Raw genomic sequence first — 57001 nt, 5'->3', positions numbered from 1 at the left:
GGCATCGCCCTGGCCGTCACCGGGATCCTCGGTCTGCTCGGCGAATCCACCTCTGCCCGGGCCGCGATCATCGACGTGCCATTCCTCAGTCACATGGAGCACGCGGTGCGGATGATCGACACAATGCCCTACGGAGAGATCACCCGCTACCTCCGCACCCACCGCGGCTCCGAGGCCTGGGTCTTCGATACGCTGTCCTACTTCGACGGCACCTCGTTCGCGCCGCACGCCTCGGTCCCAGCGATGTTCTCGGTGGCCCTCCTGGACGAAATTTGCCCGCCCTCGACGGTGTACGCCTCCTACAACCGCTACGCGGGGCCACGCGAGATCCGCGTGTATCCCTTCAACGGACACGAGGGCGGCGAGGCATTTCAGCTCGCCGAGCACGTCCGCTTCCTCGCCCGCGAGCTCGGGTAGGGCGTGGGCTACGTCACAGTAGCGCCCGATCCCCGCCGCCTTAGCGCCACTCTCTTCCTCATGCCTCACGACATCCGGCTTCGGAATCGAATGCCCTCGAACAGCGGAAAGACCCTGCACGGATTCTCGTCATCATTACCGTCAGCAGTTCGGCGACGCGCAGCCTCGCTCGGCGCCTACGGCAAGAAGTCACTCCGAAGGTTCCGCTGGAGGTTCCTGAGTAGGAGTCGGCCGAGGGTCAGCTTGCTCACGCACACCCTCATCACCAGGAAGAACGACACCCGCTTCGCGTTGCGCGTTGTCCTCCCGGAGCAGACCCGCCGCGTACCCGGGAGCACACCGCGCGACGGCGCCAACGCGATAAGTCCCGGCAGCCGCTCCCGTATCAAAACTGGCGCGCAACACCGGACCCCCCTCCCCGAAGACAGCCGGTCGCCGAGTCGAATCCGCCACCCGGACCGACATCCCCAACGACTCCCAATAGGCCGCAACCCTACGAGCGTCCCCCAAGAAATCCGTCCCCTCCGGCGCCTCCTGTGAATAGCGGTAACTCGCACCCTGTGCCCCACCAGCGAGAGAACAAACATCCGGCGCTGACTCGCCGTCCCGCGCCCACCACCCTTCGACATCGAGCTGCTTCGTCGTATCCACAACCAATTCGACTACCTTGTCGCGCCCCTCGCGAGGACTCATCGTATTCACCGGCCTAGCTCCCTTCTCCGCGCACGCGAACATCAGTCCTGTCATCATCACCATCACCAGTGCGCCGACGCGCAGGCTCGCGCGGCGCCTACGACAACGGCCGAAAACGGAGATCGATTCCAACGGCACCCACGAACACGCCTCACGGAAGGCACCGAATACCGCCAGCACCGCATCCAACTCCATTCGCAACGCCTCGTCCGCCTGACGCGCATCCGACAGGAAAACATCAAGACGATCCGGATCAGCAGACGCAGGACGCACCGGAGCTAGCCCCGACCAGCGCTTCGACGACTAGCGACAGCTAACGAGCGGTCTGAGAATACGGTCATCGAGAGTGGTGCTCACTCGGGCGTTGCCTGAGGCGTTGGCATGATCTTTCTCCGCGCGCTTGGCTTCTCCACGACCCCCTCATCGCCCGGAAGGAGTACCCCTGCCTCTCGCTGCGTATTGTCCTCGTCAAGAAGCCGTGCCGCATCCCCGGGAGCGCAGCGAGCAACAGCTCCAATACGGTAAGAGTTGTCCGTCGTACTGGTCATGAAGCTAGCCCGCAGTACCGAACCGCCCTCCGCGTAGACTGTCGGACGCGACGTCGAATCAGTCACCCGGACACTCATTCCCAGCGACTGCCAATACGCGGCGACTTTGCGCGCATCCTCGTCAAATTCCGTCCCTTGTGGCGCCCAGTGCTCATAGGAATAGCTCGCACCCTGCCCCCTACCATCAAGAGAACACACATCTGGCGCTGCGACCCCATTTCGTGGCCACCATCCTTCGATATTGAGCCGCCTTGATGTCTCCACCACCAACTCAACCACCTGGTCGCGTCCCTCCCGCGGGCTCATTGTATTCACTGGCTTTACTCCTTCGCCCGCACACGCGGACATCGTGGTTATTATCACGGAGACCGAGACGGCGACCGGCAAAACAGGCCGGCGACTACGGCAAGAAGCTTTCCACACCATCGCTGACCTCCTTCAAGAACTTCTCAAGCTCAGTCCGGTCGAGAGGCTTGTTCGCTGTGAGTAGATCCGTCCTACCAGAAAGAGCGGCCGCCGTGTTCGCCAGCGCTTCCGTGTTGATGTCGAAGTAGCCCGCGGAGTCACCGTCATCACTCCTCAACGCATCATGGTTCGTGACGACCCGCCCTGCGTCCCCGCCGGTCTCCACACCAAACGCCTGCGCACCAAACTCGGGATTGACAGGATTCACATGATGATCCCGGCTGTAGTGACGTCCCATCCACGCCGCCTATCACCGCTCTCCTCCTCGAACCACAGCTTGTTGCGCGCCTGCCCCGCATACATCCCCTCCACATGGAGATCACTCACGGAATCGACGCTATCCGGCAAGCCCGCCGACCCGAGAGAAACAAACGTCCCAAACTCGACATCAGACCGGGAAGCAGCAACGGCAACGACCGTCGTCCCGTAGGAATGCGCGACGACATCCGGCTTCGGTATCGAATCCCCCCGGACAGCAGAAAGCCCGTGCACAGACGAGGCGAGAGCCGCGCCACCCGCGACAGCATCATCAATGTCCATCACCGAAAAATTAGCAGTCTCGGTCACGTTCGGAGGCGTCTGGTAGCCAATCCACGCCACCACCGCATTCCCGGTCGGCAACATCGACTGCACATTCTGCGACGCCTTCACCCACGACGTCATCGTGGTCGTGGTCTGGCCCATCCCCGGCACCGCATAGGTCACATTCGTCGCAGTATCAAGATCACCAATCGACACCGCCGCCAACGGCGGGTGATCATCCGTGAGAGAGATCAAGAAGCGGCCATCAAGACCAGGGCGGACTTTCAGCGAATCCGCGATATCCTCCAGCGCCCTGAGGTCCTCCTGCATACTCCCGAGCTTCGCGTAGTCGCCGTCAGTCGGCTCCTGCGCAAGCTCATCCTTCAGCGCCTTAATCCGCACCCTCAACACACTCTCGTTCGCCTGCGCCCGCGCCCCATACGGCACCCCCTCGAGATTCCCGATCACCTCGGGCAGCCCACCGATCAACGCCTCCTGCCGCGCAGAAAACCGGGCCCCATCCTCAGCCGGCCCGAGCCGCGTCCACCACGCGTTCACATCGGTCGCCGGAATCCGTTTCAGCTGCGCGCCCAATTCCGGCCGCGTCTTGAACAGCACCGCAATCTCGTCCGCAGGCACCGACGACAGCAGATCCAGCACACTCTGGTCAGTCCTCGTCTGCCCGCCAGTAGCCACCATCTCCAAAGTCGGACTCGACAACAGACCCCCGCCCGCCGCAGCGAAAGCGAGAGAAACCTGCTCGATCCAGTTCGAGTGCAACTGGCTGATCCCCAGGAGCTGCTGAAAACCACCGAAGACGGAGATCGATTCCAACGGCACCCACGAACACGCCTCACGGAAGGCGCCGAATACCGCCAGCACCGCATCCAACTCCATTCGCAACGCCTCGTCCGCCTGACGCGCATCCGACAGGAAAACATTAAGACGATCCGGATCAGCAGACGTCCGGCCCTGCGGTACCCCCGCGCCCGCCGACGTGCGCTGCGGCTCCTGCGGCGAGTACGAGGCCACAATCGTCGGCGGAAGAATCCGGTCCTCGGACGGAGGCCGATCGAAGATCTCTAGAAAATCGGAAGCGGCACCGCCCGTCGGGTCCAGACGCCGCCGCTCCTCCCGCTCCGCCTGACGCGCCTCCCAGGCTTCTACCTCGGCCAACCGCTCGCGCTCCTGACGCGCCTTCAGAATCGCGGTGAGCACCACCTCCGATAGCTCGAAGAGCGCCGCGTCCAAGCGCGACCGGTTGGACGCCTGCGTGAGATGCGCGAACCAGAACACCTGCGCAAAAGGCCCCTCGAAATCCTGCATCGCCTGCTCAGCAGCAGCGCCGCGCACCAACGCCTGCGAATGCAACACATCCGCCACCGCAACCAGCTTCCGCGCGAACTGCGCAGCCACCTCGTCATCGAACCGGATCGTCCCCATGACCACCTCCCCTGAGCTTCGCTCCAGGACACTAGTCAGACCCCAGCGGACAGAAGCTGCGCTGGCGCGAGATCGCACATCGGGCCCGGCCGCCTCAGTTCGCCGAGGTCAAGGGTCCGGAGTCGTGCCGACCATCGCGGACCCGATGCGGTCTTCGAGGTCGGCGAGGAGACCACAATCGAGCTGCTGCGTCGAGCGCCGGGCGCGACGCGGGAAACGCCTCCCACGACGTTCCGGCGAGAAGAGGCGGCAGCGAAACGACGACCTCGCTCACGGTCCGGTCGGCTCGGGAGCCCGCGCGCGCGGTCTGCCGCCAGGGCCGAGTCTCGTGCCCGTGCTTCGCCCACTCAGGTATGCGGCGTCCCTCCTCCAGCGCGAAGTGACGATCAGCACAGTTCGGGTTATCCCGCTAACCCGAACTGTGTCACGCTCCATTTCGGGTTGTCGTGCGACCGCTCTGTGACGCCGTATGTCACTCCCCGGGCCAGATTGCGAGCGCACTCGGCACTATCAGGGGATGACCCGGCAGATCCGTTTCAACGCCTTCGATATGAACTGCGTCGCCCACCAGTCCTCAGGCATGTGGCGCCACCCCCAGGACCAGTCCTGGCGGTACAAAGACCTCTCTTATTGGACGGACCTCGCGAAGCTGCTCGAGCGCGGCACTTTCGACGGCATTTTCATCGCCGACGTGCTGGGCACCTATGACGTTTACGGTGGCTCCAACGAGGCCGCGATCCGCCACGGCGCGCAGGTCCCCGTCAATGACCCGATCCTCCTCGTCTCGGCGATGGCCGCCGCAACCGAGCACCTCGGCTTTGGTATCACCGCAGGGACGGCATATGAGCATCCGTATCCCTTCGCCCGCCGAATGTCGACGCTGGACCACCTCACGAGAGGCCGCGTCGGCTGGAACGTCGTCACCGGTTACCTCCCGAGCGCCGCCCGCAACATGGGCCACGAGGACCAGCTCGAGCACGACGACCGTTACGACGTTGCCGATGAATACCTCGAAGTGCTCTACAAGCTGTGGGAAGGCTCGTGGGAGGACGACGCGGTGATCCGCGACCGCGACTCGGGTATCTTCACCGACCCGGCGAAGGTGCACGAGATCGGGCACCGCGGGAAAAACTTCACCGTGCCCGGCATCCACCTCTCGGAGCCGTCGGTGCAGCGCACGCCGGTGATCTACCAGGCGGGCGCCTCACCGCGCGGCATCCGCTTCGCAGCGGGCAACGCGGAGGCGATCTTCGTCGCGTCCACGACGAAGACGGGCCTCGCGGCCACCGTCTCGCGCATCCGCGACGCCCTGGAGGAGGCGGGCCGAGACCGCTACTCCGCAAAGATCTACACGCTGCTCACGATCATCACGGCCGAGACCAGCGAAGCGGCGCAGGCGAAGCACCGCGACTACCTCTCTTACGCGAGCGAGGAGGGAGCGCTGGTGTTCATGTCGGGCTGGATGGGCATCGACCTCTCGCAGTACGACCTCGACGAGCCGATCGGCAACGTGAAGAGCAACGCGATCCAGTCGACGGTCGCCAACTTCCAGGAGGCGAACGCGGACGGGTCGGAGTGGAAGGTGCGCGACATCGCCCGGCTGGGAGCGATCGGCGGGCTGGGTCCGTTCGTCGTCGGCTCGCCGGCGGAGGTGGCGGACCATTTGCAGGAGTGGGTGGAGGAGACGGACGTGGACGGGTTCAACCTCGCCTACGCGATCACGCCGGGCACGTTCGAGGATGTGGTGGAGTTCATCGTGCCGGAGCTGCGGCGCCGCGGGGCGTATCCCGAGGAGTACGTCGAGGGAAGCCTGCGGAACAAGCTGCACGGACGTGGCGACCGGCTGCCGGAGGAACACCTCGGCGCGAGCTTCCGCTACCGGGCCACCGTCGAGGCCTGACTCCGGGGTCTTCCGGTTCCATACTCAGGATGAATGGTCGGCGTGCACCGTGATCCGCGAACCGGGGACGTCCGTCGGGCGATCCATCCTGGATATGGAACAGCATGGAGCGTGACCGGCGACGGACCGGCTGGCGGCTCGGACTGGCCGTCGGCTCCGGCCTGAACGCAAAAGCACCCCGCCGCGAACTGCGACGGGGTGCTCGATGGGGCTCAGCTCTCGAAGGTGGCGTCGAGCGTGATGTCGACTCCGGTGAGCGCCTTGCTCACGGGGCACGTGGCCTTGGCCTCCTCGGCGGCCTTGAGGAAGGCGGCCTCGTCGATGCCGGTGACCTCGCCGCTGACGACCAGCTTGATGCCGGTGAGCTTGAAGCCGCCGTTGGAGTCCGGGCCGAGCGAGACTTCCGCGCGGACGTCGAGGGCCTCGACGGTGCCGCCGGCCTGGCCGAGGACGGCCGAGAACTGCATCGCGTAGCAGGCGGAGTGCGCGGCGCCGAGGAGCTCTTCGGGGCTCGTCGATCCGTTCGCGTCGTCAGCGGCCCGCTTGGGGAAGGAGACGTCGTAGGTGCCGAGCTTCGAACTCGAGAGTTCGACCTGGCCCTCGCCGGTCTCGAGGGAGCCGTTCCAGGCAGTGCGGGCGGTACGAGTGGGCATAAGTCCTCCTTGGCGAGCGGGGAAAAGCAGTAGAACGATCGTTCTCCCCTGATGCTCCGAGCCTAGGGGGAACGCGCGTTCTCCTGCAACCACCCCAGCCGTCGCCTCCAGCCACGTTCAGCCGCTCCAGGCGCGTCGCGAGATGCCCCTTTGGTACGTTTCCGTCGGCGTGTCGCGAACCCAAGAGGGATCTCGCGGCCTCTGTCCATGGTGGGGGACGTGGCGTCACGTTTTGCCGCTGTCCGGGAACTGCTCCGTCGTCTGGGTGCCACCATCGGCTCGCGCGAGGGGCTTCGCTCGCGACATGCCGAGGAACGGACGAGATCGGCTGCCGGGGCAGGGGATCTCGTCCGTCCGGAGGCATCTCGCGACATTTCGCGAGATGTGGGGGCGGGGGTTAGGCGAGGGCGGCGCGGAGGGCGGCGGCGGCCTTGCCGACGTCGGGGGCGCTGTAGATGGCGCTGCCGGCGACGGCGACCTGGGCGCCGGAGCGCTGGACGGCTTCGATGGTGGCGGTGCTGACGCCTCCGGCGACCGAGAAAGGGACACCCGAGGAGATGCCATCGTCGAGCAGGGAATCGAGTGTGTAGCCGTCCTCGGCCTGCTCGTCGAGGCCGGCGTGCATCTCGACGAACTCGGCGCCGAGGGCGACGACCTGCTTCGCGCGCTCGGCCTTGTCGGGAACTCCGATGAGGTCGACGACGACACCCTTACCGTGCTTCTTGGCAGCGGCGACGGCGCCCGTGATCGTGCTGTCGCCGGCGACGCCGAGGACAGTGACCAGATCCGCTCCGGCCGAGAAGGCCATATCGGCCTCGAGTTCGCCGGCGTCCATCGTCTTGAGGTCGGCGAAGACGGTCTTGTCGGGGTGCGCCTGCTTGATCGCGGTGATGGCCGAGACTCCGGCGCTCTTGATGAGCGGAGTCCCCAACTCGAGGATGTCGACGTGCGGGGCCGCAGCTGCGGCGAGTTCGAGGGCGGCCTCGGTGCTGAGGGTGTCCATGGCGAACTGGAGCTTCATGGGTGCTTCTTTCTGATCGGTGGGTGGGAGCGCGGGGTGCGGTCCCGGAAGGTTTCGGATGTCACTCGAGGTTCGCGTGCCGGGGCCAGAGGTCGTCGGCGTCGAGCCCGCTCCGCTTCCACAGGGCGTGGAAGAGTGCATCCCCAGTGACGACGACGACCTGCTCGAAGAGGCCTCCCGAGTACTGGGCGGAGGCGCGGCCGGAGCGGTCGAGCTTGTCGGCGGCGGGGACGACGATCATGGCAGAGGCGAGCGCGGCGAGCGGAGAGTCGGCGGCTGTTGTCAGCGCGACGACCCGGGCGCCGGCATCGACGGCGTTCTGCGCGGCGCGGACGATGCCACCGGTGGTGCCGGAGCCGCTCGCGGTGAGCAGGACGTCGTCCGGCGCGATCGCGGGGGTGGTCGCGTCGCCGACGACGTGCACGCGCAAGCCGAGGTGCATCAGGCGCATCGCAGTCATCTGCAGCGCGAGGCCGGAGCGGCCGGCTCCGTGCACGAAGACGCGGTCGGCGTCGGCGAGGAGCGAGGCCACGCTCTCGAGCTGCTCGGCGCCGCCATCGCTGAGCGCAGTAGCGGCGGCGACGACCTCGGCGGCGATCGCAGTGAGCGCGGCAGCGGGGGTAATAGTCGGATCGGAAGTCTCGCTCATCCCTTAACACTGCGCGTTTCCGAGGGGCGGTGCCGCTCCCTGACCGAGCAGGAGCACCTACCCACTCGGGTGGGGTGGGCGGCGGCGGGTAGGCGTGCCGGGTAGGTTCGGGAAGATGGATCTCTCCGCCCCCGCCTCCCGCTCGGTGCTGCTCGAGCACGCCCGCCTGGTGGCTGAGCAGGCCGACCGGTATGCCGTGACCCTCGAATCCGTGCTCGCCGCGCTCCGCTCGCCCCGACTCAATGATCGAGCCGCGCGCGCCGAGGCGGTCGAGATCGCGACGAACGCCCTGGTCGAGCTGCGGACCACGACCGATGAGCAGCGCAGCGCGATGCTGGAGCCGGTCGTCGGAGCCTTCGCGCGCCTCCGCGGTGACCTACGCCCACTTGTGCGCTTCGCTGACCTCGACGTGCAGTTTGTCGAGCCGCCTGCGACCGGTCGCGCGCTGCCGGGCGAGGTGGCGCACGCGGCGCGCGCGATCGTCCGGCGCGCGGTGCTCGCCTTCGTCGAGGCGGAGGAGACGCACCGGGTGCGGATCCAATGGGACTGCGACGGGTTGAACCTGCTCATCGAAATCCGGGACGACGGGCGCGGGGAACTGAGCGCGCGCGACGAGGCCCTGCGGCCGATTGCGGAGCGGGTTCGCGGGTTGGACGGCGACCTCGAGATCGCCTCGACCGCGGGCTGGGGCTCGACCCTGTCGATCCGACTGCCCCTCGACCCGCCCGCACAGCCGGACGGCCTCGAACTCGCGACTCTGAGCGGGCGGGAGCGAGAAGTACTACACCTGATCACGCTCGGCGCCTCTAACCACGGGATCGCGGCGGAACTCGGGATCAGCGAGAATACGGCGAAGTTCCACGTATCGAACCTGCTGCGCAAGGCGGGCGCGCGGACCCGCGCGGAGCTGGCTGCACTCGCCCGCTGAGGCGGCGCCTGCCGACACCTTGGGCTGTACGCCGAGGCGCCTCCTGCGCGGGGTGCCTCGGCGAGAGCGGGACGTCTCGCGCGGCGCAGACGTCAGGGGAGACCATCCCGCCGTTCACGTTGAGAGTCTCGCCCGCGACAAAGCTCGACTCGGCGGAGGCGAGGAAGACGTACGCGGGAGCCTGCTCGGCGGGCTGGGCAGGTCGGCTTATCGGTGATGCTCGACCCGAAGTCGGGCAGGCTCTCGGGATCCACACCGCCGCTGACCTGCAGGGCCGTCCAGGTCGGGCCGGGGGCCACAACAGTCACACGGATGCCCCGGGCCGCGCCGACATGCGAGGCTTGATGGTCGCCTCCCTCCCACCCCCCTTCAGCAGGACACCGTGAACCCCTTGGACACCCCGAAAACCCCCGTCTTCCCCTGGATCGGCCTGCTCACGCTGGCCGGCGCCATCTTCGTGTCGGTCACCAGCGAATTCTTGCCGACCGGCCTCATTCCTGATATGTCGCGAGATCTCGGCGTGAGCATTTCGCTGACCGGTCAGCTCGTCACGATCTTCGCCGCCACGGTCGTCGTGGCGACGACTCCGCTGACCCTGGTCACGCAGCGCTTCTCGCGCAAGAGCCTCGTTCTGGTGGCGCTGTGCACGATCGCGCTGGCGAACGTCCTCGCCGCGCTCGCGCCCACCTTTGAGCTCCTGATCGGCGCGCGCATCCTCGGCGGACTCGCACACGGCCTGTTCTGGGCCGTCGTCGCCGCCTACTCCGCGCACCTTGTCGCTCCGGAACAGCTCGGTCGGGCGACCGCGATCACGGCGGGCGGTGGCTCTGCGGCGTTCGTCCTCGGAGTGCCGGTCGGCACCGCGCTCGGGCACGCCTTCGGCTGGCGGCCGACCTTCGCGATCCTCGGCGGGATCGTGCTGGTCCTGGCGCTGATCGTCGTGCGGTTCCTGCCCGCCGTCGACCATCACGTCCCGCTGCGGACCGGCGAGATCCGGCTCCCAGCGCGCAAAGACCGTACCCTCCCGCGCGTGATCGGGGTCTGTCTCGTGATCCTGCTGGTGCTGATCGGGCACAACACCCTCTCGACCTACATCACGGCGTGGCTCGAGAACGCCTCGTTCGCTCCCGACACGGTGCCGCTGGTGCTCTTCGCGTTCGGAGGCGCAGGCGCCGTCGGACTCGTCGTTGCCGGCTTCGCGACGGACCACTTCCCCCGGGCCGGTTTCGTGGTCGCCGCTGTCGCGGTCGTGCTGGCGCTGGTGGGTGTGGCCGTCGCCGCGGGCAGCGGAGCCACGACGGCCGTCGTCGTGACCGCCGTGGTCTGGAACATCGCGTTCGGCGGCATCCCAGCGATGTTGCAAACCCGGATGCTGCGCACCTCCTCCTTCCGGCTGCGGAGCCTGGCGGCGGCCCTGCAGACGACCGCGTTCAACATCGGCATTGGCGGCGGCGCGATTGTCGGCGGCCTCGCGATCGACGCGAGCGGGCTCGATGTGCTGCCGTGGGTTGCGGTCGTGATCGTGGCGATCGGGCTGATCGTCAGCGTGATTGTCGACGCCCGGGCAACGGCGGCTGTGCGGGCAGAGGCGATCACTGGCGGCTGAGGAGCTCATTGCGTTCCAAACGAAGGAAGAATCTGTGTCGGAGCCGGCCGATCCGCGGAAACAGGCTTCGCGTTCGACATCCTTCCTTCGTTGAGAACACATCGACCTCCAGTGAAGCGGGGCGATCTCCCCCGCGCGGCCGATGCCCTGCCCCACGGCTCCCCGGATACGGTCGGACAATGACTCCGCCGCACCTGTCCCCCACCGCTCCCCGATGAGCCCGCGCACCGACGAGCCCCCGCTGTCGCTCCCGTACTACGGCGCCTCTCCCACCGCCGCCATCCGCCGCTTCTTCGCGAAGTACGCGACGTTTAGTGGGCGCGCCAGTCGCGCCGAGTACTGGTGGATCATCCTCGCCGGCACGATCGTCTCGACACTGCTGGGCCTGCTCGACGGCGCCGGGTCCGACCTCGATGTGCGGCTCACCCCGTTCCGCAGCGGCCCTGTGTACGACACGCCGTGGGTCGGAGTGCTCGCGGGCGCGATCGCCCTAGCCACCCTGATCCCGTCGCTCGCGCTGATCTGGCGGCGGCTGCATGATGTGAATTTCAGCGGCCTCTGGATCCTCGCCACGTTCGTGCCGATCGCCGGGTTCGTCTTCCTGGTGATCCTGTTCGTTTTGCCGCCAAGGCCCGAGGGGGCGCGCTTCGACTCGGAGCACAACATCCGGTAGCGGCCGTTCCTGGCCACCAGCGTCGCGGCCACTCGTCGCAGACGGTGATGATCGAGGCGGAGCTGGACCACCTCCTCTCAGCATTCGATGCGATGCGCGAGCGGGGCTTCCAGGCTTTCGAGTTCCACCGAGACGTCCAGGACCGCCACGACGCGCTGCTCCGTGGAACCTCCGATCCCCTGCTCACGGCTGTCTCCCTCCGCGCGCGGAACTTCATCACCGAAGGTTGACAGCGATGAACGCCGAGATCGACACCCCACTCCGCACCGCGGCCGACGGCTCGACGACCGGCAGGGAGCCGGTCCCCCCGCTCGACGGCACGCTGGAGTTCTCGGGCGTGGGCGACTTCCAGCACGACTTCGGCGGCTTCGCCACACGCGCGCCGTGGGCCGTCTTGCGCGCCGGCTCCACGGGCGACATCGTCACGATGATCGAGTACGCCGGCCGCAACGGCCTGCGGATCGCCGTCAACGGTCAGAGCGGCGACCCAGGTCCGCTCGAATCGCACTCCAACTACGGCCAGGCGCTGACCGAGGGCGGCATCCAGATCGACGCCCGCTCGTTCGCCACGATCGAGACGATCGAGCCAACCCGCGCGGTCGTCGGCGCGGGCGCGACCTGGGCCGAGGTCGTGGAAGCCGCCCTCAAGATCGGAGCCACAGTCCCGACCCTCCCCGACTACCTCAAGCTCTCCGTCGGCGGCACCGTCTCGGTCGGCGGAATCGGAGGCAGCGTGCAGCGCGTCGGCCTCTCAGCCGACATCGTCCGGTCGCTCGAGATCGTGACCGGACGCGGAGAGGTCGTAACCGCCTCCCGTCAGCGCCACACCGAACTCTTCGACGCGGCCCGGGCAGGCGGCGGCCAAGTCGGCGTGATCACCAAGGTCGAGCTCGACCTGGTGCCCGCCGAGTCGACGGCGACAATCCGCACCTACTACTACACCGATCTGAAGCGCTTTGTCGCCGACCAGGAGATGGTGATGAAGGCTGCACGCTTCGACTACCACTCTGGCTCGATTGTCCGGACGCCTGACGACACGGGGTGGCGCTTCGCGATGGAGTTGGGCACCTACCACTCGACTCCCGAGGCCGCAGGAGTCGAGGACCTCGAGGCGGTCCTGGGCGATGTCGCCAGCGACCGCAATCGCTTCTCACTGCCCTACCGCGACTGGGCATTCCGCGTCGAGAAGCGCATCCCGGAACTTATCGAGGGCGGCTACTGGCAGAAGCGCAAGCCCTGGCTGAGCCTGCTCATCCCGAGCGACGCGGTCGAGACTTTCATCGGCGAGTTCCTTCCCGGGCTCACTCCGGCAATCCTCGGCGCCGGCCTCTGCCTCTTCGCGCCGCTAGACCCGGGGAAGATCACGGCTCCGATGTTCGCGGTGCCCCGGGACGGCGACGGACTCGCCTTTGTCCTCGATCTGCTCGCCTTTCCCGATCTGGCCGAGCCAGGCATCGACGCCATGCTCGAGCACAACCGCTGCCTCTATGACCGTCTCGTCGCGCTGGGTGGCAAGCGCTACATCATCGGCGCGATTCCCAGGATGACTACCGCCGACTGGCGCCGCCACTTCGGGCCCGAGAGCTACGCGCAGTTCTCGACACTGAAGCGCCAGCATGACCCGAGCCACGTTCTCACTCCTGGTCAGGGATTCTTCGAGTGAGCAACCCCCTTCTCCGCGCCACTTCGCTCGCGTCCGATTCCCGATCCTGCTACGGAATGTTCCGATATGCCCGGCAGGGTACTCACACCGGGCGCGGCACGGCCAGCGGAGTCCCTGCCGTCGACGACTGACGCCCTATGCGCACCAGTCTCGCGAGACTCCGTTCACGCTGCGCGCCGTCTCGCCCGAGCCGAGGTCGACCAGCACCGTCGAGGTCGCGCTGAACCCCGGTACGTCGGGGTAGTCGTCCGGCTCGCCCTCGACAGACACCGCCTCGACCGCCAGGTACTGCCCGTTCGGCGAGAGACAGATGCCGCGAATGCGTCCGGTCGGAGAAGTGCGGAAGATCTCCGCTGTTCCGGAGGCGTCGACCCGAACCACGGAGTACTGGGTCGCCCCCGTCTCGGGGGAATGCTCCGCCTCGAGTTCGACATAGCTGCCGGAGTCGAGGAGGAGTACCTGCACGGGCGAGGCGGTCGCGCCGACCTCGGCGGGCGGAAGCGCGAGAGTCTCGACCGACCCATCGGCCAGGTCGATCAGCGATCCGGAGTCGGGATCGGCGACGACCAGCCGGTTGGCGCCCGGTACGAAGCCGCGCAGCTCCGCGTGCTGGCCGAGCGGGTTGACCGAGCCGGGGGTCAGCAGGTCGAGCAACAGCACGGTGTCATCGAGCGAATGCGTCACGACGGAGGTCGTCCCCGGCACGAAGAGCCAGTCGCGTGCCCGCAGCGGCCCGCCGTCGATCCCCAGCACGGGTACCGCCTCCCCCTTCTGATCGGTGAGGTCGTAGGAGTAGAGCGCGCGGTCGAGCGGACCGGTCGGCGTCTGTCCGCTGAACGTCCAGCCGAGCACGCCCTTCTCCGGCGAGGCGTGCAGTTCGCGGACGGTGCCCGGGCCAGGGAGCGGGATGGTCCCCTCCGAGCCCGTATCGAGGGTGAGCGTGCGGACCCGGTTCGTGTCGTCGGGCTCGATCGTCACCACGACCAGCACCGGGCCGACCACGGTGTAATCCTGGATCCGGTCGGCCGTGAACAGGACGCGGGTCTCGCCTCCGGAGAGGGGGCGGACGCGGATCGCGTCGGGCTGCGAGGGGTCATCGGCGGTGCGGTCGAGGGTGAAGAGGTCGGGGTTCTTCGTGGTGAAGGACGCGGTGAGGTCGGCGGAGGAGCCCGTCGCGGCGGAGCGCGCGCTGTCGATCCCGATCTCGTAGGTGGTGGCGTAGCGGAGGGTCTGGGCGAAGGTCAGCGTCAGGAGCCCACCGTCGAGTTCGGCGGTATGTGGGGCATCTGGAGTGACGGTGACCCGCTCGAGCGCGTCGGGCTCGACGGCCTGATCGAGGTGCAGGCGCACGCGCCCGCCGTCGCGCTCGACGATGCCGTCGGTGCTGACCTCGAGGGAGGCGACGCGCGGACCTTTCGCGATGGTCGCGGCGGTCAGCCCGCCGACCGCGAGCACGAGCACGGCGGTAGCGGCCCAGAAGATGCGGGTGAATCCGCGCAGGCGCTGCGGGGCGCTGCGTTCGTCACCGAGGTCCGAATCGCCTAGGAGGCTGTGGGAGCGGTGCTGCCGCTTCTCAGCCTCGGTGACGAACGCTGGGCCGCCGCCAGGAGGGCCGCCCTCAGGAGCGCCGCCCTCAGTAGACATAGGGCATCGCCGGCTCATCAATCGGAGTGACCGCGGCCGGCTCCAGCACGACCGCCTCCGCGCTCGTCACGCTCGGGTTCGCCTCGAATCCGCCGGTCACCTCCAACCACTGCCCCTCGCTGTAGGTGTCCGCCCAGCCGGCCCGGTAAATCGGCACGCCGACCGGCTGCGCGTCGACGGCGCAGCAGGTCACGATGAAGCGGGCTACGTAGAAGACGTTCTCGGGGTCGGAGGCGTCGGGGGTCACGAATCCGCTGACCGTCGCCGTGCGCCCGGCCAGGAACTGCTCGCTCGCGCCCTGCCGCAGCAGCGTCGCCCAGTCGCGCACGCTGAAGGAGGCGGTGTCGCCGGTTGGCGCGGCGGCGGTCGCGGCGGCGTCGACCGCGCTGGTGTTGACCTCGCGCTGCGTCGCGGTCGACGCGGTCAGCGCCGCGGGCGGGAGGACCAGCAGCGCAATAGCTGCGGCGGCAATCACGGCGGCCGGAGCCAGCACCGCCAGCCACCGCCGCCGGCCCGGCCGGTGCGTGTGCTCGTGCTCGTCGCCCTCCTCCTGTACCCCCGGCACGATCGCGAACGCGAGCACAAGCAGCACCCCCGCGAGCACCGCGAGCACCACCGAGAACACGAAGTAACGCGGGTGGATGTAGAGCCCGAGCTGCCCGGTCGCCGCGAGCCACAGGGTCGAGACCACGCCGATCAGGCTGAGGACCACGCCCTTCCAGCGGGTGAGGAGCCGTTCAGAGCGCATAGTTCACCGCCAGTCCGAGTACGGCCGACGCGAGGGCAACCAGGACGGTCACGCGCACCAGCGTCCGTGCCGAGAACGTGGTGCGGAGCAACGCGAGCATCTTGATGTCGATCATCGGGCCGAAGACGAGGAACGCAATGATGCCTCCCGGGAGGAACGTCGAACCGAAGGAGAGGACGAAGAAGGCGTCGACGTTCGAGCAGATAGAGATGACGAAGGCGAGCACCATCAACGCCAGCACCGACCAGAGCGGATCGCCGCCGAGCGTCGTCAGCACATCGCGTGAGACGCCGACCTGGATGAGCCCCGCGATCGCCGCTCCGACGAACAGGGCCGGCATCATCGCTCCGGTCTCCTCCGCGAAGAGCAGCACACTGCGGCGGGAGCGTTCGCGGACGGAGCGAGACGGCCGCTCCCCCGCCTCGCACGCCGTGCGGAACCGGTCGGTTAGCAGCGCCATCGGCTCGGAGTGGCGGCTAAAGACCCAGCCGACGAGGTTGGCGATCGCGAAGCCGCCGACGATGCGCCAGACGAGAATCCCGTCGGACCAGCCGAACGCCTGGTAAGTAGTGACGATGGTGATCGGGTTCACGATCGGCGCCGCGAGCAAGAAGGTCATCGACTCCGAGACCGACAGGCCTTTCACGATCAGCCCGCGGGCCAGCGGCACGTTGCCGCACTCGCAGACAGGGAGGAGCACGCCGAGCAGCGAGATCACGAGGCGCCGCGGGAGCGCCCGCTTCGGCAGGACCCGCAGCAGCACAGCCTCCGGCACCCAGAGCTGGACCGCGATCGAGAGCACGATGCCGAGGAAGACGAACGGCAGCGACTCGATGACGACGCTGATCGAGAGGGTGAGGAAGTCGCGGAGGGCGTCCGAGAGGGCGTCGCCGGCGGCGTCGGGGGCGAGGATCCGCGTCGCCACGAGTGCGGCGATGAGTGCGACGCCGAGGGTCACGCGCGTTCCCGTCCGCGCCGTCGCGCGGGCCGGGACGGCGAGCGCGGGTCCGGACGTCATGCTGACCCATCGTAGGCGGGCGCCGCTCGGGCGAATGCCCCGCGCCAGAGTCCAAAAGTTGTCGCACTCGCGGTCGAGTGCGACAACTTTTGGACTCTGGGCGCCGCAGGCGGGTGCGCTGAGTTGCCCAAGAAGGCTCGACATCGGGGCGGAGAACGAGCCTTCTCGGGCGAGTGAGTGTTGGCGCGGAGGCATACATGACTAGACCTGCGTCGGCCGCCGGTGGAAACCCGTCTCCGTCGCGAGCAGAGGGAACGGAGGCGTGACTGTGAACGAACGTGGTCTGCTCGAAGAGCGTGCCGAAGAACTCAAGCATCACGAACTCGAACTGTGGCTACAACGGGGTAATCACCGCGATCTGGACACAGAGCGGTTCGACGAAGGACTCGACGGTCACGATCGGCTTTTAGCCCAAAGGGCCGGCATGGTGGCGTCCCGCTTCCGCGCCGGCTCTCCTCCTCTAGAGGGGACGTGAATGCTAGCGAAGTCCCGGACTCGGTGAACAAAACTAGGCTGAGGAAGTGTTTCCTGAGATCGGTACGGCGTTTTTCGCTGGTGCTACTCTCGCCGGGATGAACAAGGATCAGGCCCGGCGGCGACATGACGATTCGCCCTCACATCGAGTACGGCGCGGCCGACACCCTCGTCGCCTTCGCCAGGCTAAAAATCTTCCGGCGGATATTCAAAGCCTCCGACACCGATAACTATTCGTAGACTCACGTTCATGTCTCCTTCAACCGATAAGGCAGCATCCGGTCCCGTCATCTACTCGATGCGTCCGAGCCCGATCATCAGGAGCGCGTACGACCCGTTCGGCGCCACATGTAGTAAATGCATAACCAGAAAGCAGCATCTATCAGAATTATCGAGAGAATATCCCAGGATATGCGCTGGGTAGTCACGAGGTTGAAGACGACTTGAAATATGGCCACTGAGGCCATGACGACGGTTGCGAAGAGCGCCGGACTAATTCGATTCTTCTTCGTCATTGGCAGCTAAACCCTGTAGGACCGACGAGGGGATAGATTCGCATTTCTCTGCCGTCTGGGCACACGCCGTTCGCGACGATGATCCCCACGATCATGGCTATCAGTGCGGCGCCAGCACCGCATCCGACTCCTCCCGTTTCCGGACCAGCGACAGCGCAAATCGACGCGATGAGAGTAGCGGAGGATCCTGTCACCAATGCTTGTTGCTCCGATCCGGAAAGTTGAATATACGGCCATGGGTCTGCGCCGCCTGGGCCTTTATACTCCTGTTCGCAAAGTGGAATCAACAGCTCCGTCAACCTCTCAGCGGAGAGGACGCCTGTCTGGGGATCAGTTCAGAAACCTTTCCTCATTGGAGTGCTCTCAGCAAATAAACGAGCCCTGTCTCCTGGGAGCTGTCTCCAAGCGCTCTGAACCTACATGAGCCGCTGCGCGCCGAGTTCGCCCCAATTCCCACAAAGTGGAAGCGCGACTCGCGCGATAAAGCGAAACTCCGGCAACGTTCGAGCCCGAGTCGCCCGAGAAGGCTCGTTCTCCGCGTCGAGAATGCGCCTTCTCGGGCAACTCAGCGCCACGAACCAGCTGTCACGAGTAACGTCCACCCCACTCCGCCAACAGTTTCCGCTCGCGGTCCTCACTCAGGCCCGCGCCGCGCCCCGGGATGTGGCCCGCCGCCGCGTCCCGCAGCGTCTCCGCCAGCGCCCGCCGCTCCAGCCCCGCAGCCTCCGCCCGCGCCGTCGAGCGCGCGTTCATGCCGCGCCACGCCGGGTCCGCGATCCACAGCGGAAGCGATCCAGGACCAGCCCACTGCTCGACGCCGTGCGCCAGCAGCCACTCCTCCGCCACGGCAATCGGCGCAGCCACACCATCGCCCCGCGCCACCGCCAGATGCTCCCCGAGCGGCACGGGGAGTCCGCACACGTTCATCATCCCGACCACCCCTCGCGACACACCGTCTACGAGCCACCCCGCCATGTCCCGCACGTCGAGCACCGACGTCGAAAGGTCCGGCGCATCGGGGACCAGCACTGAGCCGGGAACGACGGGGTGCGCGAACCGCCACGGCCAGTACGACGAACGCCCAGTCGGGTCACCGGGCCCCCCAATCAGCCCGGCGCGCGCGATCAGGGCGGGCGCTGCTCCGCCCAGCACGGCCTTCTCGCAGGCGACCTTCGCCGAGCCGTACGAGGCGGGGTCGTCGGAGGGGGGAAGCAGCTCGGCGTCCTCATCCGCGTCGACGGAGGAGTGCGACGCATACACGCTCGTGGTCGAGACGAACGTGTACACACCGCAGCGCAGGTCACGGACAGCCCTGCGCACGTGAGCGGGACGCGACGACAGGTCGATCACGGCATCCCAGGACGACCCGCTCACTACAGCAAGCGCATCGTCACGATCGCGGTCGGCCTGCACGGCCCGCAGCCCGGCAGGGACGGCCGAGCCACGCGCGAGGCAGGTCACATCGTGGCCGCGCCGCAGCGCCTCCGCCGCGAGGATCCCGCCCAGCCAGCCCGTGCCTCCCAGGATCAGCATCCTCATCCCCGCACGCTGACGTGCCCAGGAATGCACCGCTGCACCTCAGCGCCGCACCATCACGCGACGACGAACGCGTCCAGGATCAACGTCGAGCCCGTCGCGGCCGGGTTGCGCGTCGAGCCGCGGCGGATCGTCACCGTGTGTTCGCCCGCGGGCAATGCCGCGCTGGTCCACACCGTGCGCGCAAAGCGGTTCGTTGCGCTGTAGCGGTCGACGCTCGCGACGACCACGCCGTCGAGCAGCACCTCGTTGATACCCGAGGACGGCGTGAGGCGGCTCACCCAGCTGACCTGCGTGCCCGTGAAGCGGAGGGTCGCCGAGGCGCCCGTCGAGCTTGAGTACGAGATGCTCCCGCCGTTGTCGGCCGCGGAGGAGAGGGTCGCCCAGGTGCCGACGGTCGTGATCTCTGCGGCTCCGTTCTGATAGGTGCCGGCAGACGGGAGCGACGGAGTGGGCGGCGGGACCGGGGTCGCGCCGTCCGTCACCACGAAGGCGTCGAGGATCAGGGTCGCTCCGGTCGCCGCCGGGTTGCGCGTCGATCCGCGCCGCACCGTCACCGTGTGCTCGCCCGCGGGCAGTGCGCCGCTCGAGAAGACCGTCACTCCAAAGCGGGTCGTCGCGCTGTATCGATCGACCGTCGCGACCACGACCCCGTCGATCAGCACCTCGTTGATCCCGGACGACGCCGTCAGGCGGCTCACCCAACTCACGCCCGTGCCCGTGAAGCGCAGGGTCGCGGTGGCGCCGGTCGAACTCGAGTAGCCGATGCTGCCGCCGCTGTCGCCGGAGGAGGAGAGGGTCGCCCATGTGCCCTCTGTCACGATGAACGAGGAGCCATTCTGATAGGTCCCGGCGCCAGGCACGACGGGTGCCGGTGGCTCGGGCGGCGCCACCGGCTCTTCGACCAGCCAGCGCCGGAAGGTGTCGAGCATGTCCTTCTGCGTGAAGCTCGGCACGGTGTGGCCGTACTGGGCTCCGTCGGCGGAGTGGTAGGTGATGACCGCCTCCTTCGCCACAGGCTGGGCAAGCGAGTAGAGCGCGCCGCCGTGCACGTCGATGGGGACGATGACGTCGTCGTGGGAGCCGGTGATCCGCAGCCGAGTCCCGGCCCAGGACGCCTGCGGCAGGCGGGCCGGGTCGGTGGCGGGGATCGTAGAGGCATCGTTGCCGTAGGCGGGCAGCACGCGCGTGGGCTCGGTGTCCGCCATGGCGGTCATGTCGTAGACACCGCTGGCGTGGTAGGCGCCGCGGATTTCGGGGACCAGTCGGTTGCCGTAGGCCCAGCAGAGCAGGGCGCCGCCGCCGGAGTTAGAGCGGAGGAAGCTGGCGCCGATCCGCCAGCTCTTCTGCACCCACGTCACTGCGTTGGTCTGCGCGGTGATGGCGGCGCGGCTGGTCCAGATGCTGCCGCCGTAGTTGGGGCAGATGCTGATGACACCGTCGTCGACGGCCTGGTCGGCGGTGAACTGGAAGGCGCCGCTGAGCGCCGCGTAGCTGCTGCCGTTGGCGTGGTAGTACCAGTAGAAGACCTGGCCGACGCTCGCCGAGGGCGTGGCGGTGTGCGGGACGAACAGGCGAGTGCGGTCGCCCTCGATCGAGACGTCGATGATCTGGTAGGGCTTGCGGCCATAGCGGGAGTAGGTGGTGTCGCTGCGCTGAATCTCGCCGGGCAGGAGGGGGATGACGCTGTAGTCGGGCGCGGCGGAAGCGGAGGCGGCGTAGGCGAAAGCGGAGCCGAGGCCGAGAGCGGCTCCGGTGAGAACGAGTCGGCGACTGTGCTGCGGTGTTTCAGGCATGTGTGGCCCAATGCGAGAGGTGGCGACCGGCTCGGGCGGAGTGCCGGACCGGAGAGGAGCGAGGGTGACGCTGCGGGACGGTCAGGGCAACTCGCTCTTGTCACCCATTGTGGGCTATTGGACGAGACGGACGGACGTCGATGAATTTTGACTTCTGCTCCCTCCGAGTAGCGATACCCTCGTCCGGTGGACACGCCGCCGGGCTCCGCACTCGCGCCACGCGAACCCTCAATGCTGGCGCGATGGCGCCGCGATCTCGCGCCGGAGGCTCGTCACTCTTCGCCAGGCCCGGCCACGGCGCACGGGAGCCGAACGACGTCGGACGTGCCGAATCGAGCGAGACCGGCAGGTGCCTCCGAACGCGCCGCACGCCCGCCAGATAAGGGATGCGGACACCACCATCGACCCCGCCGATGCGTCCTCATGCTGGGCAGGGCCTGTCCGTTCACTCCCAGCACCCTGATCTCTCTCTGACCGTCACCCGGACGAGGATGTCCGCTGCCCCCGGCCGCTGTACCTCTTCAGGGGCACAGAGCACCCCCGCCGCCCGACTTATCGTGATCTCCGCTCCACCCCGGCACACCGGCGCGGCGCTCAGGGGAGAGGACCGACGATGGCGAACGCAGTACGACGTTCAGCCCGCCCCGTCGCGCTGGGCCTCGTCCTCCTCCTGGTGGCGGCTGTGCTCACGGTCCTCCCCGCGGTGCGAGCGCAGGCCGCGACCCTCCTCGTGCAGGAGGGCTTCGGCGGCACGAGCGTCGTCGATCCGGCCTGGCAGCCCCTCGATTCCGGCTGTCTCACCCGCGCGACCGCGGCTCCTCCATCGACCGGATCCAGCCTGGGCGTCTGCGCGAACCGCACCTCGGCCCCCGCCTCGAGCACCAATCCCGGCTTCCTGCAACTGACCGACAATCGCACGAACGCCAAGGGCGGCGCCGTGTTCAACCGGCCCATCCCCGCCATCGGCGGCCTTGATGTGCTCTTCGACCAGTACCAGTACGGCGCGAACCTCGCGCTCGCGGGCGCCGACGGGATCGGCTTTTTCCTCACCGACGGCTCGAAGACCCTCACCGCGGCAGGAGCGGCGGGCGGCGCACTCGGCTACGGCCAGAACACGACCGCCACCCCCCAGGTGGAGGGAGTGAACGGCGGCTACCTCGGCATCGGACTCGACTCCTTTGGCAACTACTCGAATACCGCGGCGGGCGGCAACGGCCTCGGTGCGGGCTGCCCCACCAGTCCCGCGGCGCCAGGCCAGCAGGCGAACCGGATCGTCGCGCGCGGTCCGGGTCAGGGCCTGTCCGGCTACTGCTACCTCCGCGGATCCGCCCCTCCTTTGCTTGGCTCACTGCGGCCGACGACCCTCCTGGCCAACACGGGTGCCCCTGCGACATTCGTCGGGCGGACCATCCGAGTCACCGTCTCCCCCGCGACACTCCCCGAGGTGGTCGTCTCGTACGGAGCGTCGGCGGGCATGTCGGCGGCGAGCCTCACCGAGGTCCTGCGGTTCACGATGACGACCGCCGCACCTCCCACGTACAAGCTCGGCTTTACCGCCTCTACCGGCGGATCGACCGACACGCACCTCATCCGCAATGTCAGCGTCTCGTCGATCAACGACCTCGGCGCCCTCAGCCTCGTCAAGCAGATCGACCGAACGACGACGCAGCCGACGGCCTACGCCGAGGGGGCGACGATCCCGTACCAGTTCGTGGTCACGAACACGTCGGCGCTCGCGTCGCTGACCGGTGTCGCCGTGAGCGATCCGAAGGCCGTCGTCAGCTGCCCCGTGACAACGCTCGCTCCGCTCGCCAGCGTCACCTGCACCGGTTCGCATGCTGTCACTGCGGCGGAGGCGCTCGCCAGCACTCTCGTGAACACGGCGACAGCCACCGCCCTCAGCGGCGCATCGACGGTCACGAGCGCCGCCTCCTCCGTCACCGCGCCGATCAGCACTCCCGTCCCCGCGCTCACTCTCGCGAAGACGGGCGCCCTCGCCGACACCAACAGCAACGCCCAGGCCGACGCGGGCGAGCGGATCACCTACTCCTTCACCGCTCGCAACACGGGGAACGTCACCCTGCAGAACGTCGCTGTCTCGGATCCGCGGGTCACCGGGATCACCCCGACCTCGACGCAGGTGGCGCCCGGTGCTACGGCGACATTTACCTCTGCCGCATACACGGTGACGCAGGCCGATATCGACACGGGCGCGGCCGTGAGCAATACGGCGACCGTCAGCGGCCGGACCCTCGCCGCCTCCCCGACGACCGTCACGGCCTCCTCGACCGCGACCACGCCGATCCGCTATGCCCCCTCGATCGGCCTGACCAAGAACGGCGCGCTGACGGGCGGCTCGACCGCGGGCGCAACGATCGCCTACAGCTTCACCGTTGCCAACACCGGCACTGCGTCGCTGAGCGGAGTGGCGCTCAGCGATCCGCGCGTCACCGTCGCCTACGGCGCATGGCCCGGCACCGCAGGGCAGCTCGGCGTCGGCCAGTCGGTCACCGCCTCCGCGACGTACACGTTGACTCAGGCCGACGTCGATGCGGGCTCGGTGCTCAACACCGCAACCGCCACCGGCACGCCGCCGACCGGCTCGGCCGTCACTGCGACCGCCGCAAAGACCGTCACCCTCACCCGCACGAACGATCTCGCTTTCACGAAATCGGCGACTCCGGCGTTTATCAGCGCCGCCGGGACCGTTGTCACATACACGTTCCGCGCGACCAACGCTGGCACCACCACCCTAACCGCCGTCGCGATCAGCGACCCCAAGAGCGGCCTCTCGACTCTGAGCTACACCTGGCCGGGCATCGCCGGCCGGCTCCTCCCGGGCCAGGTCGTCACCGCGACCGCCACGTATACGACCACCGCAGCCGACGCCAGCGCGGGCACCATTGCGAACACCGCCACGGCGACAGCGACCGGACCCGTCGGCGGTGCCTTCACCCGCACCGCGTCGGTCAGCATCTCGGTGATCCCCGATCCGGCTGCCGACACCGCCACCGTCGTCCAGGGCGGGTCGGTCGTGGTGAATGTGCTGACGAATGACGGGCCGGCCGCCACCGGCGCGACTTTCTCGCGCGTGCAGCTCTCGGCCACTCCGAAGGTCATCGGAGGCGCCACCAGCCCCGCCCCCGCCACTCCCATTCAGGGGTCGGTCACCTGCGTCGACACCGGCGCCGCCCGCGGCCAGTGCACCTATCGGCCGATCGCGGCCTTTGTCGGCACCGACGTCTTCGACTACGCGCTCTCGGGCACCTACGGCACCTGGAACGTCCGAGTGAGCGTCACGGTCACCGCGGTGAACCACCCTCCCCTCGCGCGCCCCGACCGCGTCGTCGCCAGCACCGGAGGCGCAGTCGTCACCGTCTCCCCGCTCGCGAACGACACCGACGAGGACTCGGGAACCACCCTGACTCTCGTGGGCACGAGCGCCCCCACGGGCCTGCGCGGCGCCTTCTCCTGCTCCGGAGCGACGTGCACCTACACGCCCGCTGCCGACGGCTGGACCGGCAGCATCCCGATCCCCTACACCGTGTCCGACGGCGCGCTCACGGCGAGCAGCACGATCACCGTGTGGGTCGATCCCGCCCCGCTCGCGCGCCAGGGTTTCACCGGCACCGACAGTACGAGCGGAGCGATCGGCTTCGGCGCGTGGACCCGCTCCTCGGTCGTAGCAACCCCCGTCGCGAGCTGCACGGCTACCCGGCCGAGCACGCTCGTGAGCTGGGCGCCCATCTCTGGAGCGACCAGTTGGACGCTCGAGCGCCGACTCGCCGGTGCCACTCCGGGCGCGTGGACCATCGTGGCGACGCCCGCGGCCGCCGCCACCTCCTTCACCGACGACCGCGTCGGCGAGGGCCGCAGCTACCAGTGGCGGGTCCGACCCGACCTGCAGCGCTGGCTAGGAGTCGCCTCCGCCGCCTCGACCGCCGTCGCCCAGCCGGCCGTCGCCTCCGCTGGAGGCTGCTGATGCCTCCCCTCAACCTCCCCTCTCGTCCTGCACCTGTCCTCGTGAGGGAGACCACGCCCGCACCGGGCACCACCCCATTGAAAGGAACGGTCGCCATGACCTCCACAGCACCCACCCGCCGTACCCCGTGGAAGAAGATTGCGCTCACCGGCGGAGTCCTTCTTGCCGCAGGAGCCCTCGCTGGCGCCGGCGCCTTCGCCGTCTTCACCGACTCCGGAACCGCGGTCGGCAACGTCGACGCCGGACAGACCGACATCTCGGTCACCGGAGCGTTTACCGTCGCCAACATCGCGCCCGGCGACACGGTCCAGCGCCCGATCAGCCTCGTGCTGCCGAACGCCACCAATGACGGTGACCTCGTCTCGACGGTCCGCTTCTACCAGGACGTCACCAACGACGTCGTGGGCTCCGACACGACCGAGCCGGCCCGCGTCGGCGCCTCCCTCGTCACCGGTGCGAACGGCCTCGACTACCGCCTACTGACCTGCTCCGTCGCCTGGGTCACCGCCGCCGCTCCCGCGGAGAGCGGCCCGTACACCTGTGGTGGTACCCAGACCATCACCGGCACCGGCAAGCTCTCGACCATCGGCGGAGTCGCGAACGCGGCGGACTTCACTCCGGCGAACTTCGGAATCACCCCCACCGCGACCGGGACCTTCCCCTCGGATGCCGGCGACGTGACGCTGAACACGCTGATCGAGCTCGTCCTGCCGACCGCGGCGGACAACGCCTACGAGAACGCCTCCGCGACAGTCACCTTCACTGCCGCCGCGATCCAGCGCGCCGGCATCCAGCAGTAGTCAGTCCGGTCCCACCCCCGCTTCCGTCCCGCCCGATTCGTCGGTGCGGGGCGGAAGCCCCCTCTCTTCTTCCGGAGTCACCCATGCCCCAGGCCCGCGCGCGCGGAGCCGCCCTCGCGGCGATGCTCCTCGCGCTCCTCGCGCTGGCGGTCCCCGCACCCGCGGCGAGCGCCGAGCCTGCGGACGCGCTCGACGTGCGGGAACTCTCGGCTCCGGGCTCGCTCAGCGACCTCGCGCCCGGGGACCAGGCCGAATGGGCTGCCGAGGTCAGCAACTCCGACTCCGCTGCGCACGATGTGTCGGTGGGCTTCACAGTCGATGACCGCGGCGCGCTGGCCGATGACCCGCGCAACGGCCTCCAACTCACGGTTGATCTCTGCGACTCGGCCTTTTCCGTGGTCGAGGTGCCCGCGGGCGCCGACCGGACCGTCGAGCGCTACGTCTGTCCCGGCGGCACCCTGCCCCTGGGTGCGGGTCCCGCCGCACGCCTGGGCCGCCTCGAGGGAGTGCGCCCGGTCGAGGGCGGAGCGACGGCCGGGGTCCGCGTCCGGGTGGAGTTCCCCGCGACCGCCGGCAACGATCTCGAGCTCGCGACGGCCTCGCTCCGCGTCGTGGTTCGCGCGGCCGACGCTGCGGACGGGGGCGATCCTTCGGACGGCCCAGGTGATGGCTCGACGGACGGCTCTGCTGACGGCTCCGGGCGAGCGCCGGTCGCCTCCGGTGGCCTCGCCGTCACCGGTCGCGACGTCGGCGCCGCCCTGCTCGGCGGCCTGGTGGCCCTCGGCGTCGGCGCCGCCGTGGTCGTCGCGGGCCGCCGCCGACGGGAGGGTCGCTCGTGAGGCTCCTCCGCGCTCTCCTCGCCGGTCTGGTCGGGCTCGTCGCCCTCGCTGGCCTCGCCGTCTTCGTGCTCTCGGCTCTCGGGGTCGTGCGTCTCGTGCCCGTGCTCTCGAACTCGATGGCGCCGCAGATGCCCGTTGGCTCCCTCGCGATCACCTTCCCCATCGGCCAGCATGAGGTGCGCACCGGCGACGTGATCGTCTTCACCGACCCCGACGATCCGGGTCGCCGTGTCATTCACCGCGTCACCTTCGTCTACCCCGAGACGGAGGCGGCGACCCTCCGCGGCCGCGAGCCCGGCCAGCTGGCCCTGACCACCAAGGGTGACAACAACGAATCCGCAGACCCGTGGATCGTCACCATCGCCGACACGCGCATCTGGCGAGAGCAGTCGGCCCTCCCGCTGCTGGGTTGGCCGAGCATCGCGCTCGCGCATCCACAGGCGCGCTTCGCCCTGTTCGCTGCGGGCGGCGCGGCGGTCATCGCCGCTGTCCTCGTCGCCATCTGGCGCCGACCCGTCGAGGTCGCCTCGTGAGCGGGCATCGCACGGTGCGCCGGCGCGTCGTCTCGCGCACGGGGGTCATCGCGCTCATCTCCGGTGTGCTCGTGCTCACCGCCGCCGTCACCGCCGCGGCGGTCTTCCTCGACCGCGGCACGGCAGGTGCCGGGGTCGCCTCCGGCACCGTGATCGCCGACGTCGACGCCACCGGAGCGACCACCGTGCCCGTTCCGCTCACCGGCCTCCTCCCGGGCGGCACCGCGCAACGTCTGCTCGACCTCACCCACACCGGCACCGTGCCTATGTCGGTACTCCAGCTCGAGACGAGCACGGCGACCGACAGCTCCAACGGCCTCCAGCTCGCTGTCGAGCGCTGCTCGCTCGCCTGGTCCGCCGACGCGACGACCTGCGCCGGCACGGTGAGCACGGTCGCCGCCGACCGCCCCTCCTCCGCTCGCCTCGACCTCCCCGGCTCCCCCGCTCTCGCGGTCGGAGCGACCGACCACCTCCGCCTCACCCTGCGCCTAGCGGAGTCGGCGCCCTCCTCCGCGCAGTCCACCTCCACGACCCTCACAGTCACCGTCATCGGCATCCAACGCCCGGGCCGCCACCTCTAAACCCCCTCCCGTGTTCGCTGAGGTGCCCGAGAATGCTCGCGACACGCCGGAGGGAACAGCCATCTCGGGCAGCTCAGCGCAGGCTGCCCCCGGATGCTTCACTGGGAGGATGATCGACCGTGACGGCCATATCGCCGACTTCAGCGAGTTCCTGACCGCCTCGCCCTCCTCCTTTCACGCTGCGAGTGAGAGCGCGCGTCGGCTCGAGGTCGCCGGATTCACGGGGCTGGACGAGACGCAGGCGTGGCCGACCGCGCCGGGGCGCTACTACGTTCGCCGTGACGGCGCCATCATCGCCTGGCACCTCCCGGCGGGAGCCGACGCGGTGACGCCGTTCCGCATTCTGGGCGCGCACACCGACTCGCCCGGTTTCACGCTCAAGCCGCGGCCAACGATCGGATCGAAGGGCTGGCTGCAGGCCGGGGTCGAGATCTATGGCGGGCCGCTGCTGAATTCGTGGCTGGACCGCGAACTCGAGCTGGCCGGCCGCGTCATCGCGCGAGACGGCAGGGAACTGCTCCTGCGCACCGGCCCGTTCCTGCGGATCCCGCAACTCGCCATTCACCTCGACCGGTCGGCTAACGAGGGCCTGACCCTGGACCGGCAGAAACACACCGTCCCTGTGTTCGGGATCGGCGACGCGTCAGAGGTCGACCTGCTCGACCTGCTCGCCGCGGAAGCAGGGCTCGAGGACGCCGAAGACATCGCCGGCTACGACCTCGTCACCGCCGACACGCAGGAGCCCCGCCGCTTCGGTCTCGACGAGGCGTTTCTCGCGGCCGGCCGGATGGACGACCTCAGCTCGGTGCACGCCGGCCTCGTCGCACTCCTCACGGCGAGCGCCGAGACGCAGACTGCGACGCCCCACATCAGCATGCTCGCGGCGTTCGATCACGAGGAACTCGGCTCCGCGTCGCGATCCGGCGCAAGCGGTCCGTTCCTTGAGGACGTGCTGAACCGGATCGGCGCGGCGCTCGGCGCGGGCGTCGAGGAGCGCGCCCGGGCACTCGCCGCCTCGTGGTGCCTCTCGGCGGACGCAGGCCACTCCATCCATCCCAACTACCCCGAGAAGCACGACCCCGTGAACCAGCCGGTCGCCGGCGGCGGGCCGCTGCTCAAGATCAACGCCTCACAGCGCTACGCCACGGATGCCCGAGGCACGGCGCTCTGGGCGAGCCTGTGTGCGCGAGCTGACATCGAGTACCAGGAGTTCGTCTCGAACAACACCGTCCCGTGCGGCTCGACGATCGGCCCCCTTACCGCGACCCGGTTGGGGATCGCCACGGTCGACGTGGGGGTGCCGCTTCTCTCGATGCACTCGGCGCGGGAGCTGGCGCACGTGGACGACCTGATCGCGCTGACGCGGGCCATCGGAGAGTTCTTCACTCCGACAGCGTGAGCCGACGCCCTGGCCGCCGTAGAGCTTGTGCGCGAGATCGGCCTGCCGCGAGTGTCCGAAAGTTGTCGCACTCGGTGCCCACTGCGACAACTTTTGGCTTCTCGCGGCGGGAGTCAGCGGTAGACGCTCCACTCCTTCTTGACGATCCGGCGCTCCTCGCCGTCGACCGCGACGATCCACTCGCCGTCCTTCTTCGCCACGACGCGACCGCGGAGGTACTGGGGCTCCCAGCCATCGGCCTTGTGCACCCACTTCACGAACCGGGCGAACCGCCCCGGCGCTACATCGTCCCTCGACATCTCGACTCCCCTCTCGTCCGGCGGGCGTCGACCCTCCGCGCGAGAGCCCCTCGAACGCGAGAACCTGTGAGGTCGCGAAGCCGGTATACCGACCGTAGATCGGCCCCGCGGAGGAGGACGAGGGCATTGACTGATTGACAATCATCTGTCAGGGCAGCGTCTCAGCCCCCAGCGTCGAAGAGGACGTGGGGGCGTCCCCTATCAACGATCACCCGCGCGCGCACCCCGTAAACGTCGGCGATCAGCGCCGGAGTCAGCACCTGCTGCGGAGTGCCGCCCGCGACCACGCGCCCCTCCCGCAGCACCAACAGGTCGTCGCAGAAGAGCGCGGCAAGGTTCAGGTCGTGCAGCGCCACGATCGTCGTGACGGGCAGTTCCCGCACCAGCGCCAGCAGCTCAAGCTGGTGCCGGATATCGAGGTGGTTCGTCGGCTCATCCAACAGCAGCTCTCGCGGCTCCTGAGCGAGGGCGCGGGCGATGTGCGCGCGCTGACGCTCGCCACCCGAGAGGGTGCGCCAGAGGTGATCGGCCTTAGCGAGCAGGCCGACATGTTCGAGCGCGCGCTCGATAGCGCTGAGATCCTCGGCGGAGTCGCCGCCCAGGAGGGAGCGGTGCGGGGTGCGTCCGAGCCGCACGACGTCGCGCACCGGCAGGTCCGCCTCCGTTTCGGCCTGCTGCGTGACCGTGGCGACCGCTCGCGCGACCTCGCGTCGGCGCAGGGTAGAGAGCACCGCGCCGTCGAGGGTGACCGCCCCCGCATCCGGCGCGGCAACACCCTGTAGCAGCCGCAGGAGCGATGACTTGCCGGAGCCATTGGGCCCGAGCAGACCAACCGTCGATCCTGGCCGCGGTCGGAGGGTGACGCCGTCGATGACGAGCCGCCCGCCCCGCCGCCACGAGACACGGTCGGCCTCAAGCGTCACGAGTGCCCCCGGCGGAGCAGCAGCAGCATGAACACCGGCACGCCGACGAGCGCCGTGCCGACCCCGACGGGGAGCGGCGTCGGCGCGAAGACGACCCGCGAACCTGCGTCGACCCACACCATGAAGACCGCGCCAAGCAGGATGGTCGCCGGGATCACCCGGGAATGCCGCTGCCCGAACACGAGTCGCGCCGCATGCGGCAGCACCAATCCCACGAAGCCGATCGCGCCCGCGATGCTGACCAGGGTCGCCGTCAGCAGCGCCGTCACAACAAGCAGCAGGAGCCGGGTGCGCACGACATGCACGCCGAGCGAGGCGGCGACGTCCTCACCGAATGCGAACGCGTCGAGAGTGCGCGCGCAGGCGAGACACACCAGCGAACCGGCCAGTACGACGGAGCCGCTCAGCGCCACGTCGTCCCAGCGCATCGCCTCCAGCGAGCCGAGCAGCCAGAACATCACCCCGCGCGTCTCGTCCGAGTCGGCGAGCGCGAAGACGATCAGCGAGGTGAGCGCCGAGAACAGCTGTGTGCTCGCCACCCCGGCCAGAATCACTCCTGACGTGTCGCCCGACGAGAACCGCGTGAGCAGCAGCACGAAGCCGAACGCGACCAGCGCGCCGACGAAGGCGCCTCCGGAGAGGCCGATCGCGCCGCCGCCGACGCCCAGCACCCCCACCACGACCGCGCCCGTCGATGCCCCCGACGAGACACCGAGCACGAACGGGTCCGCGAGCGGATTGCGCAGCAGCGACTGCAGGATCACGCCGCACACACCGAGTCCCGCCCCGCAGGAGGCAGACACGAGCGCGCGCGGCAGGCGCTCCTGCCAGACGATCGCGTCCTCGGCGCTGCGGACGGGGATGTCCGCGAGCCCGAGGTGGTTCAGCAGGATGTCGCGCACGTTCACGAGCGAGACGTCCGCCGGACCGAGTGTCACCGCGACTCCGACCGAGAGGGCAAGCACGAGGAGGCCGCCGACGACGAGCGCCGCCACGACCACTCCCCGCTGCGGCCGGCGCAGCTCCCGCTCGAGAGCCGCGGCGGTCAGAGCGTCGCCCCGTTCGAGTCCCACCACGCGCGAATCTTGTCGAGGGCGTCAACGAAGCGGATGGAGGGGTTCAGTTCGGCGCCGTGCAAAGCGATGTAGCGCTTATCGCGCACCGCGGGCAGGGTGCTCGTCAGTGGGTCGCTCTCGAGGAAGGCGGTCTTGTCGGCGAGGCGATCGCCGGGAAAGCGGTCGCGTTGCAGGTCACCCAGCACCAGGATGTCCGGGTTGGCCGCGACCAGGTTCTCCCAGCCCTCCGCAGCCCAGTCGGCGGTGCGGTCGGAGTAGACGTTCGTCATTCCGGTGGTGGTCGCCAGCATCGAGGCGAAGTTATAGCCGCCCGCCATGTAGGGGACCTTGGTATCGGCGAACCAGAACGCGACCGAGCGACCGTGGAAGTCGACGCCCTCCGTGGCGGCCGCCGCCCGCGTCTGCAGCTGCGCGATGAGCGCGTCGCCGCGTCCCTGCACGTCGAAGACCGTGGCCAGCTCGCGGATCTCCTGGTACAGGACGTCGACCGTGAGCGGGACCGTGCGCGTGCCGGTGCCGCCGTTGACGCTCACCCCGTTGTCGCAGTCGGAGGGTGCGAGGTAGGAGCCGATGCCCGTCTCGGCGAGCCGGTCGCGCGAGGCGACTCCCTCCGCGGCGTAGTGCCGGCCGAAGGAGGCGGTGACGAAGTCGGGATTGGCGTTCAGCAGCACCTCGTACGTGGGCGCATTGTCGGCCAGCCGCGGCACCTTCTCGTTGGCGGCGGCGAGGGTCGCGAGCACGGGGTCGGTCCAGGAGGCAGTCCCGACCATCCGGTCCTCGAGGCCGAGGGAGAGCAGGATCTCGGTCGAGTCCTGATCGAGCGAGACGACCCGCTGCGGAGCCGCCGCGACGGTGGTCTGCACGCCGCAATTGTCGAGGGTCACCGGGTAGCTCGTGGAGCCCTCGCCGACAGCGGCCGTGCTCGCGGGTGCGACCTGCTCGGAGGCGCCGCAGCCGGTGAGAGCCACCAGGGTCAGAGCGGTGAGAAGGAGGGCGACAGGGCGGCGTCGATATGTGGACATGGATCTCCTGGAGTGGTCGGCGCGCGTGCGCGTGCGCTGTGAAGCGTTCCGACGGGGGTGCCGGTGCACAGCGCGGGTAAGCCTAGCCTTACCTCTCTTTACCCGTCAATGCGCGCCAACTATTTCGCGCCATCCCAGCGTCCTGGCGCTGAGGCGCCGCTTTTCTGGCCTCGTCTTCGCGACGAATCCGGCACTCGCGGATCACCGCTGCCCCGCGCGGAACCCTGCGCGGCGCAAGAACAGGCCCCGGCGCAGGCGCGGACAGGCGGGACACGAGCTGCCACGAGGACCCTCAATTGGGGGCACACAATGCGACAGCTGGTCTTCCCCTCGGCGCACGAGCGCGCAATCCTGGACTCCGGCGGTCGGTCGGGCTCCTCCGCCGGGGGCCCATCGCGACCCCGAGACAAGGAACTCTGCTCCGTGCCCACCCCCTCCGCAGCGACCGCCACAAGCCGACCCGCGCTGGTGCGCAAGGCCGATGCCGCCGGCTACCGCCCCGAAATCGAGGGACTGCGCGCAGTCGCCTCACTCCTGGTCGCGACCTTCCACATCTGGCTCGGGCGGGTCTCCGGAGGCGTCGACGTCTTCTTCGTCGTCGCCGGCTTCCTCACCACGGTCACGCTCGTCGGCCAGATCCGCCGCTACGGCCGCGTCCGACCGATCGCCTTCGTCTCACGGCTCGCCTCGCGCCTGTTCCCCGCGGCGGCCGTGGTGCTGGTCGCGGTCGCCGCGCTGGCCCCGGTACTCCTACGCCCCTCGCAACTGCTGCAAACCTTCACCGAAGTGCTCGCATCGACCTTCTACGTCGAGAACATCGCGCTCGCGCGGGCCGGGGTCGACTACCTCGCGCAGGACGACTTCCACTCGCCTGTGCAGAACTTCTGGGCGATGTCGGTGCAGGGGCAGTTCTACGTGATCTGGCTCGGGCTGGCCGTGATCGCCGCGGTGATCGCTGTGCTGCTGCGACGTCGCGCTCACGCGCTGCGGATCCTCCTGATCCTCGTCGCGGCGCTCACCGCACTCTCGTTCGCGTTCTCGGTGGTGCGAGTCGGCATCGACCAACCGACCGCCTACTACAGCACCCTCGCCCGTTCGTGGGAGTTCGGCCTCGGCTCGCTCGCCGCGCTCGTGCTGCCGGGCCGCACGCTGCCGACCGCCCTGCGGGTGGTCGCCGGCTGGCTCGGGCTGATCGGAGTCGTCACCTGCGGTGTCGTGTTGCAGGTCTCGACCGCGTTCCCTGGCGCGGCGGCGCTCTGGCCGACCCTCTCGGCGGTGCTCGTGCTCGTGGCGGGCACCGGCCCGGCTCCGACTTTCGGAGTCGCTCGACTGCTCGCCCTGCGCCCACTCGTCTGGCTGGGCGGCATCAGCTACGGCCTCTACCTCTGGCACTGGCCGATCCTCGTCTTCTGGCGCGAGAGCACGGGCGAGGATCCCGGCGCCCTCGCCGGTCTCGGGATCATCGCCGCCGCGATCCTGCTCGCCACGCTCTCGAAGACCTTTGTCGAGGATCCGCTGCACCGCCGCGCACCCGCCGACCGTCCGCGGCGAGTCCGTACGCTCGCTCCGGTGGCCCTGCTGAGCGTTGCCGCTCTCGCCGGAGTCGCCGCCCTCACCGGCACCAATGGTGCCATCGCTGGCGACCTCTCCCGGGCACACGAACTCCCCGTCTCGACAGAGGGCTGTGTCGGTGCCGCCGCCCTCGAGAACGCCGAGGCCTGCGCCGCGACGCGATCGTGGACGACGAGCCTCCCCGCCGTCGACGCCTCCGAGGACGGCTCCGCGCTCAACACCGACGAGTGCAGCACCGGCAACTCGGGCATCGCCCTCAAGGAGTACCGCTTCGGCGACCCGACCGGACGCCGGGTGCTGCTGATCGGCAACTCCCACGCCGCGTCCTTCTTCCCGGCGCTGCGCATCGTCGCCGAGGAGCGGGGCTGGGACCTGCACACCTACTACAAGACTGGCTGCGTCTTTTCGACGGCCGAGCGCCGCGACGACTCCGCCCCCTCACGCCGCTCCTGCGCCATCTGGAACGAGTCACTACAGAAGGCGCTGGCCACGCAGGACCCGTACGACCTGATGGTCACGGCGTACTCGGCCAAGAAGTCAGTCTTCGTCGACGCCTCGGGCACGCCCGACGAGCAGTCGGGGATCGACGGTTTCCGCGAGTCGTGGGCGCCGCTGATCGCCCGCGGAACGACGGTCGTCGCGCTGCGAGACAATCCCGTCCTCCCGTCCCTGTCTCTGCTCGCCTGCGCCGAACGGCCAGAGACCGCCGAGGACTGCCGGATCCCGCTCGACGAGGCCTTCGCCGACCGCGAGCTGATGGCCGCCGCCGCCGAGGGCTGGCCGGGCGCCGCCGCCGTCGATATGACGCGCTGGTTCTGCGACGACGACGGCTGCCCGCTGGTGATTGGCGGGGTGAAGGTCTACCGCGATCTCGGGCACCTCACTGAGACATACGCGCGCACGCTCGCGCCGTACCTCGGACGTGCGCTGGAGCCGCTGCTGAACTGAGCGCTCGGGCGCGGCGTCCGGGACGGTGTCGCCCGCTCCGTTCTGGGGAGGTGTCCTGCGGGAACCCATGCAAGACTATTTATATGAACAGGGATCCGCGGACCTGATGGGCCACTCGCACGGCGTTTCGGCCGGCTCCGCTGCCGCGCGGCACCGGCGTCCGCTCGTCGCCGCTTTCATGCTGACCGCCGTGTTCATGGTCGTCGAATTCGCAGTCGGAGTCTCGACGGGGTCGCTCGCGCTCCTCTCGGACGCCGCGCACATGGGCACCGATGTCCTCGCGCTCGGGATGTCACTCGCGGCGATCACGCTCGCCGCGCGGCCTGCCGCGAAGGGACGTACCTACGGCTCCTACCGCCTTGAAGTGCTCGCGGCCCTCGCGAACGGCCTGTTGCTGTTCGCAGTCGCCGGCTTCGTGATCGTGGAGGCGGTGCGGCGCTTTGCCGAGCCGCCCGCGGTGCACGGCGGTCCCCTCCTGATCACCGCCGTCGTCGGACTCGCGGTGAACCTGCTGAGTCTGCGCCTGCTCTCGGTCGGCGCGAAAGAGAGCATCACCCTCCGCGGAGCCTCGCTCGAAGTGCTCGGGGACGCGCTCGGCTCGGTGGGCGTGATCGTCGCCGCGATCGTGCTGCTCAGCACTGGCTGGGCCTGGGTCGATCCGATCGTCGGCGTGCTGATCGGGCTGCTGATCCTGCCGCGCACCTGGTCGCTGACGCGGCAGGCGCTCGGGATCCTGATGGAGTCGGCGCCCGCGCACGTCGACCTCGTGGCCCTCGAACGCGATGTCTGCGCCGTGCCGGGAGTGCTGGCGCTGCACGATCTGCACGTCTGGACGATTACCTCCGGTATGGAGAGCGCCAGCGGTCATGTGGTGGTCGCTCCGGACGCCGACTACCGCACGGCGCTCGGGCGGGTACTCGCCATTCTCCGCGAGCGCCACGGCATCGAGCACGCGACGATCCAGTGCGAGCCCGAGGCGTTCCCGGAGTCGACACACCGGCCCTGAGCCGCTGGGCGCCCCGCCGCCCCGAGTGACCGCGCCCACTGTCCAAAAGTTGTCGCACTCGCGGTCGAGTGCGACAACTTTTGGACAGTGGGCGCACTGCACGCGTCAGTGCGTGGCGGCCGCCGTGCCGCGGCGGCGGGACACGCCCATCACCACGGCCGCAACGATCAGCCCCAGCACCAGGCCGAACACCATCGAGACCGCGGTGTCCGCGAGCCAAACGATGACCGGGCCGGCCGCCTCCACTGCGTGGGTGACGGCATGGACCAGGTCGGAGGGTGCGTGCCAGAACGTCTCGGCCAGGTTCGCGACGACGAGATGGCCACCGACCCACAGCATGGCCAGCGTGCCGACGATGCTGATCGCACGGAAGACGGCGGGCATCGACGCGACGATCCTCACTCCCGCGCGCCGCACGCCCCTGGCCGCGTTCTTCATCATCCCCAGGCCCACATCGTCGATCTTGACCAGCAGAGCGACCGCGCCGTACACGAGCAGGGTCATCCCGAGCCCGACGATCGCCAGCGCGCCGAGCGTCGGACCGACTCCAAAGTCGGGGTCGAGGCCGTCGAGCGCGATCAGCATGATCTCGGTGCTCAGGATGAGGTCGGTACGGATGGCGCCGAAGACGAGCTTCTTCTCGTCGCGCGCCTCAGTCTCGCCCGCCGCGTGGTGCACGCCGAACCACTCGAGCACCTTCTCCGCACCCTCGAAGCAGAGAAACCCGCCGCCGAGGATCAGCAGGTACGGCAGTACCCAGGGCGCGAACGCCGAGAGCAGCAGCGCCACCGGAATGATGATGACGAACTTGTTGAACAGGCTCCCGAGCGCGATCCGCCACACCACCGGCAATTCGCGGGCCGGGGTCAGCCCCTGCACGTACTGCGGAGTCACTGCCGCATCGTCGATCACGACACCCGCCGTCTTGGCGCTCGCTTTGAGGGCAGCGGTGAGGATGTCATCAACAACCGCCAGCAGGCCGACCGACATATGCGTCTCCTTGAAGTTCCGGGGTGAGAGGGTTCACAGTATCGCGCGCCGTCGACTCCGCGGGTTCGGCCTACCTCGACCCGATCGCGTGAGCGATACAACCGCGCGCTACATGCCGGTGCCGCTCCCTGACCACGGTGGAGACGACTCTCGCGGCGCACTCGGCACGGCCAGCACATCTTGCCGCGCGAGAAGATCGTCTGACACCTCCACTGCGGCATTCCGCGCCGAGGATAACCTTGCGCTAGGCCTTACGGCTGTGAAGTTCATGCATTATCCCTTCGTTACCCACCTGATTACTCATGAGCATTGCATGGCCTTTTGATGTCGCTTGCGCATCATCATGAGCACGACTACGCTAGATCAAGTTCAGTTCTCTACACAGAACGTGACCGGGGGGTCGTGTTGAGTTGCAGTGCCGTCTTCTGCGAAGCGCCGAGGAGAACGTCTCGGTCCCATGAGGACCCTTCGCGGCATATGAGTGCCCTTCTAAAATCGAGCGGCACCCGCATCGTCTTGCTCAACTCCGTTCGCTATTTCGTGTGCGCGTTCGATAAGCCGTCCGTCGTGCTACCCCCTCTCTTTTCCCACCGAGAAGCTCATAAGGTCGTCGTATCATAACTACGAAACTGGTCATCTTCGACCTCGACGGAACCATTATCCGCAACTCCACGGCAGCGCAGGCGATTTCGCTGGCAGCGGGAACTCTCCCTGAGGTTCAACTTCTCGAAGCCGAATACCACGCAGGCCACATAGACAGTCTGCAATTCTCGCTTCGAGCGCTCGAGCTGTGGGGACCGGATCACCTCACGTACTTCAGTGACGCGTGGGCGAGTGCGCCAAAGATCGATGACCTGGATGCCGCCATCTCCGGTCTTCGCAGCCTCGGAATCGTCACCTGCCTGCTCACGATGGCGCCAGAGGAGTTTGCGCGCCTTGTCGGCAATTTCGATCATATTCATGGCTCGCAATACGGAACAAAGATCCTCAACCCTGAAGACAAGCCCCGCATCGCTGCGCAGATCCAGGCCGCGATCGGCGCTGATGATGACGACGTCGTCGCTCTCGGCGACTCCGCATCAGATGCGCCTCTTTTCACAAAGTACACGCGAACGATCGCTGTCAACGCCACCCAGGATCTGCTTGTACTCGCGCGGCATCCATATTCCGGCTCGAGTGTGATGGATGCGCTCGCACTCGAAGTCGATCTCCCTCACAATCAGGGACATCGTGCAGCATGATCCTTGCGGCATGTTCTGCCTTTGAAGCCAGCCATCCAGGATCGTCTCAACGGATACTCGCCCTGATGCCGTCAGTCACGAAACTGTGCCGCTGCATCGACGGATCGTTCCCTGACGGGGAGGTTTACGCTCAGCTTCCAGAGCGGGCGGATGGAGTCCACGTGGTGATTCTCCAGTCGCTGTCCGGCGCAGAGGAGGACTGTCATAGGGCCCTGCTCGCCCTCCTCGCCGCTGTGCGCGCCTACCGCCAGTACGGTGCAGCGGAAGTGACCGTATTCGTGCCACACCTTCCTTACTCCCGAGAGGACCGCCCGATTGACGGAGAGTATCGATCGACAACGGCTACGCTCGTCGCGGATCTCCTCCGAGTCGCAGGGGCAGACCACATCGTGACGATTCAGTCGGGCTCCGTCGACTTACTGTCGAAGGCCTACAGACCGCTTCGTCTGTCCCAAGCGTCAGCGGTGGACTTCTTCCGTTCGAGGGTGTCGAGTTCCGGCTTCAATAGCCCCGTGCTCGTCGCACCGGACGCTGGTTCGGCGGGGCTGGTAGGCGACGTGGCCCGAACACTCGGACTCGACTACGTGGTGGCCGAGAAGCGGCGGCTCGGAGCGTCGACCGTGACGGTGACGCTTGAGGTCACCGGAGACAGTCTCGCCGGGCGTGACTTTTTTATCCTTGATGACCTCATCTGCAGTGCCGGCACCGTTACGAAAGCAGTGGAAGCCCTCGAAGCGCTCGGGGCATCCAGGATTCGTGCGGCTACGGCTCACCTTCGACTGACGGATATCGGTCGGAATCGAGTCTGTGCGCTTCTCAGCGACGGGCGACTCCAGGCTCTCGACGCTCTTGACACGTACCCCGACCCTTCCCTCGCCCTCGTGTCGACCACGTCCTTCGTCGAGGGATGCACCGAGCAGCTGCGACGACTACTGGCGCCGCCGCCCCTCCGCGTCGACCACGGCTCTCACGAAGGAGTGTGCGCATGACGCGCCGACTCCGACTGTCGATATCGGTCCTGTGTGTCGACCAGACGCGTCTCGAGCAGGAGCTGACGAAGATCGCGGCTCTGGGTGTCGATCGTGTGCACATCGACGTCATCGACCCGTCTTATGGCAACGTCGGATTACCGCCCGAGCTGATCAGCGACCTTCAGGCACGCCTGACCATGCCCGTGGACGTGCACGTCATGCTCGCCGAACCCGAACACCTCCTCCCACTGATCCTTGATCGCCGGCCCGCTGCCCTCTGTCTCCATCAGTGCTCATTGACGCCGAGGGCCATCTCGATGGCAAAATCTGCCGCTGAATCAGGCGTGGAGGTCGGATTGGTGCTGGACGGCGACGAGCGTGCCGAACCGTGGGTCGTGGACGCGGTCGAGCCCCAACGACTGACCGTGATGAGTGTCGTGCCCGGAGGAGTCGGGCGCCCGTTCCGTCCAGAGGCGGTGAACACTGTTCGAGCGGCGGCCTCGTGGGTAGGTCGCTCCTCCGTTCGCCGCGTGGAGGTAGACGGTGCGATCAGTCCTGAACGCGTGACATCACTTCTCGATGCGGGAGCCGATTCGTTCGTTCTCGGCAGTTCGGTTTTTCCCGTGCGCGAAGCGTTTCCGAACCGCCTTGCCGAGCTGTGGGCAGCGGTGGAAGACCGACCAGAAAAGGAGAATCGTCAATGACCACGCACACTGCGGATTTCGGCGGCGTGAGCAGGGATCTCCCTGTGGTTCCGGTATCGGAGACGGTGAGCGTCGCCTTCCTGAAGCTCTACGGCGATGTCGAGTTGACCGAGCATTGCGCCGACCAGCTGAGCGTCATGCTCATGTCTGATGTCGATGTGCTGCTCGCCGGAGAAAGCGGCGGAATACTGCTCGCTCATGCGATCGCCCGACGTCGAAGTCTCAGCTATGTGCTCGCGCGCAAGAAGAGGCGACCCACTATGCGTCAGCCGCTCGCTGTGTCACTCCAGACAATCGGCACCGCTGGCGAGCAGATGCTGTTCATCGACGAGGGAGACACGGCGAAGCTTCAGGACACTCGTGTCGCGATCGTCGATGAGGTCGTCAGCAGCGGGGCAACTGTCACCGCGCTGAAGACCCTCGCTGATCAGGCAGGCGGGCACGTCGTCCAGGTACTCGCGATCGCGACCGAGGGCGATGAGCGCAGCGATGTTGACGTACTGACGCACCTGCCGCTCTTTCCGACTGAGCCACGGTGACGGCGACTACCCGCGCCGAAATACAGCCGCAGACTCGCCGTCATCGCGCGGGTCTGTGGTTACTGTGCGGCATGCAGTTGCTGGTCGCGATGGAATTCTCGATCATCAATATTGCGATCCCCAATCTCCAGGACACCTTCGGTGTCAGTCCAGCTCTCTCTCACTGGGTCGTGACGGGTTACGCGGTCGGGTTCGCCGCGCTCCTCTTCTTGGGTGGGCGTGCCTCAGAACGCTGGGGCCCCAAAAACGTGATTCTCTGGGGCATCAGCGGGTTCACCATGACGAGTCTGCTCGCCGCGCTGGCCTGGTCTTTCGACGTGCTGATCGTCGCGCGGGTTGCGCAGGGAGCATCCGCGGCGTTGGTGGCCCCATCAGCTCTCGCCTTCCTCACCCAGCTCACCAGTTCCGCGGAACGGCCGAGGTGGCTCGGGATGTGGGGGGCAGCAGCCTCAGCAGGATTCGCCGCCGGCGTCGTCCTCGGTGGCGTCCTCGTCGGAGTGACCGGCTGGCGGAGCGTCTTCGTCTTCTGCACGATCCTTGCGGCGACGCTCGGGGCCGCCGCCGCCTCGATCCTCCCCCGCATGAGGGAATCCGGTGAGCGAGTCGACATCATCGGTGCCCTGCTCTTTGCGACGGCCAGCATCAGCCTGGTCGCAGTACTGTCCTTGCTGAGTAACGAATCCAGCCGAGGACCGTGGCTCCTCGGCCTCGCCGCCGTCGCTCTCTTAGGATTCGTGTCGCTCTCTTATCAGCAGCGGCGGACCCCGAACCCCTTAGTGCCGCCCGAGCTTCTCGCCCGCCGATCGGTACGCGCTGCCGCAGTGCTCAGCTGTGCAGCCCCGCTGTCGGGCGGGGCGATGGTCTACTTCGCCTCCATCTATATGCAGGACGTCCTCGGGTGGTCTCGGTTCGCCTCCGGGTGCGCGTTTCTCCCAGACGCGGCGGCGGCTGCGGCTGGCGCGTACGTCGCACCGCGTCTTCTGCGGGCAATCGGCCCCCACAGGGCCGCGTTCAGCGGGTTCATTGCCATGGCGCTCGGCCTGGTGACCCTGTCGGTCTCGGTCGACCACGGGTTCGCCGCACTCGTGCAGGTCATTGTCGGCACGAGTCTCGCGGGCTTCGGCCTCGTCCTGTGCGGTGTCGTGGCTATCGTCGTCGGTTCTCGTGGACTTCGGAGCGGAGAACACGGAGCCTCCGCAGGGATTCTCACGGCCGCCCAGCAGTGGGGAGTCGCAGCCGGCCTGGCACTCGCGTCATCACTCGTGGAAATCTCGGCGCAGCTCCAATCCGGCACTCTCGGCGGCGGAGTGATTGCACTGATGGCGGCGACAGCCATAGCCCTTGTCGATCTGAGGAAGCGCCTGCACGCGCGACGTCCCGCGCGACCGAGCTGATCGCCGACGCGCTGTCGGCGGGCGGCCGCGTCCACTGTCCAATAGTTGTCGCACTCGGCGCCGAGTGCGACAACTATTGGACACTGGACGGGCGTTCCGGCACTCGGCGTCGAGCGCGAGCCGCTCAGCGTTCGAGCGCGGGCGGATGGTCGCCGTGCCGGTGCACGATCCGCCACCCCTGCCCGTCGATGCGCTGAAAAACATGCGTCACTCGGATAACGAGCGGACGCACCTCTCCACCGTGGAGCCGGGTCGTCCCGGTCTCCCGACCCACCGTGTATGCGAGGTCACCCGAGGTGTACACCACCTCATAGTGGGGATGCAGCTCGCCATCGGCGAAGCGACCGGCAACCCAGCCGAGGGTCTCGTCGATGTCCGCTCGACCACGCTCGATCGTGCCGAAGGCGCCGTACAGGGTGGAGTCGGCGGAGTCGGCCCAACAGCGGCGGTACGGCTCCGGATCCCCCGCCGCCATCGCCGAGAGGGCTGTGTCGACCGCGGCGAGCGCGGCGGCGAGTTCCGGCGGCAACACGGACAGGTCGACGGGACGCGGGCCGTCTGCTGGGTCGCTCATGCAGGGGACTCTACTGACGCGCGCCCGGGCGCCTCCACCTGGCGCGCCACCCCCTCCGACCGCAACACACCATCGCCGCCTTCCTGAGAGTCGGCCCAGTGACTCCATCAGACGTTTCGCATTACGGATAGTCGCCCACAGCCGCCGGAGGAGGCGCGTACGTTCGAAGAACAGCCGGAGGGACGGCCCGACCGCCCGACTTCACTGCCCTGCTCAGCAGGCATCCGACACGTCCGGCTCGGAACAACTGAAAACACGACAACCGCTTTCCCCCACTTCCTCCTCGACGGCACTCGCCGGGGCGTCCTCTCCGCCGCGGCCGGCACCGCGGCACCAGAACAGAACGGCGGTACAGCACATGGGCGCACTTCTCTACGGCACTCCCCCCACCTCGCACGAGATTGATGACCGCGCACTCGCGCACCTGCAGATCGTCATGATCAATAAGTTCCGGCGCGACGAAGCATTCGCGTTCCAGCTCGACGCCTCGAGCGCCCACGGCACCGGCCGTCAGACCCTGTGGCTGCACCCGAGCATCCCCTTGCAGTTCTCGTTCCACGGCAGCCGCATGCCGGCTATCAATGCCGGCTGGGTACGGGCCCTGATGGAGGAGGCGAACAGCGGCAGAGGCCTGCGCCTCGTCGCCGAGCCGGCGCAGCAGCCGGATTCCGCCGGGCTGACGCACGCCGCCTGAGCATCCGATGACCCACCGCGCGCGGGCGCCGGGCGCAGAAGAGGTCTCCGACTTCGTGCAGCTCTCAGGGCCTGTGCTCTCGGGGGCGGATTTCGAGTGCTCCTCCACGGTCGCCGGAGTCAGTGGCAGCCTCTGCGTCACCCCGAGCGCGCTCATGCTCGGTGGGAGTAATAGCGGTGGCGCGTCTGCGGCAACGACCGCGAGAGTCGGCACCGACGACATCCGCTCGTGGCGCGTCACTCTCTGTGGCGCAACCTTCTCTCTCGCGATCGAAGCGAAGGCGCGGCACACTATCGTCCTGCTCGCCCAGTTCCACGCCGCGACCGTGCAGGCCATGACACGGGCCGTCGGCCCGGCGACCGGCGTATCCGCCTAGCGAAATTTCGCAGCCGTATCAGACGCGGTCGAACCAGGGTCATGCGACCCTGGCGCCGATGAATGCACAGAACGGCGAGGTCATCCGCTCGGATATCAGCGGGCGGGACATCGAACAAGCGCGGGCACTCTTTGAGCACTTCTACAACGGACACCGGCTCGTCGTCGAGCCAAGCCCCGACTTCTCCTATCGCTACACCTCCGTCGGCGACGGCGACGTCACCCTCCGCGGCAGCCACTTCGCAGGTTCCGTGCAGGGCTCGATTCAGACGGAGGGCGAGTACGTCGTCTCCTGGCTGACCGCCGGAGAAGGCGCCACGGACCTCGACGGCGACGCCGTGGTCCTCGAGTACGGGCAGCCCGCAATCTTCGTCACCAACAGGCCAAGCCGGTTCGAATTCCACGACTACCGGCAAAACCTCATCCACTTCGACAGCGCCTATCTCGAGGGCATCGCGGAGGAGGTGGAGGGCACGCGCGGCGGACCCCTCCTCTTCGAGACGAGAGCCCGTCCCGCGGGTGCAGCCCTGCGCCGCTGGTCCGCTACCGTCGCGGCGGTTGCCCGAGTGATCTATGAGGCCGAGAGTTCCCCGCTCCTGCGCCGCGAGGCCGACCGCACCGTCGCGGTCGCCCTCCTCGAGACCTTCCCGCACTCCGCACTCGAAGCCCCCCGCGACCTCGCCGTGCCCCGCTCAGGACGGCTGCGTGAGGCAATCGACTTCATGTACGCCCACGCGCACGAGCCGCTGCGGACGGAACAGATCGCTGACTCGGCCCGAGTCGGCCTCCGCACTCTGCAGAGCGAATTCCGCCACGAGTTCGGCGTCACTCCCACCGACTATCTGCGCCGCATTCGCCTCGACGGGGTGCGCTCCGAGCTGCGCTCCAGCGAATCCGGAAACGTCAGCGTGAGCGACGTCGCGCGGCGCTGGGGCTTCGCGCACTTGGGCCGCTTCTCAGCGTCTTACGCGCACCGCTTCGGCGAACGGCCCAGCACCACGCTCGAGTCGTGACCGTGCGTGATGTCCCTCCGCCGCGTTTCAGAGGTAGTCGGTCTCGTCGACCTCGACCTCGCCTCGGGGCTGGACGGTGGGCCGGGAGGGCTGGAGGCGGCGGGTCTTCTCGCCCATCGACTCCACGGCCGTCTGGTCGTCGAGGTCGACGCCGCGGTCGAGGGCTGGGCTGCTAAAGAGTTGGCTGGCCGGGCCGAGCAGGAGTCGGGTCTCCCCCCGCAGCCCCTCGTCCGAGAGCGACGGGACCGTGACCAGATCCGACTTCCCCACGTTCGCCAATGCCTGCGCGTACTCGACGACCGCCGTGCACACCTCGTTCCCCAATAGCACGTAACCGCTCGCGTAGTACAGCTTTTGCATGGCGTCCTCCTCCGTCCGGGCCGCGCCTCCCGGCGGGCCTCGGCTCCGACGCTAGGACCGGACCGCGGGTGGCCCTACCCCCTTGACGAGGCGCGCTCGACCCAGGACAGGAATCATCGGTCCCTTCACGTCAGCACCGGACGCGCCCGCGGCCCTCGCCTCAGGTCCGGTCGCGCACGTCGCGCGCCACTGCCTCCAGGCGGGCCGTGTAGTCCGGCCACCACTCGCTCGGCACCGGTGGAAGGTTGTCTCCCGGGGACCGAAGCCCCACCCGCCCGTCGACCAGCTCACGGACGATATCGGCGTGACCCGCATGCCGGTGCGTCTCGGCGATGAGGTGCGTGAGGATCCGCTGCAGCGTCACCTCGCGCGTGGTCCACCACGGCACGAGGCCCGGCGCATCCAGTGGGAGCTCGGCGACGGTCGCATCCGAGTGCGCCCACACGCGGCGGTACAGCGCGATCACGTCCTCGAGCGGCTCGTCGGCGGTGGCCCACATATCGGCGTTCGGAGCGGAATCCTCCTCCATCCAGGGCATCGGCTCCGGAAAGGGGCGGCCGAAGACGGCGCCGAGGTAGCCCGCCTCCGTGCCCGCCACGTGCTTCACCAGCCCGAGCAGGTTGGTGCCGGTCGCGACCAGCGGTCGCCGGACGTCGTACTCACCAAGTCCGTCGAGCTTGTGCAGCAGCGCGTCGCGCCCCTCCTGCAGGTAGCGGAGGAGGGTCTGCTTCGCGTCGTCGCTCATGCCCCCAGCCTGCCGCGCCGGCCGTAGACCCGCCAGGGCCGCGGAGGTCTGCACTGCCCAGGGTCGTGGATTGCGGTCGACGTACCACGATCAGCCCGCTCGCCTCACGGCTCGGGCCGATTTTCTCTTTCCGAGAGCGAGGCGTAACAAACGAAGGAAGAATGCGTCAGAAGGCCTCGCCATCCGCGAATTGATGGCCCGCCACCGCAATCTTTCCTTCGTTCGACACCTCACGCCTCAGTCCGCGAGCGCCACCAGCGCCTCCTCGCGCAGTACCTCCACCAAGACGAACCGCTGCGAGGAGGCGTCGAGAGGCGCGGCGTCGCCGACCAGCTCGACCGCGGCCTGCGTCTCGCGGGTCGCGCAGTCCGGTCCGACCCACAGTTCGATCCGTCCCGGCTCGACGATCCGCACCCCCTCACGCCCGGTGAAAGCCAGACGCGCGGCCGGCACGTCGAAGCGAATCTCCGCCTCCTCGCCCGCCTCGAGCGCGACGCGCGCGTACCCGAGCAGCTGCGCCACCGGGCGGGTGACGCTCGCGACGACATCGCGCGCGTACAGCTGCACCAGGTCGGTGCCCGCACGCTCGCCGGTATTGCGCACGCGCACGGTCACAGTGAACGAGCCCGAGGTGGGTACCGAGGATGCCGCGACCGCCAACTCCGAGCGTGAAAACGACGTATAGCTGAGCCCGTGCCCGAACGGCAGCACCGGAGTGCTGTCTGCGCTGGTCACCTCGGAGGGTCCGCCAAGGATCGGGTGCAGGTACGAGAACGGCTGCGCCCCCGCCGAGCGCGGCAGCGACACGGGCAGGTGCCCCGAGGGCGCGACGCGGCCCGAGACGACGCCCGCGATCGCGCCGGCTCCCTCCTCCCCCGGGAAAAAGGCCTGAAGCACCGCGGCCGGAGCCGACGGTCCCTCGAACGCCCAGCCCACCGCATACGGACGGCCGGTGAGCAGTACCAGCACGACGGGCGTGCCCGTGGCGACGACCCCCTCGATCAGCTCGCGCTGACGACCCGGGAGTTCAAGGCTCTCGACGTCGTTGCCCTCACCGACCGTGCCGCGGCCGAAGAGGCCCGCCCGGTCGCCGACGACTACGACTGCCACGTCGGCAGCAGCAGCGGCATCGACCGCCGCGGCAATCCTCGAGCCGTCATCGCCCTCTACCGAGCAGCCCTCGGCGAGAAACAGCTCGGCCGTGCCGAACTCCGCTGCGAGCGCGTCGGCCACCGTCGGGATCTCGAAGCCCAGCGGCACGTCGGGGTGGTGCGCCAGCACGTGGTTGGCGAAGGAGTAGCAGCCCATCAGCGCCGGTGCACTGTCGGCGTTCGGTCCGATCAGCGCGAGTCGGCGCGGCGCGGCGAGCGGTAGCGTCCCATCGTTCGCGAGCAGCACCACCGATTCCTCGGCCAGGCGGCGGGCGATATCGCGGTGCGCGGGCGAGTCGAGATCGATCGATTGCGGCACGTCGTCGAATCGGGCGTCGAGCAGCCCGAGCCGTTCCTTCTGCGCCAGCACGCGCAACACGGCCCGGTCGACCAGCGCCTCGTCGGTGGCCCCTGAGCGGATGCGCGCGGCGAGCGGAGCGAGGAACGCGTCGCCCGTCGGCAGTTCCACGTCGATCCCCGCGGCGAGCGCCAGCTCGGCCGCCTCGCCCAGATCGGCAGCGACCGCGTGCATGAGGTGCAGGAACGCGACCGAGAAGTAGTCGGCGACGACTACTCCGTCGAAGCCCCAGCGCTCGCGCAGCACTCCGGTGAGGTAGGCCGGTGTTGCGCCGACGGGATCGCCGTCGATCTCGGCGTACGAGTTCATCACCGAGCGGGCGCCGCCATCGCGGATCGCCATCTCGAACGGCGGCAGGAGCACGTCCGCGATCTCGCGGGGCCCGGCGTGCACCGGCGCGTGGTTGCGCCCGCCGCGAGAGGCGGAGTAGCCAACGAAGTGCTTCAGCGTGGCGTCGACTCCGGCCGACTGCAACCCCTGCACGTACGCGGTGCCGAGCGTGCCGACCACGTACGGGTCCTCGGCGATGCACTCGTCCACCCGGCCCCAGCGGGGGTCGCGGATCACGTCGAGCACGGGGGCGAGGCCCTGGTGGATCCCCAGCTCGCGCATCGAGCCGCCGATCACCCGCCCCAGCTCCTCCACAAGCGCCGGGTCGAAGGAGGCGCCCCAGGCCAGCGGAGTGGGGAACGTTGCGGCCTTCCACGCCGCCAGCCCGGTCAGGCACTCCTCGTGCACAATCGCCGGGATTCCCAGCCGAGTCTCCTCGACTAACCGGCGCTGCTCGGCCCAGAGCCACTGCGCGCGCTCGAGCGGATCGACGGGGCGCGTGCCATAGACGCGGGTCAGCTGGCCGATCCCCTCGCGGGTCGCCTCCGCGTATCCGGTCGATGTCGCCATTTCGCCGGCGAGCGGAGCGACGACCTCGCCACCCTGGTCGACCCAGTAGCCGACGAGTTGGGCGAGCTTTTCCTCCAGCGTCATCCGGCCCAGCAGCTCGGCGATGCGGGCGGACGGAGCCTGCGGGGACGGGTCTCGGGGTGCGTGCGATGCGGTCACGGTGCGACCCTCTCTGGTGCTGCGGGAACGGCGAATGCGGGCACGGCGGGACCGACGACGTTCATCCCTTCACCGCCCCGGTCAGCCCGCCGACGATGCGGCGCTCGAAGACGCTGAAGAAGATCAGCGCCGGAATCATCGACAGCGATACGAAGGCAAGCACCTTCGCCGTATCGACGGAGTATTGCGACGAGAACGCCTGCACCCCGAGCGGGAGCGTGAAGGTCGATTCGTTGTTGAGGATGAACAGGGGCAACAGGTAGCTATTCCAGCTCGCGATGAACGCGAGGATCCCCGTGGTAATGACACCCGGCATTGCCAGGCGCACGACCATCCGGAAGAAGAAGCCGATCCGGCTACAGCCATCGATAAACGCCGCCTCCTGGATCTCGTCGGGAATAGCCCGCAGGAACGGCACCAGGATGATGATCGTGGTCGGCAGGCCGAACGCGATCTGCGGCAGCACCACTCCGGCAAGCGAATTCATCAGGCCGAGGCTCTTGATCACCAGGTAGAGCGGAGTGATCGCCACGGTCATCGGGAACATCAGGCCGGCGGCAAAGAGGGCATAGAACACTCCCCGGCCGGTGAAGTCGTAGCGGGCGAGGACATAGCTGGCCATCAGGCCGAGAATGACGACGCCAAGCGTGGTCGCGAGGGCCGCGATGGTGGAGTTGCCGACCTCCTGCCAGAAGACGCCGCCGGTGATGACGTCGAGGTAGTTCTGCACATTCCACGGCGCAGGCAGGCCGGCCGGGTCGGTGGTGATCTGCGCATTCGTACGGAAGCCGCCGATGATGATGTACGCCACCGGAGCGAGCATCAGCGCGATCACGACGATCGCGACCACGTAGGCGATGGTGGTGCCACGGCCGAGCGGCGGCCGGCGCCGCTTCACCGCGAGAGGCCGAGGGGTCTGGGGAGTGATCGGCGGGGCCGTCATCGTCGTGCCAGTCATCGCTTGTCTCCCGTCAGTGCGCCCGCCGTGTCGCGCCGGAGCACAAAGCGTTGATAGAGCAGCGCCACCACGAGCGAGATCACGAACAAGACCACCGCGACAGCGTTCCCGTATCCGTAGTTGCCCGCATTCCGCCCGTTGGTGACGAGGTAGATCGCCATCGTCGAGGTGCCCGCGGTCGAGGACACGTACTGTCCCCAGATGATGTAGACGAGGTCGAACAGTTGCAGCGCACCAATGATCGACAGGAATGCCCAGATCCGCAGCGTCGGCGCAAGCAGCGGCAGGGTGATCCTCCGCTGCACCTGCCAATAGGAAGCCCCGTCAATAGCCGCCGCCTCCGACAACTCTTCGGGAATGCCCTGGAGCCCGGCGAGGAAGAGAATCACCGCGAAACCGATGTATTTCCACGTGATGATGAGCATCAGCGTCCAGATCGCGATCGCCGGATCCGAGAGCCAGTCCTGCGTCAGCGCACCCAGGCCGACCTTCTCTAGCAGCCCGTTCACCGCTCCGCTGGTCTGGAGCATCAGGCTCCAGCCGGTGCCGACGACAACCTCCGAGATCACGTACGGCACGAAGATCAGCACGCGGATGAACGACTGCCCGCGCAGCTTCCGGTTCAGCAGCAGCGCCAGGAGAATCGCGACCGGCCCCTGCAGCACCAGCGAGAGCACCACGATGATCCCGTTGTGCGCGAGGGCATCGTGGAACGTCGGGTCCTGGAGGATCGTGAGGTAGTTGCGGAGCCCCACGAAGTCGGTCGGTGCCCCGTAGCCCTGCCAGCTGAAGAAGCCGTAGTACGCCGCCATCACGACCGGGAAGATCACGAAGGCGAGGAACACGATCAGCGCCGGGCCGACCAGGAGCGCAATCTCGAGCCGCCCCGACCAGCCGACACTGCGGCGGCGCCGGCGCACCGGAGGCGTCGCAGTGACGCCTCCGGTGCGCGCGGTCCCGCGGGGCGGCTCCACGGGGAGGAGCGGGCTCTCGCGGAGTGCCACGGTCGTTACGCCTTCGCCGCGGCGGCGTTGACGGCCTCGACCAGCTGCTTCGGGTCGCTCTTGCCGGCGAGCAGGTCGACGACTCCGACGTTCAGCGCGTTGCCGACGTTGAGCCCATAAACGGTGTCGAGCCACTGCGAGACAGAGGGCGCCGAGTTGTAGGCCACGAGGATCTGCTGGAGGTACGGCTCGGTCACAGCCTCCTGCGCCACGGTGTTCACCGGAGGCGCGTTGAAGGCCGCATAGTACTCCTTCTGCACATCAGCGGTGGCGAGGTAGTTCAGGAAGTCCACGCACTCGTCGGGGGCGCCGGCCGAGCAGGAGTAACCGTCGACGCCGCCCATGATCGCGCCAGGCTCGCCGTCACCACCGTCGATCTCGGGGAACGGGAACCAGCCCAGGTCGGGCAGCGGCTTCTCGTCAGGGGTGAGGGAGGCGATCACGCCCGGGTCCCACGCGCCCATCAGCTCCATCGATGCCTGGTGGTTGGCCAGGAGTCCGGCCGAGCTGCCCGCGCCCTGCTGGGCGGCGGTGGTGAGGAAGCCCTCGTTGAACGGCTCGGTGGCGGCGAAGTTCTTCAGGTCCTCGCCCGCACGGACCCAGCAGTCATCCGAGAAGTCCTTGGTGTCGGCCGCCTCGGCCATGGTGTCGGCGCTGCACTCGCGCAGGGCGAAGAAGTAGTACCAGTGCGCGGCGGGCCAGGCATCCTTGCCGCCGAGAGCGACGGCCTGGGTGCCGCTGCCCTTGAGCTTCGTGATTGCGGAGTTGAGTTCATCGATCGTCTTCGGCGTCTCGGTGATCCCGGCCGCAGTGAAGAGGTCTTGGCTATAGAAAAGGCCGCCCGGAAGGACGGCGACCGGCATCGCCCACACCTTGTCGTCGAGGGTGTTCGCCGAGAACGAGCCCGCGGGAATCTCGCTGCGCGCCTGCTCCGAAATGCCGCCCGTGATGTCTTTGAGCTGGCCGCCCGCGACCATTGCCGCGAGTTTGCCGCCACCGCGCTGGAGGAACACGTCGGGCGCGTCGCTCGAATTGAGCGCCGTCTGGAGCTTGCCGTCGAGGTCCTCGTTCTGGATGGCCTGCGACTCGATCGTCACTCCGGGGTTCGCGGCCTCGAAGTCCGTGATCGTCTTGTCCCAAAACTCCTGACCGGGACCCGTGGTGGAGTTCTGCCAGAGGGTCATGGCGACAGTGCCATCACTCGACCCTGAATTCTGTGCCGAGCAGCCGCTGAGGGCCGCCGCCGCGCCGAGCAGGGCTGCTGTGGCCACTGCGATCTTCGTGAACTTCATCGTCCAACCGTTTCTCTTCGTCGAGAAGCACCGCCGAGGGGAGCGGCACTGAGGTGCGTCCGCCGCGAAGGCGGGCAGAGCCAGTGTCGGCGGCGCTCTGGCAAGGGTCAAACGTTTTCGAAATGGTTTTCGAAGGAGGAGTTACAGTCGGGCATGACTCCACGTCCGACCATCCATGACGTCGCCGCAGCGGCCGGAGTCTCGGTCGCGACAGTCTCGAAAGCCGTCAACGGCCGGTACGGGATCGCGCCCGCCACGGCCACCCGCGTCCTCGAGATTGTGCGCGAACTCGGCTACGAGTCCAGCCTCGTCGCGAGCAGCATGCGCTCGCGACGCACCGGAGTGATCGGGGTACTCGTCGCAGGCTTCGAGCCGTTCAGCGCCGAGATCCTCAAGGGCGTCGGCTCGGTGCTCGCCGACTCCCGCTTCGACCTGCTCGCCTACTCCGGTTCACACGCGGGCGAGCAGGAGGGCTGGGAGCGGCGCTCGCTCAGCCGGCTCAGCGGCACACTGCTCGACGGCGCCATCCTGGTGACCCCCTCCGTCGTCAGCGCACCCGCCGACATCCCGCTCGTCGCCGTCGATCCGCACACTGGACGGGCCGACCTGCCGACTGTCGAGTCCGACAACTTCGGTGGCGCCCTGCTCGCCACCCGGCACCTCATCGCCCTCGGGCACCGCCGCATTGGCTTCGTCGCCGGCCGGGGCGACCTGCGCTCGGCGCGGTTGCGCGAGGCCGGCTACCGGGCCGCGCTGGCGGAGGCGAGCCTCGCGTTCGACGAGCGCCTCCTGCGGGTCGGCAACTACCACCACGACACGGCGCGGCGCCCCGCCTCCTCGATGCTCTCGCTCCCGGACCGGCCGACCGCCGTCTTCGCCGCCAACGACGTCTCGGCCCTCGCCATCATCGAGACAGCCGCGCACCTCGGGCTCGCCGTCCCGCGTGACCTCTCAGTCATCGGCTTCGACGACGTCCCCGAAGCCTCCCGCTTCGACCCGCCGCTGACCACCATCCGCCAGCCCATGCAAACTCTCGGCGCGACCGCCGCCGAGATGCTGATCGCCCTCATGTCCGGCCACCCCCCGCGCTCCCTGCACGTACACCTCCCCACCCAACTCATCCGCCGCGCGACCACCGCCCCACCCCCCACCCCCACCCCCACCCCCACCCCCACCCCCTAAATCTCGCGAAATGTCGCGAGATGCCTCCGCACGGACGAGATCCCCCGCCGCGGCAGCCGATCTCGTCCGCCGCCCGGCATCTCGCGAAATCGCAGCGGGGACGGAGGGGCGAGCGCTGCGGCATCCGCGGGTCGTTTACGTGTCCTCGTCCAGCATTTACTCCGCACGTCGACACCGGCAGGCGAATGAGCCTCTCTGCCTGCGACACGTGAGCAGGGCACCCTCGGATAGTGCGTGACGCTGCACGCCGCGGCGGCGACCCCGCGCGGGTCGTTCATGTCATCGCCCCCGTCACCTCGGGAAGCGATGCGCGAACAGGAAGCACCAGGGACGTCAGGCACACGTCAATTGGATCCGGCAAGGCATCACTCGGCAGCTCTCGAAACCCCCTGAAGCGCCCCCACCCGAAAGCGACGCTAGCTCGTCGCCGAGCATGTGGTCAACAAGCCATATACAGACATGTCCCGAGATGGTTCTTGTGTGAACGTTCACACAGCGGCAATTGCCAGTAGTGACGAGGGCCTCTCCTCACATTCTGTTCATCGAACTCTTGGGGCATGTGCAGATCCACGTGTCGCGCTCGGCAGGAAGGCCAGCCGCCTCAGCCCCAGTGGCCGTCGATCACCCCATCCGGCTTCCTCCGACGTGGCTCATGGTCTGTCGGGGGGACTGCTTTTGCGCCTCAGCGCCGACGACCTCAGCGCCGACGACGGGACTCGACCTCGTGATTGCCGGGCGACCGGAGCCGCGAGACCCTACTGGCAGCCGATCGGCGACATCAGGCCAGTCACTCGGCGGGACAATAGCGACGCTCTGAGGACGCCGGCGCCGGAGGCTCTCGCTAGTCTTACGTGCCATGACGATTTCGAAAATCCCACGGACAAAGCAGGTCCCCGTCCTCCGATGCGATTACTCGAACGACGAGCTCTGGGAGCATACCTGGCAGGAAATTCAGAACGCGACTGAGGAAGACTTCCAGCCCACCGTCGAGAGGGTCGAGGACCGGTCCTGGGACGGCCTGGATACCGCGGTCGCCCTCGAGATGGTGCGCAGCTTGAAGAAGTCCTATCCGCATCCGCTGGTGTTCTTCGCCGACGCGATCACCATGTCGACCCCGGAGCACACGCTTTTCGTCGCCTGGGCGTGGAAGGACGAGTACGAGGGCCAGTCCATGCGCTGCCTGCCGAGCGATGTCCTTGCCATCGAGAACAATGTGATCGACAACATGCCGTGGGAAGAGTTCTACGACTTGGTCGGGGAGGACGGCGTCTCGCGTATGGAGTGAGTGCTCTTTCCGTAAAGCCTCTGGATCAGGAGTGGCCCGCCGACTCCATGCAAGAGCAGACTCCCGAGGATGACGAAGCTGGTAGCGGCGAGAACGTCGAAACCCTCATCGGTGGAAAGTGCGTTGGCCGCAATCAGTCCGAACACGATTGACGCGGCTCCGCGAGGACCGAGTAGGGCGATGACCAGTCGCTCCTTGCGTGTCGCCCTGCTTCCCAGGAGGGCGATGAGCACGGGGACGATGCGCCCGACTGTCAGCGCGAAGAACGCGAGGAAAAGCGCCGGCCACCAGTCCCGGTATCCGGTCACGAGGACGACCGCAGCGATCCCGAAGGTGAACCACAGCAGCAGGGTGAGGAACGAGGTCACGTCCTCGACCAGGGGGATCTCAGAGTGGTCGTCCCACCCGCGCCCTCGCGCGAGCCGGAACGCGATTCCGCAGACGAAGGCCGCGACGAAGCCGTTGCCGCCGACCATGACGGCGGCGGCGAAGGTCAGCACCGGAAGAGCGAGCAGGCCGATTCGAATGCTTTGACCGTCCGCCCATCCCGCCGCCCGCGCGATACGGAAGAGCCGCCCAGCGGCCACGCCCACGAGTGCTCCGACGACGACGGCGATGAGCCCGGCCGGCGCTGCGATCAGGAAAGCCTCGAGCGCGTCTTGACCCGGCCGCGCAGACTCCGCTGCCAGAGCGAGAGCGGCGAGGAACACCGGAGCGACCAGGCCGTCGTTGTAGCCGCTTTCGATGCTGAGCCAGCGCCGCACTCTGGCGGGAATCCGCGTATCTCGGACGATCGACATGTCCGGCGCGAAGTCGACCGGAGTCGCGATGCAGGCGATGGCGATGACGACGGGGACCGAGAGCCCGAGGGGCAGGGCCAGACCGACGGCGAGGATGCAGACGAGCGAGAGTGGCAACGCGATCAGCAACAGCCTCAGCGGAACAGCAGTGAGCACCGCGCGAGGAGGGCCTTTGACGTCGACCGCGTCCACGAAAAGCAGCAGAGCGAGGATCACCTCGGCGACGTGAAGAGCTGCCTCTGAGTCGAGGAACAGCACGCTCTCCCCCACAACGAACCAGCCGGCAACGGCGCCGAGGAGCGTCATCAGGAGAGGGCCGCTGACGACGAACCGCCGCAGCCTGCGGTGGGTCAGCGCCCAAACGACGGTGGCTCCGGTCGCGAGCAGTAGGGCGATCACGGACCGACCGTAGTCCGGATCGTGGAGCGCGGCAGCGCCAGACCGACGCACGCGCCACGTCGATCACGGCGCAGAGCCATCCACCCGACGCTCGAATCGAGCCGTGCAGACGAGGCGGTCCGTCACCTCGGACGCCGACGGTAGTCACCACGGTCCCGAGATGGAGTCCCATAAGGAGATCGTGAAGCGAACGTTCATTGGGCCGAGCGGCACGAAGGCCCGCTCTCGACTCGGGAAGCGGGCCTTCGCGCTCGTGTCGAGCGCCGGGGTCAGGCGCGGCTGGCCCAGATGACCCGGTCATTGGCGTCGTACTCGACGAGGTTGCCATCGTTCTGCATGACGACGCGGAACGGGCTGGTGCTGAAGGCGAGTTCGGGGGAGCTGTCCCAGTGGCCCTCGCCCTCCTGAGTGCCCCGCGCATACACCACGAGGTAGCCGTCGGCGGCCAGTGCGATGTCGCTGCCGGGGATCGAGGTGCCCGTGGACCAGTCGGCGCCGCGAGGTCCGTAGACGACGAAGTTACCGTCACCCTGCATGATGGCGCGCCAGGCGCCGCTCGCCGAGGTCAGCTGGTCGCCGCTGATGAGCGTGGTCTCGTGCTGCAGCGTGTCGCGGCGGGTTTGGCTGATGCTTGTCCAGACGAGGCCCCGCGGGCTAGAGATGACGAGACCGCTGCTGCTGATACGCATCTCCGCGCCGGGGTTCCCCACGGTTCCGGACGCCCACTTCACCGAGCCGTCGGCGCCGTAGACCACCGCGTTGCCGTCGGTCTGCATCACCAGACGGTTGCCGGCGCCGCTGGTGCCGGTGAACCAGCGAGTTCCCTGCGGGCCGTAGAGGACGAAGTTACCGTCGGTCTGCATCTCGGCCCTCTCGGGTCCGGCGGTGAGCTGCTGGCCGGCGGTGAGCGTCGCCCCGGACTCGAGCGGGGGGTCGTCGGGTGCGGTGATGCGCCCATTGACGCTGCTCGCCCAAGCAGGGGTGCCAGTGGAGCGGTAGACGACGAGGTTGGCGTCGTCCTGGATCCGCAGGATGGAGCCGGGGTCGTTCGTGCCGGTGAACCAGACGGGACGGCCGGTGGAGTCGTAGATCACGAGGTTGCCGTCGGTCTGCATGACGAGGCGGTCGCCGCGGGCCTGCGTGCCCGAGCTCCAGGTCGCCCCGCCTGTGCTGTAGACAACCGCGTTGCCGTCGTCCTGCAGCACGAAGCGGACGGCGCCGCTCGCGGAGACGACGGACTGTCCCTTGGCGAGCTGCTGCCCGGAGGAAAGGGCGGCCGGGTCGGCAGCGGTCGCCGCGGCAGCGGTCGCGTTCGTCAGCGGCGACGTCGTAGCGAACGCCGGAGCCGCGCCGGCGAGCAGGCTCCCGGTCAGTGCCAGGGCGGCCAGTCCGGAGACGAAAGGACGGGAGAGAGAAGGCGTCATAGCAGTGCTCTTTCGGTCGGTGGTGGCAGGTGCGATGCGGGTGATCGAGCGTCCGTCACTCGCCGGTCTCAGTCCCGAGAAGAGGCAGGGAGGGGCGTCGTCTTAGGGGGCTCGCGGTGCATTTGGCTGATGTCTATCAGCACCTTGCTCTGCTGCGCATCCGCCGTGTGGGTCTGCTAGTGGCGGTCGAGCGTCGCGACTCCAGCCGACGGGGCGGGCGGCGTTTTCAGCGGTGCGCCCGAAGTGGGTTCCGCTCGTACGGGTAGCGGCGACACCTCGAGGAAGTGGGCGCGCTCGCGACCTGCGCCGCTGTAGAAGGCACACGGCCCGCATCCGGCAGGTCGATTCGTGGAGAACGTGGCGATTGCGCTCCTGCGCACGTCGCTGGTGATTCGCCTGCGGGCTCTCTCCGGTGGCGCGTAGTGGCGTCGCGAATTGCCGTTTGTTGCTTCGGTCCTTTTATGCTCCCGAGCGATACTCACGCCGGGTGGTCGGCGGGTCAGGAAGGGACGGTCGTCGTGGCGGATTTGGGTGCGATCGAGGAGGACGTCCCGTTCGATACCGGGCTTGCGGAGTCGGTGATCTCGGCGTTCACGG

Annotated in this window: 50 protein-coding genes and 1 pseudogene (1 of these 51 cut by a window edge); 26 read left to right on the top strand and 25 right to left on the bottom strand. The window is 68.1% G+C overall.

Annotated features, from left to right (window positions below; all coding sequences use genetic code 11):
* Positions 1–417, top strand: the 3' end of a protein-coding gene (locus B0H03_RS10470) for an acetylxylan esterase (RefSeq protein ID WP_104265616.1). Its footprint begins 567 nt before the window's first position; only the last 417 of its 984 coding nucleotides appear in the window; its start codon lies beyond the left edge, outside the window; it ends in the stop codon at positions 415–417.
* Positions 418–2058: 1641 nt separating this feature from the next.
* Here B0H03_RS10470 and B0H03_RS10460 read toward each other — a convergent pair.
* The gene (locus tag B0H03_RS10460) at positions 2059–2331 is read right to left on the bottom strand and encodes a hypothetical protein (RefSeq protein WP_104265618.1); all 273 of its coding nucleotides are present in this window, start codon (positions 2329–2331) and stop codon (positions 2059–2061) included.
* The gene (locus B0H03_RS10455) at positions 2328–4088 is read right to left on the bottom strand and encodes an alpha/beta hydrolase (protein WP_104354369.1); all 1761 of its coding nucleotides are present in this window, start codon (positions 4086–4088) and stop codon (positions 2328–2330) included. Before B0H03_RS10455 ends, B0H03_RS10460 begins: the two co-directional genes overlap by 4 nt.
* A 517-nt stretch (positions 4089–4605) precedes the next feature.
* Between B0H03_RS10455 and B0H03_RS10450 the strand changes: the two genes are divergently transcribed.
* A complete protein-coding gene (locus B0H03_RS10450) occupies positions 4606–5988 on the top strand; it encodes an LLM class flavin-dependent oxidoreductase (RefSeq protein WP_104265620.1) in 1383 nt (460 codons plus the stop codon).
* Between the two features lie 212 nt (positions 5989–6200).
* Here the strand turns inward: B0H03_RS10450 and B0H03_RS10445 are convergent, their stop codons facing one another.
* The 3 genes from B0H03_RS10445 to hxlB all read right to left on the bottom strand — a co-directional run bounded on the left by B0H03_RS10445 (position 6201) and on the right by hxlB (position 8311).
* Entirely contained in the window at positions 6201–6641 is a 441-nt protein-coding gene (locus tag B0H03_RS10445) for an OsmC family peroxiredoxin (RefSeq protein ID WP_104265621.1), read from the bottom strand.
* A gap of 397 nt (positions 6642–7038) precedes the next feature.
* Positions 7039–7662, bottom strand: coding sequence for a 3-hexulose-6-phosphate synthase (gene hxlA, locus B0H03_RS10440; protein ID WP_104265622.1), 624 nt, complete (start codon positions 7660–7662; stop codon positions 7039–7041).
* Positions 7663–7723: 61 nt separating this feature from the next.
* Complete coding sequence (hxlB, locus tag B0H03_RS10435; RefSeq protein WP_104265623.1) at positions 7724–8311, bottom strand: 6-phospho-3-hexuloisomerase; 588 nt, start codon at positions 8309–8311, stop codon at positions 7724–7726.
* Between the two features lie 115 nt (positions 8312–8426).
* Here hxlB and B0H03_RS10430 point away from each other — a divergent pair, with 115 nt between their 5' ends.
* Entirely contained in the window at positions 8427–9239 is an 813-nt protein-coding gene (locus B0H03_RS10430; RefSeq protein WP_104265624.1) for a LuxR C-terminal-related transcriptional regulator, read from the top strand.
* 94 nt (positions 9240–9333) lie between these two features.
* Here B0H03_RS10430 and B0H03_RS17100 read toward each other — a convergent pair.
* Positions 9334–9565, bottom strand: a pseudogene (locus B0H03_RS17100) (SDR family oxidoreductase); the annotation flags it as partial.
* A 56-nt stretch (positions 9566–9621) separates the two neighbouring features.
* On the opposite strand from B0H03_RS17100, the gene B0H03_RS10420 reads away from it, so the two are divergent.
* From B0H03_RS10420 to B0H03_RS10405, 4 genes are all read left to right on the top strand, one after another.
* Positions 9622–10845 carry an MFS transporter gene (locus B0H03_RS10420; protein ID WP_104354020.1) on the top strand — a complete coding sequence of 408 codons (1224 nt, stop codon included), beginning with the start codon at positions 9622–9624 and terminating at the stop codon, positions 10843–10845.
* A gap of 214 nt (positions 10846–11059) precedes the next feature.
* Positions 11060–11518, top strand: a complete 459-nt coding sequence (locus B0H03_RS10415) for a DUF805 domain-containing protein (RefSeq protein ID WP_104265631.1) — start codon at positions 11060–11062, stop codon at positions 11516–11518.
* 47 nt (positions 11519–11565) lie between these two features.
* A complete protein-coding gene (locus B0H03_RS10410; RefSeq protein WP_104265632.1) occupies positions 11566–11748 on the top strand; it encodes a hypothetical protein in 183 nt (60 codons plus the stop codon).
* 5 nt (positions 11749–11753) lie between these two features.
* Complete coding sequence (locus tag B0H03_RS10405) at positions 11754–13181, top strand: FAD-binding protein (protein WP_104265633.1); 1428 nt, start codon at positions 11754–11756, stop codon at positions 13179–13181.
* Between the two features lie 135 nt (positions 13182–13316).
* Here B0H03_RS10405 and B0H03_RS10400 read toward each other — a convergent pair whose 3' ends face one another.
* Genes B0H03_RS10400 through B0H03_RS10390 form a run of 3 tightly spaced genes read right to left on the bottom strand, consistent with a single transcriptional unit; the run spans position 13317 to position 16591 of the window.
* Positions 13317–14825, bottom strand: coding sequence for a hypothetical protein (locus B0H03_RS10400; protein ID WP_104265634.1), 1509 nt, complete (start codon positions 14823–14825; stop codon positions 13317–13319).
* Complete coding sequence (locus B0H03_RS10395; RefSeq protein ID WP_104265635.1) at positions 14815–15573, bottom strand: TIGR03943 family putative permease subunit; 759 nt, start codon at positions 15571–15573, stop codon at positions 14815–14817. The genes B0H03_RS10400 and B0H03_RS10395 overlap by 11 nt, the downstream gene beginning before the upstream one ends.
* A complete protein-coding gene (locus tag B0H03_RS10390) occupies positions 15563–16591 on the bottom strand; it encodes a permease (RefSeq protein ID WP_104265636.1) in 1029 nt (342 codons plus the stop codon). The genes B0H03_RS10395 and B0H03_RS10390 overlap by 11 nt, the downstream gene beginning before the upstream one ends.
* Before the next feature lie 262 nt (positions 16592–16853).
* Here B0H03_RS10390 and B0H03_RS16235 point away from each other — a divergent pair, with 262 nt between their 5' ends.
* Entirely contained in the window at positions 16854–17066 is a 213-nt protein-coding gene (locus B0H03_RS16235; protein WP_127844002.1) for a hypothetical protein, read from the top strand.
* A 1099-nt stretch (positions 17067–18165) separates the two neighbouring features.
* Here the strand turns inward: B0H03_RS16235 and B0H03_RS10385 are convergent.
* Positions 18166–19119, bottom strand: coding sequence for an NAD-dependent epimerase/dehydratase family protein (locus tag B0H03_RS10385; RefSeq protein ID WP_104265637.1), 954 nt, complete (start codon positions 19117–19119; stop codon positions 18166–18168).
* Between the two features lie 53 nt (positions 19120–19172).
* A complete protein-coding gene (locus B0H03_RS10380) occupies positions 19173–20912 on the bottom strand; it encodes a hypothetical protein (RefSeq protein ID WP_104265638.1) in 1740 nt (579 codons plus the stop codon).
* 613 nt (positions 20913–21525) lie between these two features.
* Between B0H03_RS10380 and B0H03_RS10375 the strand changes: the two genes are divergently transcribed.
* From B0H03_RS10375 to B0H03_RS10350, 6 genes are all read left to right on the top strand, one after another.
* Complete coding sequence (locus B0H03_RS10375; RefSeq protein ID WP_104265639.1) at positions 21526–24894, top strand: DUF7507 domain-containing protein; 3369 nt, start codon at positions 21526–21528, stop codon at positions 24892–24894.
* 95 nt (positions 24895–24989) lie between these two features.
* Entirely contained in the window at positions 24990–25694 is a 705-nt protein-coding gene (locus B0H03_RS10370) for a TasA family protein (RefSeq protein WP_104265640.1), read from the top strand.
* 83 nt (positions 25695–25777) lie between these two features.
* Positions 25778–26533 (top strand): sortase, encoded by a 756-nt coding sequence (locus tag B0H03_RS10365; protein ID WP_104265641.1) that lies wholly within the window; start codon positions 25778–25780, stop codon positions 26531–26533.
* The gene (locus B0H03_RS10360) at positions 26530–27066 is read left to right on the top strand and encodes a signal peptidase I (RefSeq protein WP_104265642.1); all 537 of its coding nucleotides are present in this window, start codon (positions 26530–26532) and stop codon (positions 27064–27066) included. The genes B0H03_RS10365 and B0H03_RS10360 overlap by 4 nt, the downstream gene beginning before the upstream one ends.
* Positions 27063–27647 carry a peptidase gene (locus B0H03_RS10355; RefSeq protein ID WP_104265643.1) on the top strand — a complete coding sequence of 195 codons (585 nt, stop codon included), beginning with the start codon at positions 27063–27065 and terminating at the stop codon, positions 27645–27647. The genes B0H03_RS10360 and B0H03_RS10355 overlap by 4 nt, the downstream gene beginning before the upstream one ends.
* Before the next feature lie 109 nt (positions 27648–27756).
* Complete coding sequence (locus tag B0H03_RS10350) at positions 27757–29046, top strand: M18 family aminopeptidase (RefSeq protein WP_104265644.1); 1290 nt, start codon at positions 27757–27759, stop codon at positions 29044–29046.
* Positions 29047–29159: 113 nt separating this feature from the next.
* On the opposite strand, the gene B0H03_RS10345 is transcribed toward B0H03_RS10350, so the two are convergent.
* The 4 genes from B0H03_RS10345 to B0H03_RS10330 form a co-directional block, all read right to left on the bottom strand.
* Entirely contained in the window at positions 29160–29345 is a 186-nt protein-coding gene (locus tag B0H03_RS10345) for a hypothetical protein (protein WP_104354370.1), read from the bottom strand.
* 161 nt (positions 29346–29506) lie between these two features.
* Complete coding sequence (locus B0H03_RS10340; RefSeq protein WP_104354371.1) at positions 29507–30268, bottom strand: ABC transporter ATP-binding protein; 762 nt, start codon at positions 30266–30268, stop codon at positions 29507–29509.
* Positions 30265–31341, bottom strand: coding sequence for a FecCD family ABC transporter permease (locus B0H03_RS10335; protein ID WP_104265666.1), 1077 nt, complete (start codon positions 31339–31341; stop codon positions 30265–30267). Before B0H03_RS10335 ends, B0H03_RS10340 begins: the two co-directional genes overlap by 4 nt.
* On the bottom strand, positions 31314–32366 hold the full coding sequence (locus B0H03_RS10330) for an ABC transporter substrate-binding protein (protein WP_104265647.1): 1053 nt from the start codon (positions 32364–32366) through the stop codon (positions 31314–31316). Before B0H03_RS10330 ends, B0H03_RS10335 begins: the two co-directional genes overlap by 28 nt.
* A gap of 423 nt (positions 32367–32789) precedes the next feature.
* On the opposite strand from B0H03_RS10330, the gene B0H03_RS10325 reads away from it, so the two are divergent.
* Together B0H03_RS10325 and B0H03_RS10320 are read left to right on the top strand one after the other, a co-directional pair.
* Positions 32790–34886: an acyltransferase family protein gene (locus tag B0H03_RS10325; RefSeq protein ID WP_160487342.1), complete on the top strand. Its 2097-nt coding sequence runs from the start codon at positions 32790–32792 to the stop codon at positions 34884–34886.
* 106 nt (positions 34887–34992) lie between these two features.
* Positions 34993–35892, top strand: a complete 900-nt coding sequence (locus tag B0H03_RS10320) for a cation diffusion facilitator family transporter (protein ID WP_104265649.1) — start codon at positions 34993–34995, stop codon at positions 35890–35892.
* A gap of 105 nt (positions 35893–35997) precedes the next feature.
* Here B0H03_RS10320 and B0H03_RS10315 read toward each other — a convergent pair whose 3' ends face one another.
* Complete coding sequence (locus B0H03_RS10315; protein ID WP_104265650.1) at positions 35998–36882, bottom strand: DUF808 domain-containing protein; 885 nt, start codon at positions 36880–36882, stop codon at positions 35998–36000.
* Positions 36883–37496: 614 nt separating this feature from the next.
* Here B0H03_RS10315 and B0H03_RS10310 point away from each other — a divergent pair.
* The 5 genes from B0H03_RS10310 to B0H03_RS10290 all read left to right on the top strand — a co-directional run bounded on the left by B0H03_RS10310 (position 37497) and on the right by B0H03_RS10290 (position 41731).
* Positions 37497–38123 (top strand): HAD family hydrolase, encoded by a 627-nt coding sequence (locus B0H03_RS10310; protein ID WP_104265651.1) that lies wholly within the window; start codon positions 37497–37499, stop codon positions 38121–38123.
* A 65-nt stretch (positions 38124–38188) separates the two neighbouring features.
* A complete protein-coding gene (prs, locus tag B0H03_RS10305; RefSeq protein ID WP_160487343.1) occupies positions 38189–39112 on the top strand; it encodes a ribose-phosphate diphosphokinase in 924 nt (307 codons plus the stop codon).
* Positions 39109–39798 (top strand): beta/alpha barrel domain-containing protein, encoded by a 690-nt coding sequence (locus B0H03_RS10300; RefSeq protein WP_160487344.1) that lies wholly within the window; start codon positions 39109–39111, stop codon positions 39796–39798. The genes prs and B0H03_RS10300 overlap by 4 nt, the downstream gene beginning before the upstream one ends.
* On the top strand, positions 39795–40337 hold the full coding sequence (locus tag B0H03_RS10295) for a phosphoribosyltransferase family protein (RefSeq protein ID WP_104354373.1): 543 nt from the start codon (positions 39795–39797) through the stop codon (positions 40335–40337). The genes B0H03_RS10300 and B0H03_RS10295 overlap by 4 nt, the downstream gene beginning before the upstream one ends.
* A 71-nt stretch (positions 40338–40408) precedes the next feature.
* Positions 40409–41731: an MFS transporter gene (locus B0H03_RS10290; protein ID WP_104354374.1), complete on the top strand. Its 1323-nt coding sequence runs from the start codon at positions 40409–40411 to the stop codon at positions 41729–41731.
* 124 nt (positions 41732–41855) lie between these two features.
* On the opposite strand, the gene B0H03_RS10285 is transcribed toward B0H03_RS10290, so the two are convergent.
* A complete protein-coding gene (locus B0H03_RS10285) occupies positions 41856–42305 on the bottom strand; it encodes a YybH family protein (protein ID WP_160487345.1) in 450 nt (149 codons plus the stop codon).
* A 358-nt stretch (positions 42306–42663) separates the two neighbouring features.
* Between B0H03_RS10285 and B0H03_RS10280 the strand changes: the two genes are divergently transcribed.
* Genes B0H03_RS10280 through B0H03_RS10270 form a run of 3 tightly spaced genes read left to right on the top strand, consistent with a single transcriptional unit; the run spans position 42664 to position 44387 of the window.
* Positions 42664–42999, top strand: coding sequence for a DUF7882 family protein (locus tag B0H03_RS10280; protein WP_104265658.1), 336 nt, complete (start codon positions 42664–42666; stop codon positions 42997–42999).
* Between the two features lie 7 nt (positions 43000–43006).
* On the top strand, positions 43007–43375 hold the full coding sequence (locus B0H03_RS10275) for a hypothetical protein (protein WP_104265659.1): 369 nt from the start codon (positions 43007–43009) through the stop codon (positions 43373–43375).
* A 58-nt stretch (positions 43376–43433) separates the two neighbouring features.
* Positions 43434–44387, top strand: a complete 954-nt coding sequence (locus B0H03_RS10270; protein ID WP_104265660.1) for a helix-turn-helix transcriptional regulator — start codon at positions 43434–43436, stop codon at positions 44385–44387.
* Between the two features lie 27 nt (positions 44388–44414).
* On the opposite strand, the gene B0H03_RS10265 is transcribed toward B0H03_RS10270, so the two are convergent.
* From B0H03_RS10265 to B0H03_RS10240, 6 genes are all read right to left on the bottom strand, one after another.
* The gene (locus B0H03_RS10265; protein ID WP_104265661.1) at positions 44415–44747 is read right to left on the bottom strand and encodes a hypothetical protein; all 333 of its coding nucleotides are present in this window, start codon (positions 44745–44747) and stop codon (positions 44415–44417) included.
* A gap of 160 nt (positions 44748–44907) precedes the next feature.
* Positions 44908–45492: a DinB family protein gene (locus tag B0H03_RS10260; RefSeq protein ID WP_104265667.1), complete on the bottom strand. Its 585-nt coding sequence runs from the start codon at positions 45490–45492 to the stop codon at positions 44908–44910.
* Positions 45493–45729: 237 nt separating this feature from the next.
* Positions 45730–47985 carry a beta-xylosidase/alpha-l-arabinosidase gene (locus B0H03_RS10255; protein WP_104265668.1) on the bottom strand — a complete coding sequence of 752 codons (2256 nt, stop codon included), beginning with the start codon at positions 47983–47985 and terminating at the stop codon, positions 45730–45732.
* Between the two features lie 136 nt (positions 47986–48121).
* Positions 48122–49018, bottom strand: coding sequence for a carbohydrate ABC transporter permease (locus tag B0H03_RS10250; protein ID WP_104265662.1), 897 nt, complete (start codon positions 49016–49018; stop codon positions 48122–48124).
* Positions 49015–50022 carry a carbohydrate ABC transporter permease gene (locus B0H03_RS10245; protein ID WP_104265663.1) on the bottom strand — a complete coding sequence of 336 codons (1008 nt, stop codon included), beginning with the start codon at positions 50020–50022 and terminating at the stop codon, positions 49015–49017. Before B0H03_RS10245 ends, B0H03_RS10250 begins: the two co-directional genes overlap by 4 nt.
* A 5-nt stretch (positions 50023–50027) precedes the next feature.
* Entirely contained in the window at positions 50028–51314 is a 1287-nt protein-coding gene (locus B0H03_RS10240) for an extracellular solute-binding protein (RefSeq protein WP_104265664.1), read from the bottom strand.
* Positions 51315–51467: 153 nt separating this feature from the next.
* Here B0H03_RS10240 and B0H03_RS10235 point away from each other — a divergent pair, with 153 nt between their 5' ends.
* The gene (locus B0H03_RS10235; RefSeq protein WP_109714876.1) at positions 51468–52496 is read left to right on the top strand and encodes a LacI family DNA-binding transcriptional regulator; all 1029 of its coding nucleotides are present in this window, start codon (positions 51468–51470) and stop codon (positions 52494–52496) included.
* Between the two features lie 856 nt (positions 52497–53352).
* Positions 53353–53781: a DUF6924 domain-containing protein gene (locus tag B0H03_RS10230; protein WP_104265669.1), complete on the top strand. Its 429-nt coding sequence runs from the start codon at positions 53353–53355 to the stop codon at positions 53779–53781.
* On the opposite strand, the gene B0H03_RS10225 is transcribed toward B0H03_RS10230, so the two are convergent.
* Complete coding sequence (locus tag B0H03_RS10225) at positions 53739–54980, bottom strand: cation:proton antiporter domain-containing protein (protein ID WP_104265678.1); 1242 nt, start codon at positions 54978–54980, stop codon at positions 53739–53741. The two genes, B0H03_RS10230 and B0H03_RS10225, sit on opposite strands and share 43 nt — an antisense overlap.
* Before the next feature lie 269 nt (positions 54981–55249).
* On the bottom strand, positions 55250–56404 hold the full coding sequence (locus B0H03_RS10215) for a hypothetical protein (RefSeq protein WP_104265671.1): 1155 nt from the start codon (positions 56402–56404) through the stop codon (positions 55250–55252).
* Positions 56405–57001: the final 597 nt, after the last annotated feature.

Source organism: Rathayibacter iranicus NCPPB 2253 = VKM Ac-1602, assembly GCF_003149025.1.
In the GTDB taxonomy this organism is placed as follows: Bacteria; Actinomycetota; Actinomycetes; order Actinomycetales; family Microbacteriaceae; genus Rathayibacter; species Rathayibacter iranicus.
Note: the sequence above shows the minus strand (reverse complement) of the source record. Positions and strands in the feature narration are given on the sequence as shown.

What these genes read in the sequence shown, in the direction of transcription:
- B0H03_RS10455 (WP_104354369.1), bottom strand. Translation starts at nt 4,088, where the DNA reads ATGGGGACGATCCGGTTCGATGACGAGGTGGCTGCGCAGTTCGCGCGG.
- B0H03_RS10450 (WP_104265620.1), top strand. Translation starts at nt 4,606, where the DNA reads ATGACCCGGCAGATCCGTTTCAACGCCTTCGATATGAACTGCGTCGCC.
- B0H03_RS10445 (WP_104265621.1), bottom strand. Translation starts at nt 6,641, where the DNA reads ATGCCCACTCGTACCGCCCGCACTGCCTGGAACGGCTCCCTCGAGACC.
- hxlA (WP_104265622.1), bottom strand. Translation starts at nt 7,662, where the DNA reads ATGAAGCTCCAGTTCGCCATGGACACCCTCAGCACCGAGGCCGCCCTC.
- hxlB (WP_104265623.1), bottom strand. Translation starts at nt 8,311, where the DNA reads ATGAGCGAGACTTCCGATCCGACTATTACCCCCGCTGCCGCGCTCACT.
- B0H03_RS10430 (WP_104265624.1), top strand. Translation starts at nt 8,427, where the DNA reads ATGGATCTCTCCGCCCCCGCCTCCCGCTCGGTGCTGCTCGAGCACGCC.
- B0H03_RS10415 (WP_104265631.1), top strand. Translation starts at nt 11,060, where the DNA reads ATGAGCCCGCGCACCGACGAGCCCCCGCTGTCGCTCCCGTACTACGGC.
- B0H03_RS10410 (WP_104265632.1), top strand. Translation starts at nt 11,566, where the DNA reads ATGATCGAGGCGGAGCTGGACCACCTCCTCTCAGCATTCGATGCGATG.
- B0H03_RS10405 (WP_104265633.1), top strand. Translation starts at nt 11,754, where the DNA reads ATGAACGCCGAGATCGACACCCCACTCCGCACCGCGGCCGACGGCTCG.
- B0H03_RS10400 (WP_104265634.1), bottom strand. Translation starts at nt 14,825, where the DNA reads ATGTCTACTGAGGGCGGCGCTCCTGAGGGCGGCCCTCCTGGCGGCGGC.
- B0H03_RS10395 (WP_104265635.1), bottom strand. Translation starts at nt 15,573, where the DNA reads ATGCGCTCTGAACGGCTCCTCACCCGCTGGAAGGGCGTGGTCCTCAGC.
- B0H03_RS10390 (WP_104265636.1), bottom strand. Translation starts at nt 16,591, where the DNA reads ATGACGTCCGGACCCGCGCTCGCCGTCCCGGCCCGCGCGACGGCGCGG.
- B0H03_RS10385 (WP_104265637.1), bottom strand. Translation starts at nt 19,119, where the DNA reads ATGAGGATGCTGATCCTGGGAGGCACGGGCTGGCTGGGCGGGATCCTC.
- B0H03_RS10380 (WP_104265638.1), bottom strand. Translation starts at nt 20,912, where the DNA reads ATGCCTGAAACACCGCAGCACAGTCGCCGACTCGTTCTCACCGGAGCC.
- B0H03_RS10375 (WP_104265639.1), top strand. Translation starts at nt 21,526, where the DNA reads ATGGCGAACGCAGTACGACGTTCAGCCCGCCCCGTCGCGCTGGGCCTC.
- B0H03_RS10370 (WP_104265640.1), top strand. Translation starts at nt 24,990, where the DNA reads ATGACCTCCACAGCACCCACCCGCCGTACCCCGTGGAAGAAGATTGCG.
- B0H03_RS10365 (WP_104265641.1), top strand. Translation starts at nt 25,778, where the DNA reads ATGCCCCAGGCCCGCGCGCGCGGAGCCGCCCTCGCGGCGATGCTCCTC.
- B0H03_RS10350 (WP_104265644.1), top strand. Translation starts at nt 27,757, where the DNA reads ATGATCGACCGTGACGGCCATATCGCCGACTTCAGCGAGTTCCTGACC.
- B0H03_RS10345 (WP_104354370.1), bottom strand. Translation starts at nt 29,345, where the DNA reads ATGTCGAGGGACGATGTAGCGCCGGGGCGGTTCGCCCGGTTCGTGAAG.
- B0H03_RS10330 (WP_104265647.1), bottom strand. Translation starts at nt 32,366, where the DNA reads ATGTCCACATATCGACGCCGCCCTGTCGCCCTCCTTCTCACCGCTCTG.
- B0H03_RS10320 (WP_104265649.1), top strand. Translation starts at nt 34,993, where the DNA reads ATGGGCCACTCGCACGGCGTTTCGGCCGGCTCCGCTGCCGCGCGGCAC.
- B0H03_RS10315 (WP_104265650.1), bottom strand. Translation starts at nt 36,882, where the DNA reads ATGTCGGTCGGCCTGCTGGCGGTTGTTGATGACATCCTCACCGCTGCC.
- prs (WP_160487343.1), top strand. Translation starts at nt 38,189, where the DNA reads ATGCCGTCAGTCACGAAACTGTGCCGCTGCATCGACGGATCGTTCCCT.
- B0H03_RS10300 (WP_160487344.1), top strand. Translation starts at nt 39,109, where the DNA reads ATGACGCGCCGACTCCGACTGTCGATATCGGTCCTGTGTGTCGACCAG.
- B0H03_RS10295 (WP_104354373.1), top strand. Translation starts at nt 39,795, where the DNA reads ATGACCACGCACACTGCGGATTTCGGCGGCGTGAGCAGGGATCTCCCT.
- B0H03_RS10290 (WP_104354374.1), top strand. Translation starts at nt 40,409, where the DNA reads ATGCAGTTGCTGGTCGCGATGGAATTCTCGATCATCAATATTGCGATC.
- B0H03_RS10285 (WP_160487345.1), bottom strand. Translation starts at nt 42,305, where the DNA reads ATGAGCGACCCAGCAGACGGCCCGCGTCCCGTCGACCTGTCCGTGTTG.
- B0H03_RS10280 (WP_104265658.1), top strand. Translation starts at nt 42,664, where the DNA reads ATGGGCGCACTTCTCTACGGCACTCCCCCCACCTCGCACGAGATTGAT.
- B0H03_RS10275 (WP_104265659.1), top strand. Translation starts at nt 43,007, where the DNA reads ATGACCCACCGCGCGCGGGCGCCGGGCGCAGAAGAGGTCTCCGACTTC.
- B0H03_RS10270 (WP_104265660.1), top strand. Translation starts at nt 43,434, where the DNA reads ATGAATGCACAGAACGGCGAGGTCATCCGCTCGGATATCAGCGGGCGG.
- B0H03_RS10265 (WP_104265661.1), bottom strand. Translation starts at nt 44,747, where the DNA reads ATGCAAAAGCTGTACTACGCGAGCGGTTACGTGCTATTGGGGAACGAG.
- B0H03_RS10260 (WP_104265667.1), bottom strand. Translation starts at nt 45,492, where the DNA reads ATGAGCGACGACGCGAAGCAGACCCTCCTCCGCTACCTGCAGGAGGGG.
- B0H03_RS10255 (WP_104265668.1), bottom strand. Translation starts at nt 47,985, where the DNA reads ATGACGCTGGAGGAAAAGCTCGCCCAACTCGTCGGCTACTGGGTCGAC.
- B0H03_RS10250 (WP_104265662.1), bottom strand. Translation starts at nt 49,018, where the DNA reads ATGACTGGCACGACGATGACGGCCCCGCCGATCACTCCCCAGACCCCT.
- B0H03_RS10240 (WP_104265664.1), bottom strand. Translation starts at nt 51,314, where the DNA reads ATGAAGTTCACGAAGATCGCAGTGGCCACAGCAGCCCTGCTCGGCGCG.
- B0H03_RS10235 (WP_109714876.1), top strand. Translation starts at nt 51,468, where the DNA reads ATGACTCCACGTCCGACCATCCATGACGTCGCCGCAGCGGCCGGAGTC.
- B0H03_RS10230 (WP_104265669.1), top strand. Translation starts at nt 53,353, where the DNA reads ATGACGATTTCGAAAATCCCACGGACAAAGCAGGTCCCCGTCCTCCGA.
- B0H03_RS10215 (WP_104265671.1), bottom strand. Translation starts at nt 56,404, where the DNA reads ATGACGCCTTCTCTCTCCCGTCCTTTCGTCTCCGGACTGGCCGCCCTG.